This window comes from Colwellia sp. 12G3, from assembly GCF_002836775.1.
Lineage (GTDB): Bacteria > Pseudomonadota > Gammaproteobacteria > Enterobacterales > Alteromonadaceae > Colwellia.
In genome coordinates, this window is the sequence record NZ_PJAQ01000065.1 from 1 (window position 1) to 57,671 (window position 57,671).

General features: G+C 38.1%; 53 protein-coding genes (1 of these 53 running past the window's edge). 9 read left to right on the plus strand and 44 right to left on the minus strand.

What is annotated here, in order from left to right; genetic code table 11:
• Nucleotides 1-119: 119 nt before the first annotated feature.
• The 18 genes from tilS to rpsB all read right to left on the minus strand — a co-directional run bounded on the left by tilS (nt 120) and on the right by rpsB (nt 22,019).
• A complete protein-coding gene (gene tilS, locus CXF71_RS13105; RefSeq protein WP_101233403.1) occupies nt 120-1,490 on the minus strand; it encodes a tRNA lysidine(34) synthetase TilS in 1,371 nt (456 codons plus the stop codon).
• A gap of 38 nt (nt 1,491-1,528) precedes the next feature.
• The gene (gene accA / locus CXF71_RS13110) at nt 1,529-2,485 is read right to left on the minus strand and encodes an acetyl-CoA carboxylase carboxyl transferase subunit alpha (protein WP_101233404.1); all 957 of its coding nucleotides are present in this window, start codon (nt 2,483-2,485) and stop codon (nt 1,529-1,531) included.
• A 134-nt stretch (nt 2,486-2,619) separates the two neighbouring features.
• A complete protein-coding gene (gene dnaE / locus CXF71_RS13115; protein WP_101233637.1) occupies nt 2,620-6,189 on the minus strand; it encodes a DNA polymerase III subunit alpha in 3,570 nt (1,189 codons plus the stop codon).
• 27 nt (nt 6,190-6,216) lie between these two features.
• Complete coding sequence (gene rnhB, locus CXF71_RS13120; protein ID WP_101233405.1) at nt 6,217-6,870, minus strand: ribonuclease HII; 654 nt, start codon at nt 6,868-6,870, stop codon at nt 6,217-6,219.
• Nucleotides 6,871-6,900: 30 nt separating this feature from the next.
• The gene (gene lpxB / locus CXF71_RS13125) at nt 6,901-8,082 is read right to left on the minus strand and encodes a lipid-A-disaccharide synthase (RefSeq protein WP_101233406.1); all 1,182 of its coding nucleotides are present in this window, start codon (nt 8,080-8,082) and stop codon (nt 6,901-6,903) included.
• 88 nt (nt 8,083-8,170) lie between these two features.
• Complete coding sequence (gene lpxA, locus CXF71_RS13130; protein ID WP_101233407.1) at nt 8,171-8,941, minus strand: acyl-ACP--UDP-N-acetylglucosamine O-acyltransferase; 771 nt, start codon at nt 8,939-8,941, stop codon at nt 8,171-8,173.
• A gap of 62 nt (nt 8,942-9,003) precedes the next feature.
• A complete protein-coding gene (gene fabZ, locus CXF71_RS13135; RefSeq protein WP_101233408.1) occupies nt 9,004-9,456 on the minus strand; it encodes a 3-hydroxyacyl-ACP dehydratase FabZ in 453 nt (150 codons plus the stop codon).
• Nucleotides 9,457-9,584: 128 nt separating this feature from the next.
• Nucleotides 9,585-10,640, minus strand: a complete 1,056-nt coding sequence (gene lpxD / locus CXF71_RS13140; RefSeq protein WP_442871932.1) for a UDP-3-O-(3-hydroxymyristoyl)glucosamine N-acyltransferase — start codon at nt 10,638-10,640, stop codon at nt 9,585-9,587.
• Nucleotides 10,641-10,699: 59 nt separating this feature from the next.
• The gene (locus tag CXF71_RS13145; RefSeq protein ID WP_101233410.1) at nt 10,700-11,218 is read right to left on the minus strand and encodes an OmpH family outer membrane protein; all 519 of its coding nucleotides are present in this window, start codon (nt 11,216-11,218) and stop codon (nt 10,700-10,702) included.
• 108 nt (nt 11,219-11,326) lie between these two features.
• Complete coding sequence (bamA, locus tag CXF71_RS13150) at nt 11,327-13,786, minus strand: outer membrane protein assembly factor BamA (protein ID WP_101233411.1); 2,460 nt, start codon at nt 13,784-13,786, stop codon at nt 11,327-11,329.
• Between the two features lie 383 nt (nt 13,787-14,169).
• A complete protein-coding gene (gene rseP / locus CXF71_RS13155) occupies nt 14,170-15,528 on the minus strand; it encodes a sigma E protease regulator RseP (RefSeq protein WP_101233412.1) in 1,359 nt (452 codons plus the stop codon).
• A 1-nt stretch (nt 15,529) separates the two neighbouring features.
• Nucleotides 15,530-16,765 carry a 1-deoxy-D-xylulose-5-phosphate reductoisomerase gene (ispC, locus tag CXF71_RS13160; RefSeq protein WP_101233413.1) on the minus strand — a complete coding sequence of 412 codons (1,236 nt, stop codon included), beginning with the start codon at nt 16,763-16,765 and terminating at the stop codon, nt 15,530-15,532.
• A 48-nt stretch (nt 16,766-16,813) separates the two neighbouring features.
• Entirely contained in the window at nt 16,814-17,677 is an 864-nt protein-coding gene (locus CXF71_RS13165) for a phosphatidate cytidylyltransferase (RefSeq protein WP_101233414.1), read from the minus strand.
• 125 nt (nt 17,678-17,802) lie between these two features.
• Nucleotides 17,803-18,570, minus strand: coding sequence for a polyprenyl diphosphate synthase (uppS, locus tag CXF71_RS13170; RefSeq protein WP_101233415.1), 768 nt, complete (start codon nt 18,568-18,570; stop codon nt 17,803-17,805).
• A gap of 109 nt (nt 18,571-18,679) precedes the next feature.
• Nucleotides 18,680-19,237 (minus strand): ribosome recycling factor, encoded by a 558-nt coding sequence (frr, locus tag CXF71_RS13175; protein ID WP_101233416.1) that lies wholly within the window; start codon nt 19,235-19,237, stop codon nt 18,680-18,682.
• Nucleotides 19,238-19,317: 80 nt separating this feature from the next.
• Nucleotides 19,318-20,061, minus strand: a complete 744-nt coding sequence (gene pyrH, locus CXF71_RS13180; protein WP_101233417.1) for a UMP kinase — start codon at nt 20,059-20,061, stop codon at nt 19,318-19,320.
• A 246-nt stretch (nt 20,062-20,307) separates the two neighbouring features.
• Nucleotides 20,308-21,156, minus strand: coding sequence for a translation elongation factor Ts (gene tsf / locus CXF71_RS13185; protein WP_101233418.1), 849 nt, complete (start codon nt 21,154-21,156; stop codon nt 20,308-20,310).
• A 134-nt stretch (nt 21,157-21,290) separates the two neighbouring features.
• The gene (gene rpsB / locus CXF71_RS13190; protein WP_101233419.1) at nt 21,291-22,019 is read right to left on the minus strand and encodes a 30S ribosomal protein S2; all 729 of its coding nucleotides are present in this window, start codon (nt 22,017-22,019) and stop codon (nt 21,291-21,293) included.
• Between the two features lie 405 nt (nt 22,020-22,424).
• On the opposite strand from rpsB, the gene CXF71_RS13195 reads away from it, so the two are divergent.
• From CXF71_RS13195 to serA, 7 genes are all read left to right on the plus strand, one after another.
• Nucleotides 22,425-23,045, plus strand: a complete 621-nt coding sequence (locus CXF71_RS13195; RefSeq protein ID WP_101233420.1) for a hypothetical protein — start codon at nt 22,425-22,427, stop codon at nt 23,043-23,045.
• A 113-nt stretch (nt 23,046-23,158) separates the two neighbouring features.
• Nucleotides 23,159-23,947 carry a type I methionyl aminopeptidase gene (gene map, locus CXF71_RS13200; protein ID WP_101233421.1) on the plus strand — a complete coding sequence of 263 codons (789 nt, stop codon included), beginning with the start codon at nt 23,159-23,161 and terminating at the stop codon, nt 23,945-23,947.
• 37 nt (nt 23,948-23,984) lie between these two features.
• Nucleotides 23,985-26,615, plus strand: coding sequence for a [protein-PII] uridylyltransferase (gene glnD, locus CXF71_RS13205; protein WP_101233422.1), 2,631 nt, complete (start codon nt 23,985-23,987; stop codon nt 26,613-26,615).
• Between the two features lie 86 nt (nt 26,616-26,701).
• Complete coding sequence (gene dapD / locus CXF71_RS13210; protein WP_101233423.1) at nt 26,702-27,541, plus strand: 2,3,4,5-tetrahydropyridine-2,6-dicarboxylate N-succinyltransferase; 840 nt, start codon at nt 26,702-26,704, stop codon at nt 27,539-27,541.
• A gap of 281 nt (nt 27,542-27,822) precedes the next feature.
• Nucleotides 27,823-28,227: a hypothetical protein gene (locus CXF71_RS13215; protein WP_101233424.1), complete on the plus strand. Its 405-nt coding sequence runs from the start codon at nt 27,823-27,825 to the stop codon at nt 28,225-28,227.
• Between the two features lie 319 nt (nt 28,228-28,546).
• On the plus strand, nt 28,547-29,203 hold the full coding sequence (gene rpiA / locus CXF71_RS13220; protein WP_101233425.1) for a ribose-5-phosphate isomerase RpiA: 657 nt from the start codon (nt 28,547-28,549) through the stop codon (nt 29,201-29,203).
• A gap of 197 nt (nt 29,204-29,400) precedes the next feature.
• Nucleotides 29,401-30,654 (plus strand): phosphoglycerate dehydrogenase, encoded by a 1,254-nt coding sequence (gene serA, locus CXF71_RS13225; RefSeq protein WP_101233426.1) that lies wholly within the window; start codon nt 29,401-29,403, stop codon nt 30,652-30,654.
• A gap of 108 nt (nt 30,655-30,762) precedes the next feature.
• On the opposite strand, the gene CXF71_RS13230 is transcribed toward serA, so the two are convergent.
• From CXF71_RS13230 to dbpA, 4 genes are all read right to left on the minus strand, one after another.
• On the minus strand, nt 30,763-31,560 hold the full coding sequence (locus tag CXF71_RS13230) for a tRNA-uridine aminocarboxypropyltransferase (protein WP_101233427.1): 798 nt from the start codon (nt 31,558-31,560) through the stop codon (nt 30,763-30,765).
• A gap of 386 nt (nt 31,561-31,946) precedes the next feature.
• Complete coding sequence (locus CXF71_RS13235; protein ID WP_101233428.1) at nt 31,947-32,783, minus strand: DUF2884 family protein; 837 nt, start codon at nt 32,781-32,783, stop codon at nt 31,947-31,949.
• Between the two features lie 217 nt (nt 32,784-33,000).
• Nucleotides 33,001-34,110: a cell division protein ZapE gene (gene zapE / locus CXF71_RS13240; protein ID WP_101233429.1), complete on the minus strand. Its 1,110-nt coding sequence runs from the start codon at nt 34,108-34,110 to the stop codon at nt 33,001-33,003.
• A 29-nt stretch (nt 34,111-34,139) separates the two neighbouring features.
• The gene (gene dbpA / locus CXF71_RS13245; protein WP_101233430.1) at nt 34,140-35,546 is read right to left on the minus strand and encodes an ATP-dependent RNA helicase DbpA; all 1,407 of its coding nucleotides are present in this window, start codon (nt 35,544-35,546) and stop codon (nt 34,140-34,142) included.
• A 148-nt stretch (nt 35,547-35,694) separates the two neighbouring features.
• Between dbpA and CXF71_RS13250 the strand changes: the two genes are divergently transcribed.
• Complete coding sequence (locus CXF71_RS13250; protein ID WP_101233431.1) at nt 35,695-36,120, plus strand: hypothetical protein; 426 nt, start codon at nt 35,695-35,697, stop codon at nt 36,118-36,120.
• A gap of 45 nt (nt 36,121-36,165) precedes the next feature.
• Nucleotides 36,166-36,321 carry a DUF2986 domain-containing protein gene (locus CXF71_RS13255; protein ID WP_101233432.1) on the plus strand — a complete coding sequence of 52 codons (156 nt, stop codon included), beginning with the start codon at nt 36,166-36,168 and terminating at the stop codon, nt 36,319-36,321.
• Nucleotides 36,322-36,398: 77 nt separating this feature from the next.
• Here CXF71_RS13255 and CXF71_RS13260 read toward each other — a convergent pair whose 3' ends face one another.
• The 22 genes from CXF71_RS13260 to flhA all read right to left on the minus strand — a co-directional run.
• A complete protein-coding gene (locus CXF71_RS13260; RefSeq protein WP_101233433.1) occupies nt 36,399-39,512 on the minus strand; it encodes an efflux RND transporter permease subunit in 3,114 nt (1,037 codons plus the stop codon).
• A gap of 14 nt (nt 39,513-39,526) precedes the next feature.
• A complete protein-coding gene (locus tag CXF71_RS13265; RefSeq protein WP_101233434.1) occupies nt 39,527-40,777 on the minus strand; it encodes an efflux RND transporter periplasmic adaptor subunit in 1,251 nt (416 codons plus the stop codon).
• A gap of 169 nt (nt 40,778-40,946) precedes the next feature.
• Nucleotides 40,947-41,303, minus strand: a complete 357-nt coding sequence (hpf, locus tag CXF71_RS13270; protein WP_101233435.1) for a ribosome hibernation-promoting factor, HPF/YfiA family — start codon at nt 41,301-41,303, stop codon at nt 40,947-40,949.
• Nucleotides 41,304-41,695: 392 nt separating this feature from the next.
• The gene (locus CXF71_RS13275) at nt 41,696-42,169 is read right to left on the minus strand and encodes a phosphatidylglycerophosphatase A family protein (RefSeq protein ID WP_101233436.1); all 474 of its coding nucleotides are present in this window, start codon (nt 42,167-42,169) and stop codon (nt 41,696-41,698) included.
• Between the two features lie 70 nt (nt 42,170-42,239).
• Entirely contained in the window at nt 42,240-43,202 is a 963-nt protein-coding gene (gene thiL, locus CXF71_RS13280; protein ID WP_101233437.1) for a thiamine-phosphate kinase, read from the minus strand.
• A 38-nt stretch (nt 43,203-43,240) separates the two neighbouring features.
• Nucleotides 43,241-43,657, minus strand: coding sequence for a transcription antitermination factor NusB (gene nusB / locus CXF71_RS13285; RefSeq protein ID WP_101233438.1), 417 nt, complete (start codon nt 43,655-43,657; stop codon nt 43,241-43,243).
• Nucleotides 43,658-43,702: 45 nt separating this feature from the next.
• On the minus strand, nt 43,703-44,167 hold the full coding sequence (gene ribH, locus CXF71_RS13290; protein ID WP_101233439.1) for a 6,7-dimethyl-8-ribityllumazine synthase: 465 nt from the start codon (nt 44,165-44,167) through the stop codon (nt 43,703-43,705).
• Between the two features lie 85 nt (nt 44,168-44,252).
• Nucleotides 44,253-45,050 carry an MlaA family lipoprotein gene (locus tag CXF71_RS13295; protein ID WP_101233440.1) on the minus strand — a complete coding sequence of 266 codons (798 nt, stop codon included), beginning with the start codon at nt 45,048-45,050 and terminating at the stop codon, nt 44,253-44,255.
• A 137-nt stretch (nt 45,051-45,187) separates the two neighbouring features.
• Entirely contained in the window at nt 45,188-45,658 is a 471-nt protein-coding gene (locus tag CXF71_RS13300) for a DUF2802 domain-containing protein (RefSeq protein WP_101233441.1), read from the minus strand.
• A gap of 122 nt (nt 45,659-45,780) precedes the next feature.
• Complete coding sequence (locus CXF71_RS13305; RefSeq protein ID WP_101233442.1) at nt 45,781-46,275, minus strand: chemotaxis protein CheW; 495 nt, start codon at nt 46,273-46,275, stop codon at nt 45,781-45,783.
• Nucleotides 46,276-46,335: 60 nt separating this feature from the next.
• The gene (locus CXF71_RS13310; protein WP_232771475.1) at nt 46,336-47,100 is read right to left on the minus strand and encodes a chemotaxis protein CheW; all 765 of its coding nucleotides are present in this window, start codon (nt 47,098-47,100) and stop codon (nt 46,336-46,338) included.
• Nucleotides 47,101-47,889 (minus strand): ParA family protein, encoded by a 789-nt coding sequence (locus CXF71_RS13315; protein WP_101233638.1) that lies wholly within the window; start codon nt 47,887-47,889, stop codon nt 47,101-47,103. It lies immediately after the preceding gene.
• A gap of 53 nt (nt 47,890-47,942) precedes the next feature.
• Nucleotides 47,943-48,971, minus strand: coding sequence for a flagellar motor protein MotB (locus tag CXF71_RS13320; RefSeq protein WP_101233443.1), 1,029 nt, complete (start codon nt 48,969-48,971; stop codon nt 47,943-47,945).
• On the minus strand, nt 48,968-49,714 hold the full coding sequence (locus tag CXF71_RS13325) for a flagellar motor protein (protein ID WP_101233444.1): 747 nt from the start codon (nt 49,712-49,714) through the stop codon (nt 48,968-48,970). The genes CXF71_RS13320 and CXF71_RS13325 overlap by 4 nt, the downstream gene beginning before the upstream one ends.
• Entirely contained in the window at nt 49,707-50,834 is a 1,128-nt protein-coding gene (locus tag CXF71_RS13330) for a protein-glutamate methylesterase/protein-glutamine glutaminase (RefSeq protein ID WP_101233445.1), read from the minus strand. Before CXF71_RS13330 ends, CXF71_RS13325 begins: the two co-directional genes overlap by 8 nt.
• A gap of 81 nt (nt 50,835-50,915) precedes the next feature.
• On the minus strand, nt 50,916-53,066 hold the full coding sequence (locus tag CXF71_RS13335; protein WP_101233446.1) for a chemotaxis protein CheA: 2,151 nt from the start codon (nt 53,064-53,066) through the stop codon (nt 50,916-50,918).
• 15 nt (nt 53,067-53,081) lie between these two features.
• Nucleotides 53,082-53,825: a protein phosphatase CheZ gene (locus CXF71_RS13340; protein WP_101233447.1), complete on the minus strand. Its 744-nt coding sequence runs from the start codon at nt 53,823-53,825 to the stop codon at nt 53,082-53,084.
• Between the two features lie 74 nt (nt 53,826-53,899).
• A complete protein-coding gene (gene cheY, locus CXF71_RS13345) occupies nt 53,900-54,283 on the minus strand; it encodes a chemotaxis response regulator CheY (RefSeq protein WP_101233448.1) in 384 nt (127 codons plus the stop codon).
• A gap of 117 nt (nt 54,284-54,400) precedes the next feature.
• Nucleotides 54,401-55,120, minus strand: a complete 720-nt coding sequence (locus CXF71_RS13350; protein WP_101233449.1) for an RNA polymerase sigma factor FliA — start codon at nt 55,118-55,120, stop codon at nt 54,401-54,403.
• 38 nt (nt 55,121-55,158) lie between these two features.
• Complete coding sequence (locus CXF71_RS13355; protein ID WP_101233450.1) at nt 55,159-56,001, minus strand: MinD/ParA family ATP-binding protein; 843 nt, start codon at nt 55,999-56,001, stop codon at nt 55,159-55,161.
• Nucleotides 56,002-56,047: 46 nt separating this feature from the next.
• Nucleotides 56,048-57,592: a flagellar biosynthesis protein FlhF gene (gene flhF, locus CXF71_RS13360; RefSeq protein ID WP_101233451.1), complete on the minus strand. Its 1,545-nt coding sequence runs from the start codon at nt 57,590-57,592 to the stop codon at nt 56,048-56,050.
• A gap of 59 nt (nt 57,593-57,651) precedes the next feature.
• On the minus strand, nt 57,652-57,671 hold the 3' portion of the coding sequence (gene flhA, locus CXF71_RS13365) for a flagellar biosynthesis protein FlhA (RefSeq protein ID WP_101233452.1). 2,083 nt of this gene lie beyond the right edge of the window; the window shows 20 of its 2,103 coding nt (coding positions 2,084-2,103); the start codon falls outside the window, past its right edge — the gene reads right to left on this strand; the stop codon is at nt 57,652-57,654.

Here is a 57,671-nt window from a genome sequence, read left to right on the forward strand (position 1 = left end):
ATAGACACTTAAATTTCGTCACTGGAACTTTAAGTTAATTTGTTCACCTAACTTCAATAAGTTACAAAACTCTTATCCAAACCTCAGGTTACCTAAAACAACTCAATCAACCAGTACTTCTAATTAATATCACTGATTAAATGACTTTGGCTTATATGCAAGCCTAGCTCAGCATCATTTACCATAAAAGGTTTACAAATAAAATGTCCTATTGCGGCAACTAGTTGGTCATCATAATACAAAAAGGCAGTACGTTTACGTTGCCATGGCTCAACATTAAGCTCTTGTAAAACCTTCTTCAAACTACGCGAGTGCATTCTAAAATCAGGCAAGCACTTTGGATTGTTATGACTAAAACTCACACTCACTTGTTGCCCTTGTGCTGGCAGACAGACGAGTGGTTGAGCATTACCTTGAGTTAGTTCAATATTAACGCTTAACTTACCTAAGTTATCAGGTAACTCAATTACAATAGAACCTTTGGATAAGTCGATCTCCCTGCGCCAGTCACTAATATCTATATAATTAGGCGTTATGAATAACTGCTCTTTAAAACGGCGAAGAACGCACTGCCCTACTTTAATTTGGGGTGTTTTATCTTCACTGGCCTGCAACTGCTGCCTTACTTGCTTGAGTTGCTCTGTACTGGGCATTAGGTAATCTTGATGCGCCAAAAAGAATCGAATTACATTATTAAATCGAGCTGGAGAAAGTACCTTTAAAGCTTGTGTATATAAACTAGTGCTACTCGCTTTACAGATGACTAAATCTTGCTCGGCAAGCTCATCCAACAACTCTTGCCCTGCTAAGCAGTGGCTAGCGCTGCGATTGATGGTGTTATTAATACTTGGCCAACGCTCACGTAAAAGTGGCATTATTTGCTGTCTGATGAAGTTACGATCATAACAAGTATCAAGGTTTGACTCATCTTCTACCCAACTAAGCTGATGAGTTTTAGCATACGTTTCTATTTCTTGACGAGAAACACTCAACAAAGGGCGAACTAATAAATGTTGACCAAGCTGAGTTTGTACCGACATTGCTGACAGACCTTTTAAACCGGCACCACGTTTAAGTGCTAATAAAAAGGTCTCACTTTGATCATCACTATGATGGCCAGTTAACACTATAGACTTGTTGTCTCTTAATGTTTTCAAGGCATAATATCGAGCGTCGCGTGCCAATTCCTCTAATGATTGCTGTGCTTTTGTCTGTACATTAACGCACTTAATAACAAGATCAACTGAATGCTTTGCGCATTCTGTTTTAGCAAATTCTTGCCAGCTTGTAGCATTATCACTCAAGCCATGGTTAACATGACAGACGGTAATATCATTGCTTATAAGTTGGTGCTGCTTTAATTGAGTTAACGCATGCAAAAGCACCTGTGAGTCGATACCACCGCTGTAGGCGATAATTAACTCTAAATTTCCGTGTAATGCGAAAAAAGGTTTGAGGGTGTTATGGAGAGTTAAAGTGAGTTTATTCATAAAAAAGGCCGACAGATAGATACTGCCGGCTATGCTATTTAGCAGTAACCAAATGACATTAATCGATCATAACGCTGCTCGATAAGCTCATCTTTACTTAAGCCTTCTAGGTCCGTTAAATCTTTTTTGATTGCTTGTTTAAGATGTGCAGCCATAATATCCATATCACGATGTGCTCCGCCTAATGGCTCTTCAACGATGCTATTAATTAAATCTAGCTCTTTGATACGCTCTGCTGTAATGCCCATTGCAGCAGCTGCTGTAGGCGCTTTTTCAGCTGTTTTCCATAAAATAGAAGCACAACCTTCAGGTGAAATCACTGAGTAGGTTGCATATTGCAGCATATTTACTCTATCACCAACACCGATAGCTAACGCGCCACCCGAGCCGCCTTCACCAATAACAGTACAAACAATAGGAACCGTTAAACGTGCCATCACTTTTAAGTTACGAGCAATGGCTTCACTTTGGCCACGCTCTTCAGCGCCAACACCAGGATAAGCACCAGGAGTATCGATGAAAGTGATGATTGGCATATTAAAACGCTCTGCCATTTCCATAAGACGTAACGCTTTACGGTAACCTTCAGGACGCGGCATACCAAAGTTACGTTTAACTTTTTCAGCGGTTGAACGACCTTTTTGATGACCAATAATCATTACAGGTTTACCGTCTAAACGAGCGGTTCCACCCACAATAGCACTGTCATTAGCATAAGCACGATCACCGGCTAACTCATCGAATTCGGTAAAGATCCGTGGTATATAATCTAGCGTATATGGGCGTTGAGGATGACGGGCCACGCGCGCAGTTTGCCATGGGTCTAAATTGGCAAAAATTTTCTTGGTTTGCTCTTTATTTTTTTCGCGTAACTGAGAAATTTGATCTTCGATATCAAGATCAAGCTCTTGGCCGTTATTTACTAACTGTAGTTCTTCTATTTTTGCATCAAGTTCAGCTATAGGCTGCTCGAAATCTAAAAAGTTTAATGACATGTTTATTTATACCTAATAAATCTAGTTAATTTTTTAAAATCGTTTTCACTACTTAACCAAAATACCTTGAGTTAAATACCTTAAGTAATATTTACGTAAAGTATTTTTGCTCAATATCTTAAGCTAAGTAGTTGTTATTTAAATTCCATGGCGACACGTTCTTCACCAAGCAATGTTTTTAATTCGTACAGTAGCATATCGGTTGGCGTTACTCGCCATTGCACGCCTAACTCCAGCATAGCTTGAGCTTCTTCGCGCTGATAAAAAACTCTCACTGGACAGGTCCCCTCTTTAAAAGGTGTTAATACCTGAGAGAACTGTTCGATAAAATCATCCGCTATCAAACTGTTATCGACTTGAATATCGATAGAGCTAAGATAATTTTCTCGCGCATCAGTGATTGTCATTATATCCCGAGCGGTCATTGTATTACCACCAGAATAATCATCAAAGCTGACCTGTCCACTACAAACCAAAATAGCATCATTTACCAGTAACTCAGCGAAGCGATCGTAGTCATCAGGAAAGAGGCGAATATCCATTCGTGCACTCTTATCATCTAACGTCACTAATGCCCAGCGACGCCCGCGTTTATTGACTAAGACGCGTACGCCTATCACTAAACCAACGGCAACTGCTTGCCTATCTCTACCCGTTGGTTGCATGACAACTAACCGACTAGAAGAATATTTTTTTATTTCACTCAGGTAACGATTAATAGGATGTCCGGTTAAATAAAGCCCTAAGGTTTCTTTTTCGCCATCTAACCACTTTTCTTCCGGCCAAGCTCTTACTTCTTTAAACGTTTGTCTGGAATCGGTTTGCTCATCATTGATTAAACCAAATAAATCATTTTGCCCCAAAGATTCAGCTTTTGCATGTTGCTCAGCTGCTTTAATTGCTTCAGGTAACGTTGCAAAGAGTGCAGCACGATTAGCGCCCTGCTCTTTGGCTTTCCCCTGGACGTACTTAGGGCCTAGGCTATCCATAGCACCTGATTTGATCAATTTTTCTAAAACACGTTTATTGGTTTTTTTAAGATCAAGACGCGCACAAAAATCAAATAAATCAGTAAAAGGCCCGTCAGTTTGTCGGGCACTAATTATTGCTTCAATAGGACCTTCACCCACCCCTTTAACGGCACCAATACCATAAACAATTTGGTTATCATCATTGACGGTAAATTTATATTGCCCAGCATTAACATCGGGTGGTAATAAATCTATGTCCATATTGCCACATTCATCAACTAAGGTGACAATTTTTTCAGTGTTGTCCATATCAGCAGACATTACCGCCGCCATAAACGGCGCAGGAAAATGTGTCTTCATCCATAACGTTTGATAAGAGACTAATGCGTACGCCGCAGAATGCGATTTGTTGAAACCATAGCCCGCGAATTTTTCAACCAAATCGAATATCTTCATGGCTAGTTCGCCATCAACACCTCGATCTTTCGCGCCTTGTTCAAAACCAGCTCGCTGTTTAGCCATTTCTTCGGGTTTTTTCTTACCCATAGCACGGCGAAGCATATCTGCACCACCGAGTGAATAACCTGCCAGTACCTGCGCAATTTGCATTACTTGCTCTTGATACAAGATAATGCCGTAAGTTGGTTCAAGAACAGGCTGTAAATCTTCATGTTGCCATGTGGCATCAGGATAACTGACTTCTTCACGGCCATGTTTACGTTCAATGAAGTTATCAACCATGCCTGATTGCAATGGCCCTGGTCTAAATAAAGCCACCAGTGCGATAATATCTTCAAAGCAATCGGGTTTTAATTTATCAATTAAAGATTTCATGCCACTAGATTCAAGCTGAAACACTGCCGTGGTCTTAGATTGCAATAACAGCTTAAAACTTGCTTTATCTTCAAGGTCAATTTTGGTGATATCAATTGGCTCTTTGCCGGCTTTAAGCAATTTTACATCGGCCATTTCTATAGCCCATTGTAAAATAGTTAATGTTCTTAGCCCGAGGAAATCGAACTTAACTAAACCCGCATCTTCAACATCATTTTTATCAAACTGGGTAACCGGATTCTTACCTTCATCATCACAATAAAGTGGTGCGAAGTCGGTAATAGTGGTGGGTGAAATAACAACACCACCAGCATGTTTACCCGCATTACGCGTTGTACCTTCAAGAATACGACACATATCAATCAGATCTTTGACTTCACTATCTTGTGCGTATATTTCCGGTAATTTTGGTTCTTCTTCAAACGCTTTCGCTAAGGTCATACCGGGTGTTGGTGGGATCAGCTTTGAAATTCTATCCACAAAACCATAAGGGTGACCAAGTACTCGGCCAACATCACGGATAACCGCTTTTGCCGCCATAGTACCAAAAGTAATGATTTGCGAAACCGCATCTCGGCCATAAAGCTCAGCCACATGGTCGATTACTTCATCACGTCTATCCATACAGAAATCAATATCGAAATCAGGCATAGAAACACGTTCAGGATTCAAAAAGCGTTCGAAAAGCAAATCATATTCAAGTGGATCAAGATCTGTAATATCAAGCGCATAAGCAACAAGGGAGCCAGCACCAGACCCTCGACCAGGTCCCACTGGAATATTGTTATCCTTACTCCATTGGATAAACTCCATAACAATCAAGAAATAACCAGGGAAGCCCATGTTATTAACCACTTCGAGCTCAATTGCTAAACGTTCATCATAAGGTTTTCTTATCTGGGCAAAGTCCTCCGCTTGACGGTCAAACAATTGGTCAAGACGCTTCTCTAAGCCTTTTTCTGAGACCTTGATAAAAAAGTCATTTATCTCCAAACCTTCCGTGGGGAAATCGGGTAAGACGTATTCACCTAAAGTGACTGTAACATTACAGCGTTTAGCAATTTCGACAGTATTGGCTAAGGCTTCAGGGATATCACTAAAAAGCTCGCACATCTCCGCTTCGCTGCGTAAGTATTGCTCAGGGCTATAGCGCTTAGGACGACGTTTATCATCTAAGGTAAAGCCATCATGAATAGCAACACGGATTTCATGCGCATCGAAGTCATCAGGGGAGAGAAACATGACTTCATTAGTGGCAACCACAGGCAGATTTTCTTGTGCTGCTAGCTCAACAGCAAGATGGATATAGTTTTCTTCATCATTACGACCCGTTCTAACTAACTCAAGATAATAACGATCGTCAAAGTGTTCTCGATAAAAGCTAACCATTTCTGCAACAAGTTCAACATTACCTTTTAATAAAGCTTTACCTATATCTCCTTCTCGACCACCTGAAAGTAAAATTAATCCTTCTTTAAACTCAACCAACCAGGATTTATCGATAACAGCTTTATTTTGGACATGACCGCGCGTATAAGCTTTGGAAATTAGTTCGGTTATATTTTTATAACCAACGTTGTTTGTGGTTAGCACGACTATTCGTGACAGTTCATCTTCTAACTCATCACTTTTCACCCAAAGATCACAGCCGATAATGGGTTTGATACCCGCACCATGGGCAGCATGATAATACTTAACAAGACCACACAAATTGGTTTGGTCTGTCAGAGCAATTGCTGGCATATTAAGCGATAACGCTTTAGCGATTATCGGCTTAACTTTTTTTAAGCCATCACACATTGAATAATCACTGTGTACCCGTAAATGGATAAATTTAGGCGCTACAAAAATGCTTAAATCTTCTTCAATAAGTGTTTCGTCGGTAAGTATTTCAGTCATGCTATTAGTCATATTTCTGTCATGCTTTTAATCATGGTAGGTACCTAATACTCTCGCTACTGGTTTAAAACTTTGTCGATAGCAATCAAGTACGCCATGCTCGATGATTTTTTCTAAATGAAGTTTGGTTGGATAACCTTTGTGTTTGGCAAAACCATACTCAGGATGAAGTTTATCTAAAGCAATCATTTCATTATCACGAGCAACTTTAGCGATAATGGAAGCGGCACTTATTTCTGCGACTCGCGCATCACCTTTAACCACTGCTTGGCTAGCAATCTTATTATTTAGTTGCTCCGTATCAGTGATATTACTTAAAAAAGTAGGACAACGATTACCATCAACAAGGACAAAGTCAGGGGTTACATCTAAACCGGAAACAGCGCGCTGCATTGCCAGCATAGTTGCGTGCAATATATTTAATGTATCTATTTCTTGAGGGGTAGCACGCCCTAACGACCAAGATATTGCCTTTTCCTTTATTTCAATAGATAGCAAGTTACGCTTCTTTTCTGATAATTTTTTCGAATCCATCAATCCCTCGATAGGGTTATCGGGATCCAAAATAACGGCCGCGGTCACAACATCGCCAACTAGAGGTCCACGTCCGACTTCATCAACACCTGCAATGCAATATGCTATAGGGTACTCAAAATCAGGGAAAGTTTGCTTGATCGCCATATTATTTACTCAAGATAAGGTATTCTTATCTTATTTGTTATTGTCTAAAGGTTTGCTCGATAACACATCAAGTACTGCTTTGGCTGCTTGTTTACTCGCATCACATTTGAGCTGTTGATGGATTTCATTATAACTGGCATTCAGTTGGCTTTGATCTTGATAAAGTCGTTCTTTAATTAAAGGCACAATATTGTCAGGGCAAACTTCTTTTTGCAATAATTCTGGTACTAAGGATTTATTGGCTAATAAATTAGGAAGAGAGAACCATTTCAACTTAACAAGCCAGCGACCTAAGATAAAAGTTAGTGGACTAAATTTATAGCAGATAACCATCGGTCTTTTGATTAATGCGGCTTCTAATGTTACGGTGCCTGAAGCTGTTAGTAGGCAATCACTTGCTGCCATTACCTCTTGCGTTTGATTAAGAATAACCTCTACAGCTAAATTAGGAGCAAACTCAGCTTTAAGAGCATTAAACTGCTCGACCCGCTGCTCACTTATCATAGGAGCAACAAAGAGTAATTCACTATCTTGAGCTTGCAATTGTTTAGCACTTTCGAAAAAATCTTCAAGTAAACGTGATAACTCACTACCACGACTACCTGGCATCAATGCCAATATTTTTTTATTTTGAGGTAAACCAAGTTGGCTTCTTGCTAGAGATTTGTCACTTTGCATAGGAATATCATCAGCAAGGGGATGGCCAACAAAGGTACAAGGGACATTGTGCTTATCATAAAAAGCTTTCTCAAAGGGTAATAAGGCTAAGACCATATCAGTTGCCTTAGCTATTTTAAAAATACGCTTTTCACGCCAAGCCCAAACTGATGGGCTAACATAATGCACAGTTTTAATACCTTGCCCTTTAAGTTTTAATTCAAGACCGATATTAAAATCAGGCGCATCTATACCAATAAACACGTCGGGTTTATTGGTAGTAAAGTATTCGGTTAAGGTTTTACGTACATGTAATAAACGTCTGATACGGCCAAGTACCTCAACCAAGCCCATGACAGATAACTCATCCATAGCAAATAGACTTTGGAAACCTAACGCTTGCATTTTGGGACCACCGATGCCAACAAATTTTGCATCGGGGTTTGTTATACGTAATGAAGTTATCAGGCCTGCGCCTAGTGTATCACCGGAATGTTCACCAACAACAATGGCAAATACAGTTTGTAGCTGAGGGTGCGTGTTCTGAGCAGTCATAGGCGTTAAGGTACTTAATGTTAACGATACCTACATTAAGATGATGCTTTAATGTAGGTACTAATGGCGCATGTTTAACTTATTCGGTTTAACGAATGATGCCACGATTAGATTCTTTGATTGAATTACAAAATACTTGTAGTTCTGAAGATTGTGCTGGCATTTCATTGATAGCCATTAATGCTTCATCAACGGAAAGCCCCTGACGATATACTGCTTTATAGGCACGTTTGATAGTCAAAATAGTTTCTTTATCAAAACCACGTCGCTTTAAGCCTTCACTGTTTAAGCCAAAGGGTTTAGCTGGTTGGCCAGAAGCCATAACATAAGCGGGGACATCTTTAAGTATTAAGGCATTTCCAGCAATAAAACTATGTGCACCAATATGACAGAACTGATGAACACCAACCATACCACCAATAATGGCATGATCACCTACATGAACATGACCCGCAATAGAAGCATTGTTTGCAAATATACAATTGCTACCAACAACACAGTCGTGGGCAACATGGGTATAAGCCATAAATAAATTATTGCTACCTATTTGGGTAAGACTATTATCTTGAATCGTGCCACGATGAATAGTACAAGACTCACGAAAAGTATTATTGTCACCAATAATTAATTCGGTTGGTTCACCTGCATATTTAAGATCCTGACAGTCTTCACCTATACTGGCAAACTGAAAGATTCGATTCGCTTTACCAATACGGGTTGGGCCATTAATAACAACATGGGATTTAATTTCACAGTTATCACCAATAACAACGTTACTGGCAATATAAGTCCAAGGACCTATGGAAACATTTTTGCCAATGATGGCACCTGGTTCAATAATAGCTTGGGGATGAATCATAGGGTAGATCCTCTAATGAGTAAGTAAGCCTTTGTTCTAAAGGACATCTAATATAAAGGAGACTATAAAGCGCGACGAGCACACATCAAGTCAGCACTACAAACAACCTTGCCATCAACTCTGGCTTCACCATAAAATTTCCACATACCACGACGTTCTTTAATAAATTCAACGTGTAAATGCATGGTATCACCAGGTAACACTGGTTTTTTAAATTTGGCTTTATCTATTGAAGCAAATAAATACATTTCATTATCGCCTCGCCCTTCTGTACTTTTGAAACCAAGAATGCCGGTCGCTTGTGCTAACGCTTCTAATATCAATACACCAGGAAAAATAGCTAACTCAGGGAAATGACCAGTAAAAACAGGTTCATTTATGGTTACATTTTTAATCGCATGTAATGTTTTACCTGGTTCGTGATCAACAACTTTATCTACTAATAACATCGGGTATCTGTGAGGTATTAACGTTTTAATTTCGTTAAGATCAATAGGTTTTTTTACAGTTTCCAAATGAGAATTCCTTGTTAGCTAGCACGGTTAGCTAATAAATTAACTAACCGCTTACTATATTTACGTCTGCGTCGTCTTGAGTGACAGAAAAGACTTTGCAGTATTTTACTCATTGGTGGGGTTAATAGCTAGCTATTAGGGAGTAATTTTTCTAACTCTTTCACTCGCTTAGTAAGACTATCCAGTCGTCTAACTCTCGCATTAGTTTTATTCCATTCTTTATTTGGAGCAACTGGCATACCAGAAGAATAAACACCCGCTTCGGTAATATCTTTGGTTACCATAGCCATACCGGTAAAAATGCAGTTATCGGCAATATTGATATGGCCATTAACACCAACCAAGCCAGCAATCGTGCAGTTTTTACCCATGACTGTACTACCTGCGATAACACTGCAGGCCGCCATGGCGGTATTTTCACCGACAATAACATTATGAGCAATTTGAATCTGGTTATCTAATATTACGCCATCTCTGATCTCAGTATTATCAAGTGCCCCTCTGTCAATTGTAGTGCTAGCACCAATCTCAACATGGTTACCAATAATCACACTACCTAGTTGTGGGATTTTATGCCACTTATAAGGCCCTTTAACTGGCGCATAACCAAAGCCATCTGAGCCGATAACAGTATTCGCTTGAATTAAGCAATGATGACCAATTTCCACTTGGTGATAAATAGTTATATTTGCCCAAAGTGTGGTTGCCTCACCAATTTTAACGCCATGGCCAATAAAACAGCCGGCACCAATACTGACGTTATCAGCTAATTGCACACCTGACTCAATAACAGCATTAGCGCCAACACTGACATTTTTGCCTAGAATAACATCATCGGCTATCACAGCACTTTGATGAATCCCACAGGCAACCTTTGGCGTGCTATCTAATAAATTAGCCAATATGGCATAACCCATATAAGGGTTATCCATAACAAGTGCACTCACCGGGCAAGCTTCTAAAGAGTCTTGAGACACTATAACAGCACTTGCCTTGGTTGAGGCAAGTTGCTGCTGATATTTACTATTAGTGAGAAAGGCTATCTGACCTTTAGCAGCATTGGCTAACGTTGCTAAACCACTGATTGTAGCCTGTGCTTCCGCTGACTCATCCAGCTCTTTTGGCACGACCAATTTAGCCTCTAACTTGATAGCTATTTCAGCTAATGTATAAGCCATATTAATGCCTCTTAGCGCCATGAATGATACATTGATCTTTAATAATGATTATGATGAGAATAAGCTTACTTAAGCTTACTTACATGCTCTACCACAATATCTGTGATGCTAGCACCAGGTTTTGAATAAACTACTGCTTGTTGAGATAGCACTAGGTCATAGTCTTGTTTAACAGCAATGTTATCTACCGCTTGACGAACTAAAGCAATAATTTTATTTGTTTCTTGATTTTGGCGTTGCGTAGCTTTTTCTTGTAAAGCTTTACCTTTTACTTGGTACTCTTGAAACAAAGATTTAACTTTAACGTCTAGTTCTTCTTTCTCTTTCGCGCTCATTAACGCACCGTCACGCTTTATTTTTTCTTGGTAATATTTAATGTCTTTTTCAAGTTGAGTAATGATAGTTTTTTCATCTTTAAATTCGGCTTCTAAGCTTTGCATTAGCGCTGCTGTTTGCGGAATTTTACTCATAATTTCTTGAAAGTTTACTACTGCAATTTTTTGGTCAGCTGCCATAACTGAACTTGCTAATAACATACCCGATGCAGCAACGCCCATAACCATAGTTTTAATAACTTTATTCAATGTTGTTCCCCTTTATTTATTATTTGATTCTTGCAATTTTCACCGACAATATATCTGCCGATCAATATAGCAAGGTTAATTAATTAAACGCAGCTAAAATCTGCTTTTTTAAAATGTTTTACCAATGTTAAAGCTAAAGAATGAAGTATCATCCCCTTCTTCTTCTCTCACTGATTTAGCAAAACTAAAAATCATTGGCCCCATTGGCGAGAGCCATTGAATTGAAATACCAGCTGAACTACGAAAGCGACCTGGATCAGAGAAGTCATCAATTTTTTCATATTCAAAAGGATCTAAATTTTCGTAACTCTCTAAGTTAAACTCTGTATCCCAAACACTGCCCGCATCCCAAAAAATACTGGTTCGGACACTATTAGCATAACTCTCATCTAAAAACGGTGTGGGTACTATTAACTCAATACCCGCAAGTGCCATGGCATTACCACCGACAGAGCTTTGGCTAACACCGATAGAATCATAATCGGGTCCTAAACAACAACTTCCACCTGGGAGTTTTTGGGGACTACGATAAATAGCATGAGGACCGACGGTATTATTTTCAAAACCACGTAAGGTATCAGCACCACCTGCACTAAAGTTCTCCCAGAAAGGTAGTAACTGGTCATTGCCTTCAATTGTGCCATAGCCATTGGCGTATCCTAACTGTACACGCGTTAATACAGACCATTTTTGGCTACGTGTTAATGGGAAATAAAATTTAGCATCATAATTAAGCTTAAAATACTGTAAATCAGATTTCGGTGACGTCATCTTAGCATTTAATCGTTGTTGAGAGCCTGCTGTAGGAAAAGTTCCTCGGTTCAAAGTACTACGCGATAAACCCGCATTCAAATCAAGTGTTCTAAACGCTAACTGGCCATCAGGATCGTTTGGATCGGCATAGATGTCATAAAAGTTTTGGATCTGATCGTATGCTTGTAATTGTGATATTTGGTTGTACTTCCAACCTACCCCAAAATTCAAACGTAGATATTCATTTACTGGGAAACCCCAGTTAAGACCTAAGCCAAAGGTTTTATTATTATATTCAACCATATTGGCATTACCAGCATCATACTCGCTATAGTAAACTTGCCCACCGAGTGAAACCGCATCGACGGTGAAATATGGATCTGTATAAGAAATAGTGGCATTTTTTTGATAATAATTCTTCGCTACATTAAAACCTAACTGATTACCTGTACCTAAAAAGTTGTTTTGCTGGACACCGGCGTTAATGCTCAATTTTGTTTCTGAGCCATAGCCAATACCGGCATTAAATGAACCTGATGGTTGTTCTTTTACCGTAAAATCGATATCGACTAAATCATCTTCACCCTCTATCTGCTTAGTTTCAAACTCAACAGTTTCCATATAAGGTAGTCGCATTAACCAAGACTTTGATGACTCTACTACACCGTTGGATAACCAAGCGCCTTCCATTTGTCGCATTTCACGGCGTAATACATTATCGGCCGTGACATGATTACCGGTAAAGTTTATACGGTTTACATAAACGCGTTTTCCTGGGTCAATCGATATAGACAATTTCACCGTATGATTTTCATCATCAACCTCTGGAATGGTTGTCACTTTAGGGTAAGCATAACCATAACGACCTAAAAACTTACTAATAACCTCTTCGGTATAAGTTACTTCAGCACCGTTATAGAGTTCATCTGCTTGTAATGGGTTAATAGCACGGATAGTATTTTCAAAACCCGCCATATCGCCAACAAAGTCTACCTCACTTACCCTGTAGGTCTCACCCTCAGTGACGTTAAGCGCAATATATACTGCTTCTTTATTCGGCGTCATGGATACTTGAGTGGAGTCTACTTTGAAACGCAAATAGCCACGATTAAGGTAATAGCTATTAATCGTTTCCATATCACCTTGTAATGTTTGTTTCTGGTATCGATCTTGTGCCATAAAATTCCACCATGGCGAATCATAAGTCAGTTCGATTTTATCCATGATTTCAGCATCAGAAAAAACTTCGTTACCAACGATGTTTATCTGTTTAATAGAAGCGGAGTCACCTTCTACAAAAGTGAATTCTAAATTCACTCTATTTCTTGGTAAATGAGTGATTTTAGCGGTAACTTTTGCATTGTATTTACCAACACTGTGATAAAAATTTTCTAGCCCCATTTCTATACCAGAGATAACAGTACGGTCCAGGGTCTCACCAACACGTATATTGCTGCCATCAAGGCTTTCTGTTAACTGCTCATCTTTAAGATCGCTATTACCATCAAAGATTATTTCGCTAATCGTTTCGCGTTCTCTTACACGATAAACTAAACGATTGCCGTCACGGTAAACTCGAATATCATTAAAGTGCCCTGATTGATACAAAGCCTTTATCGATTGTGAAATTCTAAAGTCATTGAGGTTATCACCGACATTGAAAGAAAGATGTGTTAATGCTGCCCCTAAAGCAACACGTTGTAGACCTTTAATTTCGATGTCTTCAACTTGAAAACTTGATGCCGCTTGAGCAATAGGTACTGATGTTCCTAGCGTTCCTAATAGGAGGGCGAAGGCAATTCTTTTCATGATCATATATTATAAACTTCGTTATTTCTTTTTATAAAAACTGTTAGCTACACAATTAACATGTTGCAGTGACTCTAACACTCGACTGAATTTATTCAATAATTCAAAGCCAATAATATTAAAGCGTTAAGACCTTAATCTAAAAACTGGTCTCTTCGACTTTCCGTTTTCCTTCCTTTGAACTCTCATAAAGTGTCATCGCACTAAAGAGGATGTACTTCCATCAAATTCTTTAACCTAGCACCGACTAATAGCTATTAACAAACGTGCTGTTACCTACATTAATTAAGCTACGAGACAAACTTAAACTATTTGTATTCAAATGATCTAGTAACTCTTACGCTAATAGATCTACTCATCGCAAAGCTAACATCAATTCATTAATGGCTTCAGCCTAAAACCCGACTAAAATCGTTAAATAATCCAATAGCCATCAACATTAATAGAGCTAAAGCACCAAACTTAAAACCCGCTGCTTGAACTTTCTCTGGTACTTCTTTACCTGTGAAAAGCTCTATAAGATAATAGAGTAAGTGCCCGCCATCAAGTACTGGAAGCGGTAAAAGGTTAATTATTCCTAAATTAATACTAATTAACGCTAAAAAGCCTAAAAAGTAAACAAATCCATGACCTGCACTATTACCTGCGCCTTGAGCAATACCTATAGGACCACTCAAATTCTTTACGGATACATCGCCGGTGATCAGTTTCCCTATCATACTGAAGGTTAAATGAGTCAAATTCCATGTCCGCTGAGCACTTTCTTTTATTGCATCGATAGGACCATAACTTAACTCAATCAAAAATTCTTGTGGCCAAGCATCAGCTTTAGGCGCAACACCAATATAACCAATAACACTTCCAGAACGCTCGACACTATCAGGTGTCACTGGCAAAGTAATTACTTCACTATTACGACTGATGGTAATTAACACTTCTTGCCCTGGAAAGTGCTTTATTTCTTTAGCAAAAGCCAACCAGTCATCTGTTTTCACATCACCCACGAAGAGAAGCTTATCACCCACTAAAAGCCCTGATAATGCTGCTGGGCTTTCCTCGGCTACAGCGGCTAACTCATTATGGACTTTAGGTCGATAAGGCGTGATGCCTAAACTTGTTAAAGCCGACGTTTTATCGGGTGAAAACTGCCATTTTGTGGTGTCTAAATTAAAGGTTGAAATATATTGGCCATCACCTTCTTTAGTTTTAATTTCTATTGAGTCATTACCAATTTGTCCAATTAGCGCAAGGTTAACTTCTTGCCAATCTCTAGTAACATTACCTGCAACACTGACAATTTCAGAACCTTTTATTAGCTTCGCTTGAGCAGCAATCGAGCTAGGCACAACATTACCTATCAGTGGTTTTACACTAGGAACACCAATTAAAAACATTACATACAAAGCAAATAAAGCAAAAATAAAGTTAGCCAAAGGCCCAGCTGCCACAATGGCTATACGCTGATATACTGTTTTAGCATTAAAAGCTTTATCTTTATCTTCTGGTTGAACATTATCAATTCGTTCATCTAGCATTTTGACATAGCCACCTAAAGGTATCATTGCTAATACATATTCAGTGCCATCCTTGCCTGTTTTCCGCCAGATTGCCCGGCCAAAACCAACAGAAAAACGTTCAACCTTTACGCCATTTTTTCTAGCTACCCAGAAATGGCCATATTCATGTACGGTTACTAGGATACCTAAAGCAACAACAAAGGAGGCTAGGTTCCACAAAAAATCCATCATGTTACTTGTTACCCTCTTGCATCAAAGGTGGTATTGGAAAAAAATCAACCAGTAATGTCTTTGCAAATAAACGTGCTTGCGTATCGAGGGCAATCACCTCATTAATATTATCTACCTGTTGTGAGACAAATTTTTTCACAGAAGTTTCATTTATTTTAAATATATCGGTAAATTTAATCTTTTCGTCTAAAAATGCAGCTACTGCGACCTCGTTAGCCGCATTGAGCGCAGTACAAGCAGCTTGACCTTGTTTACAAGCATCAATAGCCAGCTTCAGATTAGGATACCTTACAAAATCAACTTCTTGGAATTCAAAAGATGGAGTATTAAAAAAATCTAAAGGAGGAACCCCTGATTCAATACGGTTTGGAAAGCTCAAAGCATGAGCAATAGGTGTACGCATATCTGGATTACCCATTTGAGCAATAACAGAGCCATCCTTATATTGTACCATTGAATGTATGGTACTTTGGGGATGTAATACCACTTGAATATCTTCAGCATCCACGTTGAACAGCCACTTAGTTTCAATAAACTCAAGGCCTTTGTTCATCATTGTTGCCGAGTCGACTGATATTTTTCGGCCCATATCCCAGTTAGGGTGAGCACATGCCTCTGTAGGAGTTACCGATTCAAGGGTTTCTATAGCCCTAGTTCTAAAAGGGCCACCAGAGCCAGTTAACAATATTTTATTGATACCGTTAGCAATAAGTTGGCATTCACCAATTTCATCTTGTTGATGAGAGGGTAAACATTGAAAAATTGCATTGTGCTCACTGTCGATTGGTAGCAGTTTTGCCCCTGAAGCTTTGACAGCAGCCATAAAAATGGCGCCGGATGTTACCAAGGCTTCTTTATTGGCAAGCAGCACACGTTTACCTGCATTCACCGCTGCAAGTGTAGGCAATAAACCAGAAGCACCAACAATAGAAGCCATCACAGTATCAGTGGTCTGACATTGCGCAATATCAATTAACGCTTGCTTACCTGATAACACCGAAATATTACTCATATTAGCGTCATTAAGTTTTTGAGAGAGCAAAGTTGCGTGTTCGCTAGAAACTAACACGACTTGTCGAGGTTTGAATTCAAGACATTGCTCAAACATTACCTCAACGCTAGCATTAGCAGCCAAACTGATCACCTGAAATTTATCAGGGTGAAGTCGTACCACATCAAGGGTACTACAACCAATAGATCCCGTTGAACCTAAAATACAAAGTTGACGTTTAGACACGCATCTACCCCAATTAATTTATCAAAATGCTAGAAATTAATAATCTGTTCAAGCAAGTAATATGTAACAAAGAGCAAAAACAGGTGCTGTTGCCGTTAGACTATCTATTCTATCTAAAATACCACCATGACCTGGCAATATCGTACCACTGTCTTTGACACCCGCCTGACGTTTAAACATACTCTCAGTTAAATCGCCTAAAACAGAAATAGAAGTTATCAATAAGGTAACTAACAATGCCGTTATAAAATCATTGTTAGACCATTCTAATGACAAACCCACTACCACAGTTAATATAGCGGCAAAAAGCACACCACCGAAAAACCCTTCCAGTGTTTTACCTGGGCTTACATTAGGCATCAACTTATGCTTTCCTATTGTTTTGCCAACAAAGTAAGCGCCTACATCAGCACTCCACACCAGCATAAACAAATACATCAATAACTGCGCACCTTGGAACTCATCTATCATGTAATTATTCGTACGCAATACCATAAACGCAAGCCAAGTAGGTACTAAGGTTAACCAGCCAAAGATGGCAATAATAAATTTATTACTCGCCCAAAAAGCATTAGATTTTGGGTAAAAAAACATTAATAAAGCAGCGAATATCCACCAAAGAACACTCAACCATAGTAGGGAGGTTATTTCATGTTGTACACCGCTTACCACCAGCCATGTCTCATCGACGGGTAATAAAAACCATAGCCCCCCTATTAATGCAGTAGTAACTGCAGCATAACTTAAACGTTGAATGGTATTGACCAAGCCCATAAAGCGGGCCCACTCCCATGCACCTATGGCGATAATTGCCATTAAAAGCCCAGCAAAGTAGTTAATGGGTAAATAGAAAATTGCTGAGACTGCTGCTGGTGCTAATATTAAAGCCGTTATAATTCGTTGTTTTAACAAGGGCTACCCTTTTATTTTTAGTAGATAGTTGTAATGGACTAATGGTTAGTCAGGCAAGCTCTGAGTAATTGACTCGGCTTGCTGTTCTTAATTATATTTTTTGTTAACGCTATTTTTCTATCGTCTTACGATGTTTGTTCGTTTCTTGCTTGTTCACCCGTTTTGCCAAAACGACGTTCTCTTTGATCAAAGCAGTTTATCGCTTCTTGAAGTTTTATTTCATCAAAATCTGGCCATAGTGTATCAGTGAAATATAGCTCAGCATAAGCCGCTTGCCATAAAAGGAAATTACTAATCCGACAATCACCACCAGTACGGATAAGTAGATCTAAGGTAGGGAGGTTTGCTAAACAGGTATGTTCATTGAGTGTTTCTTCATTAATATCATCAATAGATATAATACCTTGATTGACATCATTCGCTAGTTTTTTAGCGGCTTGAGCGATATCCCAGCGACCACCGTAGTTCGCTGCAATTGATAAAACTAAACCGGTATTTTCTGCCGTGAGTTGCTCTGATTTAGCGATATTTTTCTGTAACTTATCAGAAAAACGGCTTAAATCACCTACCACTTGAAAGCGAATATTATGCTTATGTAAACGCTTAACTTCTTTAGTTAAAACATACATAAACAAATCCATTAGCACACCAACTTCTTTTGCCGGACGTTGCCAGTTTTCACTACTGAAAGCAAATAGTGTCAGTGCTTTAACCTCGGACTTACGTGCACTAGTAACAACAGCTCTTACTGATTCAACACCAGCCTTGTGCCCAGCAACACGGCCCTTGCCTTGTAACTGTGCCCAACGACCATTACCATCCATGATGATAGCAATATGTTGAGGAATATTTTTATTATCAGCCTGCTCAGCTATGACTTCACTATTATTCACTTAACAATTTTCCATTAATTATTTAAGTTGTTTTACTTATAATTGACTATTAATAAAAAACGCCAGTCGGCTATAAAGCTGCAATCTGGCGTTATTTCAATAATCTTATTTATATTTCCATTAGTTCCGCTTCTTTTTTCACAAGCACTTCATCCACTTGTTTTACAAAAAGATCGGTGATTTTTTGAATTGAATCTTCAGCTTGACGATGATCATCTTCGCTGATTTCCTTTTCTTTTAACAGGCTTTTAAAGTCAGAGTTTGCATCGCGACGAATATTACGGATAGCAACTTTTCCGCCTTCTGCTTCACCACGAACTACTTTAACCAAATCTTTACGTCGCTCTTCCGTAAGTGGTGGTAATGGAATACGTATTAGCGTGCCATTCGATTGAGGGTTTAAGCCTAAATCAGATTTCATAATTGCTTTTTCAACAGCAGAAATCATTCCTTTATCAAAAACCGTAATAGAAAGATTACGTGCATCAGGCACTGAAACATTACCTACTTGGTTTAATGGGGTATCCATGCCGTAATATTCAACAACAATATTATCTAATAATGAGGCATGTGCACGGCCAGTTCTTATTTTAGTTAAACTAGTTTTTAAAGCATCGATACTCTTGCCCATACGGTCTTGAGCATCTTCAATTATTTCATCTATCACGATAATTTCCCTAATTATTAATAAGTTAATTTAAGCCTGGGTTTTATATTCCTCTTGGCTTACTCATTCTTAGTTTTGACTTAAGTCTCAATACGTTTTTTGTGCGAAATCACTGTGCCTTCATTACCGCCCATGATGACAGACTTTAATGCACCAGCTTTATTCATATTGAACACGCGAATTGGCATATTATGATCACGTGCTAAAGTAAAGGCCGCTAAGTCCATCACTTTTAATTCTTTGTCCAGTACTTCATCATAACTTAATTCACTATAAAGCTCTGCTTCTGGATTTTTGACTGGATCTTCAGAATATATCCCATCAACTTTAGTCGCTTTAAATACAGCATCCGCTTCAATTTCTATACCACGTAAGCATGCTGCTGAATCGGTAGTGAAAAATGGATTACCTGTACCTGCTGAAAAAATAACAACTCGGCCAGATTTTAATAAACTGATGGCATTTGCCCAGTTATAGCGCTCACAGACACCCGCTAAATCGATAGCAGACATCAAACGTGTATTTACAAAGGCTCTATGTAGCGCGTCACGCATTGCTAAGCCATTCATTACCGTAGCTAACATGCCCATTTGATCGCCAACAACACGGTTCATACCCGCTTCAGCTAAACCAGCACCACGAAATAAATTACCACCGCCGATAACTAGACCCACTTGGATACCCATTTCTACTAGCTCTTTGATTTCTTGAGCCATGCGATCAAGTACTTTAGGATCAATTCCAAAACCCTCGTCACCCATTAGCGCTTCACCACTGAGTTTTAATAGAATTCGTCGATAAGCAGGTTTAGGATTGGTTGTCATAGGGAAAAGTTCCTGTCGCGGTTAAAGTAATAAAATTTAAGCAAAAAAAATAGCCGAGGTCAAAAGACCGCGGCTATTTTAATACGTTTAGCCCACACACGATAGTCTAAACTGAAAAAACTCACTTTTTATTACGTAAAGAGTAAAAATTTGGTATAAAAAAACGTCTACCTAGGTAGACGTTTTTTAGTAATTCAAGCTATCTGATTATGTTAGTAATAAAACTAAGTCATCAAATAAAATGAATTAAGCTTTAGCAGCAGCAATTTGTGCTTCTACTTCAGCTGCGAAATCTTCTTCTTTCTTCTCGATACCTTCACCAACTTCTAAACGTATAAAGCTAGTAACAGTGATACCTTTCTCAACAAGAACAACACCAACAGTTTTCTTAGGTTCCATAATGAAAGCTTGACCAGTTAAAGAAACTTCACCTGTAAACTTCTTCATGCGGCCTGTAACCATCTTCTCAGCGATTTCTTGAGGCTTGCCTTCGTTCATCGCCATTTCGATTTGAATGCGTTTTTCATTGGCAACAACATCAGCTGGAACGTCATCAGGAGTTAAAAACTCAGGCTTGCTTGCAGCAACGTGCATAGCAATGTGCTTAAGTGATTCTGCATCACCTTCACCAGCAACAACAACACCAATAGTACCGCCATGGCTATATGATGCTAAATTAGCACCTTCAACGTATTCTACGCGACGAATATTGATGTTTTCACCAATTTTAGTCACAAGTGTAATACGCTTTTCTTCGAATTGTGCTTGAAGCTCTGCGATTGTTACTTTAGAAGCAAGGGCTGCATCAGCAACTTCGTTAGCAAAACCTAAGAAGTTATCATCTTTTGCTACGAAATCAGTTTGACAGTTAACTTCAACTAAAGCGGCAAGACCATCAGTAGTTTTAATTAAAATTGCACCTTCAGCAGCTATGTTACCGGCTTTTTTAGCCGCTTTAGCTTGACCGTTCTTACGCATATTTTCAATCGCAAGTTCCATGTCGCCTTCAGCTTCTACTAAAGCATTTTTACAATCCATCATGCCCGCAGCTGTGCGTTCACGAAGTTCTTTAACCATTGCAGCAGTAATTGCCATGAGTTAATTCCTCAGTTTTCTGTTATCCCCAGATTTGAATTATCACTAAATCAATTTTGGGCATAAGTATTAAATAAGTTGCCACAAAAGCGTACTTTTGTGGCAATAGAAAATAAACGTATTGCTAACCGAGATTACTCAGCTTCAACAAAACCGTCTTTTTCAGCTTGTACTACGATGTTTTGCTCACGGCCACTAAGCACAGAGTTAGCAACAGCATCACAGTATAAAGTGACAGCACGAATTGCATCATCGTTACCTGGAATGATGTAATCAACACCATCAGGGTTTGAGTTAGTATCAACAACAGAAATTACTGGGATACCAAGGTTGTTTGCTTCTTTAATAGCAATGTGCTCGTGATCAGCATCAACGATAAATAAAACATCAGGTAAACCACCCATGTTTTTGATACCGCCTAAGCTTTTATCAAGTTTTTCCATTTCACGAGTACGCATTAACGCTTCTTTCTTAGTTAACGCTTCGAAAGTACCGTCACTGCTTTGAGCTTCTAAATCTTTTAGACGTTTGATTGATTGACGAACTGTTTTCCAGTTAGTCAACATGCCACCTAACCAGCGGTGGTTAACGTAGAATTGGTCAGATTTGATAGCTGCATCTCTGATTGCATCACTTGCAGCACGTTTAGTACCAACAAATAACACTTTACCTTTTTTCGATGAAACATTGTTTACGAAAGCAAGTGCTTCATTGAACATAGGAACTGTTTGTTCAAGGTTAATGATATGAACTTTATCGCGAGCACCAAAAATGAATTGCTTCATTTTAGGATTCCAGTAACGTGTTTTGTGACCGAAATGAACACCGGCTTTAAGCATATCGCGCATTGAAACGTTTGACATTTTCTTTCCTTTATAGGGGTTAAGCGTTCATACACCCAATATACACGACTCTTTTGTTTTGACTTCATAGTCAAAAGCTGAGCACCCCGGTATACCTTTAGTAGATGTATGTGAGTTTATAATATGACTTATAAGTCAAAAAACCAAATATAGCTCTTTGTACAAATAGTCGATTTAAATGGTCACTAAACCAAGCCAATTCACTTTGAATTACTTAATAGAAAGACAAAAATGATTAACTAAAAATTTAGCGCCGCAATTTATACCATAACTAAGAGATTTTAGCGAGACATAAATGATTTCCCACCAAAAGACGATTTATGGTGGGATAATAAAGCAAGGCGAGTTAAAATCAGCTGATATTTATATATTTCAATCGAAATCACCACTTTTTTAGGATAAGTAATGGCAGCAGAATTATTTTTTATTTATGACAGTCACTGTCCTTGGAGTTATGCAACAACTCCTTTAGTGAATGCGGTAAACCAATCGTTACCAGAAGTAGTCATTAATTTATGGCATTGTGCCTATTTTTCAGATGCTGATGATAATAATATAATCACTAAGCAACAAATTGCTCAAGTCAAAGATCTATCCATGGTCAGTTTTTCACCTGAATACATGAGTAAATTATCACATGGAAAAGACTCTACCTTATGTGCCAACCTAATGACTTGGGCTGCAGAAAAATCGCCACTACAAGCATTGGCATTATTAAATGCTTTGCAAACTGAGCATTTTTCAAAAGGAAATGATCTAAGTGAACAAGCTGATTTGAATCATATCGTTGATGAATTCAAACTATCTGTACCGGCCAAACTTTTTAATAAAACCAAGTTAACTAGTGATGCAAGTGCGCAAGTGCATGAGATTTATGCGCTACAAGAAATTATAGGAACTCAAGCTATACCTGCGTTATTATTGGCAATAAATGATGAACTAATACTGCTTAATCACAATTTATACTTACAAGAACCTAATGCCATCATTGATGCGATAAAATTAGAGTTAAATAATTACGCTTAACTTGCTATCTTAATTGGCAAGTTAATTATTCCATAATTATGACCTTACAAATACTCAATAGCATAGTGGCATTCAATAATGGCACTAGCGCAAACTTAAAGAGATAAAGAAAGATGGCCATCACTATAAAAAGCCAAGAAGAAATAGAAAAAATGCGTATTGCCGGCAAGTTAGCCGCGGAGGTATTAGAAATGATAGCTCCTCATGTAAAAGCAGGCATAACTACTGATGCTCTTAATACTTTATGTGCTGAATATACAGATAAAGTTCAAAATGCTATATCAGCGCCACTTAATTACCACCACTTCCCTAAATCTATTTGTACTTCTGTCAATCACGTTGTTTGTCACGGTATCCCTGATGACACAGTGTTAGCCGACGGTGATATTATTAATCTTGATATCACCGTGATAAAAGACGGTTATCACGGTGACACCAGTAAAATGTTTCTTATTGGCGAAGTCTCTACTGAAGATAATCGCCTATGTCGTATTACTCAAGAGTCACTCTATTTAGCCCTTAAAAAAGTTAAGCCTGGTGCCACTTTTGGTGAAATTGGCGCAACGATTCAAAAGTTCGTTAAAAAATCAGGTCGTTACTCTATTGTTAAAGATTATTGTGGTCATGGTATAGGTCAAGAATTCCATGAAGAACCACAAATAATGCACTATAAAAACAATGACAAAACGAAAATGGAAGTAGGCATGTGTTTCACCATCGAACCTATGGTTAACTTAGGCCGCTCGGGTACTATTTTGGATAAGACCGACAATTGGACTGTTTATACTGCTGATGGTAAAAGATCAGCACAGTGGGAACACACTATTGTTGTTACTAAAACGGGTTGTGAAATTTTGACTTTACGTGAAGAAGAAACAATTTCGCGTATTTTACATAATTAGTCCTTAAATATTAATCGCATAGATAAAAGGTAAGCTCTTGACTAGTAATCCAGTACATATAGTTCCTCCACAATTTATTGAACAATTAGCCGTTAGTGCTGATTTTTTATCTACCCGCGATATCTGTCAGTTAAGTCAGTCTTTTAATACTTGGTTAAAAGACGTCTTTATTGAACATGACATTAGTGATTTATTATCCTCGCGTGCTGTTTTTGTTGATGCCATTTTGAAAAAATTGTGGTGTCAGCACCACCTTGATGAGTATCAAATTAGTTTAGTTGCTGTTGGGGGTTATGGTAGAGCTGAATTACATCCGCAGTCTGATGTGGATATTTTATTATTAACGCAAGAAGACGTTAACCTAGAGTTAGAAGAAAAAATATCAAGCTTTATTACCCAACTATGGGATATAAAACTTGATATTGGTCATAGTGTTCGCTCAATTAAAGAGTGCTTAAAACAAGCGGTCAAGGAAGTAACCGTTGCTACTAATTTAATGGAAATGCGACAAATAGCAGGTAGTGAAACGCTTACCCAGCAATTAATGCCGTTATTACATGAAGATGTTTTTTGGACATCCGAGAAGTTCTTTATCGCCAAATGTAAAGAGCAAGAAGCTAGACACCAACAATACCGTGGTGCAGCATACACCCTTGAACCTAATTTGAAAGCAAACCCTGGTGGTTTACGAGATATACAAACTATTTCCTGGGTCGCTAAGCGACATTTTTCAGCCGACTCACTTGAAGAACTTGTTGAGCATAACTACCTCTACCCCAATGAATTTTTTGAGCTATTAGAATCACAAGATTATTTATGGCGCATGCGTTTTGCCCTACATTTTGTAGCCGGTCGAAGTGAAAACCGCCTTTTATTTGATTATCAAGCTGATGTAGCAAAAATGATGGGCTTTGGTGATGAAGGTAAAGCCCCGGTAGAACGTATGATGAAACGTTTTTTTCGTATTATTGCCCGAGTCACTGAATTAAATACCATGCTGTTACAGCATTTTGAACAAGCTATCATCAAGAAACCTGAACAGAGTAACGTTAGTATTATCAATCAAGATTTTGAGTTGGTTGATACCTTAATTAATACCCGAAATGATCGCATTTTTATGCGACCTGTCAAAATGATCGAGTTGTTTTTAATCATAGCCCAAGAGCCTGGTATTAAAGGTATACACTCACATACAATAAGATTAATGCGCAATGCACGCAGGCGACTAATCTCAGGGTTAATTGATTATGCTGAATGTCGCCGTATGTTTATGGCAATTATTCGTCACCCTCGTGGTTTAGGTTTAGCATTAACTTTAATGCACAGGCACAGTATTCTCAGTTCATATTTACCACTTTGGCGTAATATTGCCGGCCAAATGCAGTTTGACCTTTTTCATGCTTACTCAGTCGATGAGCATAGCTATCGGGTTATTAAAAACTTGCACCAGTTTAGTCAAAAAGAGCATAATCATAAATTCCCACTGTGTAGTAAAATAGTACAAAAAATTCGTAAACCTGAAGTACTTTATCTTGGTGGTTTTTTTCATGATATAGGCAAGGGCCGGGGTGGTGATCATGCAAAATTGGGGGCTGTAGATGCCTTAAATTTTTGTTTGTCACATCAAATGAGTAGACACGATAGTAAAATGGTGGCGTGGCTTGTAGAGCATCATTTGTTAATGTCTGTTACCGCTCAACGACGTGATATAAATGATGAGAATGTTATACGAACTTTCGGTGAAATTGTTAGGGATGAAGCGCATTTAAATTACCTTTATTGCTTAACCGTTGCCGATATGCGTGGTACCAATGAAAGCTTGTGGAATAACTGGAAAGCAAACTTACTTGAAGAACTTTACTTTAATACGTTAAGCGCTTTTCGTCATGGGTTAGAAAAACCAGTAGAAACTCGCTCTAAAATTAGAGAAAACCAACAGCAAGCATTAGCCTTGTTAAACAAAACAAATATAGACGAACAAAAAATCAAAGCGTTGTGGCGTGAATTTAGAGTAGATTATTTTTTACGCTACTCACCTGAGCAAATAGCTAGGCAATGTAAGTATATTCTCGAACACGATAGAGAAAAGCCCTTAGTGCTAATCAGCCCAGTACCCTATAGAGGCGGTACAGAGGTTTTTATTTTCACGAAAGAAAAAAGCGATACCTTTGCCAATACCGTTTCATTTTTGGTTACGAAAAAACTATCAATTCATGATGCAAAACTTATTTCTACAAAAACTGGTTATTCTGTCAATACCTTTGTCGTACTCGACAGTCGCAATAAACCGTTAAGAGAACGTTTCTACACTAAGGAAATGAGTCAAGATTTAGTTGATAGACTAGAGCAAGTTAATATCTGTGAGTTGCCTGAGCCAAAAATAGCAAGACACATGAAAAAATTTAAAGTACCTCTGCGTGTTAACTTTATTAAGATACATTCAAAAAATCGAACCATGATAGAGATAGTAGCCCTAGATAGACCTGGATTACTATCAAATATCGCACAAGTATTTCAGCAAGAAAAAATTAAGATTCATTCAGCTAAAATAACGACCTTTGGTGAAAAAGCGGATGATGTATTTACTATTTCTAGCGCCGAGAATGATGCACTAACGCTTCTAGAACGAGAAGCCTTAGCACTGCGATTAAAAGAAGAAATTGATTAATGACCATCGGACTACTTTATTGAACCCTTGGTATAAATTGGCTAGAGCCATAGATAACACAAACAAAATATAAATAGGAAAGCCAAATGACAGACTTAAAAAACTTAGCCGGCGTGATTGAACAAGCTTTTGAAGAAAGAGCAAGCATAACGCCCGCTACCGTTTCAAGTGAAATTAAAAATGCTGTACTCGATGCTTTAGCGGCATTAAACAATGGCAGTGCCCGTGTCGCTGAAAAAATAGATGGCAACTGGCATGTAAACCAATGGCTTAAAAAAGCGGTACTGTTGTCTTTTCGTATCTGGGATAACCAAGTAATTGATGGTGCAGAAAGTACTTTTTTTGATAAAGTACCGATGAAATATGAAGGTTATACACAAGCAATGTTTGAAGCAGACGGTGTTCGTGTCGTCCCTGGTGCCAGTGTACGTACCGGTAGTTTTATTGGTAAAAATGTTGTGGTGATGCCAAGTTTTGTCAATATTGGCGCTTTTGTCGATGAAGGTTGTATGGTTGACGCCTGGGCAACGGTTGGGTCTTGTGCACAGATAGGTAAAAATGTGCATTTATCTGGCGGTGTTGGTATTGGTGGGGTATTGGAGCCCTTACAAGCCGGGCCAACTATTATTGAAGATAACTGTTTTATTGGCGCACGCTCTGAAATTGTTGAAGGCGTTGTGGTAGAAGAAGGCGCGGTAATTTCTATGGGCGTTTACATCGGACAAAGTACCCGTATTTTTGACAGAGAAACAGGTGAAATACATTATGGACGTGTACCTGCTGGCTCAGTGGTAGTACCTGGTAATTTACCTTCTGCTTGTGGTACATACAGTTTATATGCTGCAATTATCGTCAAGAAGGTTGATGCTAAAACCCTCGCTAAAGTTGGTATCAATGAGCTACTTCGCTCAGTGTCTGAAGAATAATCATTTCAAGTTTTTTGTTAAACCGTTAAAAAATTGACACTAGTATGCTAATTAAGCTCACAATGGATTTATTCCTCAGAATAACTCCTTTGTGAGCTTTTTTTATCCACTCAATAAAGTTTAATGAAATTAAATTTACTCATGTTACTTGATATTACCCAATATTTTCATGAAATTACCGCAGTATAAAATAAGTACATTTTAAAAAATAATTTTATGGCATAACACTTGCCCTATTGATAATAACTCAATCATCATTATTAGTTATTGTTAGGTTTGTTATGAAAGTACTTAAAATATTTAGCTCTCTTTTTATCACTTTTGCTATTTCAGCTTGTAGCAGTACAGCACAAGTAAATTTTGAACCTCAAAATAATCACTACTACACTAAAGATTTTATCCACAGTGAGTTTACTGTCTATCATAAAGGCTCAGTAAAAAAATCAGCCTCTACCGACCAACAATTAATGTTCTCATTACTCAACAGGCCTATGCCAGAAGATCAACGTATGATGCTAGCTTTTGCTGAACACCAAGAGCGTTATCTGCCTGATAGCACGATAGTTGGCATTCAAATAAAAGGTCATAAACGAACCGAAGAAACTAAAGAGCGAGTATCTTCTAATTATGCTCATGTTATTGAACAAGACATCAACGCGGTAATGATTAGTGCTATGCCAAGATAAGCTAGTCGATACTCAATTTAATATATTAGTGCCCCTTCCCAATGGATTAAATCATAGTGATCAGTTGCCTATAAAATTATGCTTATCTATTACTATGTCATACTATCTATTGTTCTAGCGCTAACACCTATAACACAAGTTACTCTATTTTAAATCCCCCATAACAAAGTCGTTTATCCTATTGAATAATCATTGCTGATTAAAGACATCGGCTTAGTATAACTCTCAGATCGTTTAGTGTTATAATTTCCTTTTTTGTAGCCCTACAAGGCTTATAAAGCCCACTTTAACAGCAAGAGTTTGCTAAAAGGCATATAACATGACTCAAGATGAAATGAAAAAAGCAGCCGCTATCAAGGCATTAGAATTCATTGAAAACGACACTATAGTCGGCGTTGGTACTGGTTCAACGGTAAACTTTTTCATTGATGCCCTTGCCTCGTTAAAAGGTAAAATAACAGGTGCGGTTTCAAGCTCAGAAGAGTCAACTAAACGTTTAAAAGCCCATGGAATTGATGTCTTTGATTTAAACAGTGTTGATGTTTTAGATGTGTATATTGATGGCGCTGATGAAATCACTCGTCACATGGCAATGATTAAAGGTGGTGGCGCAGCATTGACTCGTGAGAAAATAGTTGCAGCGGTAGCCAAAAAATTTATTTGTATTGCCGATGACTCAAAACAAGTGAAAATCTTGGGTAACTTCCCCTTACCGGTTGAAGTCATTCCTATGGCGCGCAGTTATGTTGCTCGTGAATTAGTTAAGTTAGGCGGCGACCCTGTTTATCGTCAAGGCGTAATCACAGACAATGGTAACGTTATTCTTGATGTTCACAACTTCAAGATTTTAGATCCAAAATTACTTGAAGCACAAATTAATGCCATTGTCGGTGTTGTCACCAATGGTTTGTTTGCACTTCGTGGTGCTGACATATTGATACTCGGTAGCGCTGAAGGTATTCAGGTTATCCAATAATTCACTATTTTTGATTATTCCTGAGAATTTTTGATTTTTTTAAGGAAATATAAGGTTTTTAGGAATATTTATTCGGCAATGTGCTTAATAACTCTTTAGAGTTTATACACTATATGATATGTTAATCCTCTATTTAGATATCTAGCCATCTAAAAAACATATCAACCCGTTTAACTTTGAATAAGTGAAGCCAATTTATGACCGTTGCCAGCAAAAACTCGTTAGCAAAAGACAAGATTAAAATTTTATTACTTGAAGGCTTGCATCCAAGCACTCTTGAAGAATTAAAGCTAAAAGGTTATTCAAATATTGAATCGCTTAAAACCTCACTATCAGAAAGTGACTTAATAGAAAAAATTGCAGATGTTCATTTTATTGGTATTCGTTCACGTACTCAGTTAACTGATAAAGTGCTCAGTCATGCGAACAAATTGGCAGCTATTGGCTGTTTTTGTATTGGCACCAACCAAGTAGATTTAAAAGCCGCTCAAACACGTGGAATACCCGTATTTAATGCTCCTTTTTCCAATACCCGTTCAGTCGCTGAATTGGTCCTTGGTGAAACATTATTATTACTACGCGGTATCCCAGAGAAAAGTGCAAAAGCTCATCGTGGTGAATGGTTTAAATCAGCTGCTGGTTCCGTAGAAGCACGCGGAAAAGTACTCGGTATTATCGGCTATGGTCATATTGGTATGCAATTGGGTATTTTGGCTGAAACCTTAGGTATGAGAGTACGTTTTTATGATGTAGAAACTAAACTTCCTTTAGGCAACGCTAGCCAAGCACCATCGTTAGAGGCATTACTTGGTGAAGCTGACGTAGTCAGTTTACATGTGCCAGAAACAGTACAAACTCAAAACATGATTGCCCAAGCTCAATTTTCAGCAATGAAAGATGGTGCCATTTTTATTAATGCATCTCGTGGTACCGTGGTTGATATTGATGCCTTAGCAGAAGCGTTGGAGTGCAAAAAAATAGCAGGAGCTGCTATTGATGTATTCCCTGTTGAACCAAAGAGTAATGATGATGAGTTCTTCTCACCTTTACGTGGCTTTGATAATGTTATTTTAACACCACATATTGGTGGTAGTACCAAAGAAGCACAAGCTAATATCGGTCTAGAAGTAGCAACAAAGCTTGCTAAGTACTCTGATAATGGCTCTAGTCTATCTGCAGTTAACTTCCCTGAAGTATCTTTACCTGAGCACTCTACTCCAGGTCATACAGGTACCAGCCGTTTATTACATATTCATCATAACCAACCGGGTGTTTTGACGAAAATTAACCAAGCATTTGCTGAGCACAATATCAATATTGCAGCACAATACTTACAAACCGATGACAAAATTGGTTATGTTGTTATTGATATTGATTCTATAGATAGCGCTTTGGCACTAAAAGAATTAAAACAAATTGATGGCACAATACGCGCTAGAATATTGCATTAATATTTTAAGGGCTTAAAACCTCTTTAAATATCAATTAAAAATAAAGGCCTGCTTATAAATTTATAAGCAGGCCTTTTTATTTTAAAGGATATGTAACCTGACAATCTATCAATACGTTTTTTCTAGAAAGCTCAAATAGTTTTCGATGGAATTTACATTGCCTTTGTTACGCTGACAGACACCTTTTTGATATTGGAAATTAAACACATCAAACCATAGATCAAGTAAGTGTGCATTATTGGTCTCGCCATGCATATCTAACACTCTAGCCGCAACCTCTGCGGTTGAAAATTGGTGTTCAAGTTCAGTTTTTCTAACAGTATAGCGAGAATCTTGGCCGACTGGCGATAGTTGACTATTGTTCTCACTTTGACAATGACCACTGACCGCTTGAATAGCCGTTTTTACATCAAAGGACACCATTGGAAACCGATCTAAATACGGACTTTTACGGAACATTTTCTTTGCTTCGCGCCAACTACCATCGAGCATAATAAATAATGGTCTTTTACCTTCTGGGCAAATAACAGTATTGGTAAAAACTTTACGTTCATCACCAGCATACTCTTGTGGAAAAACTACCAGTGGAAACCATTGTTCATCATTAATCACCGCTAACAAGTCGGGATTATCTTGAGTTCTTGACCATAAGAAGGCAAAAGTATCAGGAATGAGATCGGCAATGAGTTTACCGGTATTACTCGGTTTTAATACTTCCGTGTCATACATTAATAACAAAAAACCTGCGGTTGTCTCTACTTTCTCTTTAATAGGAGATATTTCACAGATACAAAACGGCTTCGCAAGCTGACAAAGTTGACAACGAATAACCCGTTGTCCTCGTGATTTGTAGGTGGTCGTACTTAGGCTTTTACGGTATAGATGTAGTTGATGGACAGCGTGCATGTTTCACTAAATATAAGAATAAAAAAAGACCACGCAATTATAACAGTACGGGGTCTTAGTGTTGAGCTATTATTAGCGCTTTAATTATCGCGCTCATTAAGCCTCTTATTATTTAAGCTATTATACCAAACGGATTGATTTATTGACCAACATAGAGCTTCATTAGCGAGCTTAGAACAAGCAAAACAATTTAAGCACAGTTATTCTATATATCATTTTTTTTGTGATGTGATCAGTTTGCTAGTGAACTCCCGAAGGGCGAGTTTAAAAGGCTTACATGTAGCGTTATTAATTTTGACAAGGGAATAACCATTCTCTTCAATCAATGCCTTGCCTCTAAGCCTTTTAATTCTCGCTAAGTGTCCAATAAATTAGTCCGATTGGTATTACTTAGTTGTAGTATGAGTTTCTTCATCATGACCTTGTGTCACGGTAAAAACATTCGTCGTTGAAAGCGGTTTGATTTCAGCTTTAAGTTGCTCTTCAATCGCGTCAACCTCTGCAATACTAATACATAAAGCCTGTGCTTTCTTTTCTATGACAGCAGTTCTCACTGTCATTTCATGTTCGATACTCTCACCGAAGTTTTCCATACGTGTTTCAAAGCTTTGTTCATCACCCTGTGCGGTAATCATCTGTTGACCCATAGCAATTAAGATGCTGCCCATAGAATTTAATACGGCCTTTTCTACCGCGGATTCGATACGTTGATCAAAATCTTTACCAAGTAATTCATCACTCTCTAAGCCATCGATACCAACTGAAATACCATTTTCAATAGATAGCTTGGTCACGACCTGTTCTCGAATTAGTGTTAACTCTTTGGTTAAATCAGCCGCTACAGTATTCCCTTCACCAAGTAAGCCATTGAAGGCAAGATTTACCCCTTGAACAGCCAAGTCAACACCTTCAATGGCAACATTTCTAACCTGAGGTACTAAGTGACGTATTTTTTCATCATATTTTTTCAGTAGCGCTTGTTGGCCGTCGGATAACTCAATATGTTGGTTATCGACAAGCAGTTTATTACCATCGGTAATTTTGTATATACTGCGCTTTTTCTCGTCATTTTCACCTTCAGTTTGTAGAAACTCAATTGAGCTAGCATTGATAGTGAAGCCTGCCGATAAATCAACATTACATGATTCATAAGCGTATGCAGCCGATGATGCAAGTGATACCGTGAGTGCGCTAGCGATTAATGAGCTGTGAAAATAATTCATGATTCTATCCTTATGAAATTAGAGTTTACTGATATACATATTTGTTATTTTAGTAACCATTACTTGTATAGTGTTACAAACATAGTGCCAACTTTATTTTCATACAAATATCATACAGATAGAGATATATCAATATTAAGGGATTGATGAAATGTAAGATAATTAGTCAAATTAACTAATTATTAGCTATTAGTTATAAGCTTTAAAAGAAGAATTATTAACTGCTTTGCATTTCAATTAATCGGGACTGGCAGCGTTCAAACTCAAAAGCAAGTTGCTGCCCCTGATACAGTTCAAATATATCGACTTGGGCGCTAACAATTAATTTAACATGTTGATCGTAGAATTCATCAACTAATGCAATAAATCTTCTTGCTTCATCATCAAGTTGTTGTAACTCTCCCATTAACACACCACTGCGTTGGTAACTGTCCTCAACCCCAGAGAAAACTGCTGGTACTAACTCACCAGAGAACGTAGGTACGTTGGCAATAAATACGGTACTGAAATCTTTCGCTAGCACCATATAATCACGTTGACTGCGGGGTCCTGAGCATAAAGCGAAAAAATCAAAGAAAATAATGTCACCATTTTGCGCTATATAGTTAAGCTGACGGTTATTTATTTCTATCTGGCCAGAAGCTAAATCTGCAGTATCAGTCAAGCTTTTAAAGCGCTCTATTAATGCTGTATTGCCTTGGTTTTCTAATAAAAAATAATTATTATAATGAGCGTTTTTACTAAGCTTACTGCGGCGATGATCGATGTCGCCATCAATAGATACAATCTGACAATGTTGATTTATTAAAGCTATGGTTGGTAAGAAACGTTCTCTTTGTAAACCGTTACGATAAAGTTGCTCGGGTTTGCAGTTCGACGTTGCTACCAGCGTTACTCCTTGAGATAAAAGCGCTGAAAACAAACCTGAAAGCAACATAGCATCGCCAATGTCGCTAACAAAGAATTCATCAAAGCAGAGTAAATCTATGTCGGTAGCCCATGCTTTAGCAATGCAGGTTAAAGGATCTGATTGCCCAGTTAATTTGGCTAGTTGTTGATGGATACTTTCCATAAAATGATGGAAATGGATTCGTTTTTTATTATCTATGGCTAAGTGATGATAAAATAGATCCATCAGCATAGTTTTACCGCGCCCTACCCGGCCGTGAAAGTATAATCCAGCGACAGTTTTTTTTAGCTTGGTCGGCAATTGTTGTTGAGCTAACAATTGGGCAGATAATATAATTAAAGCATCGACGGCTTTAGTTTGAGCGGCATCAAAATCGAGCTGCTTGTTGTCAAGCAGCTCTTGGTAGGCACGTTTCATTTAGCTTTTTTCATTGAAAATATTCAGAACTAGTTAGTTAAATGACGAGCGTTGAAGGTACGGCCTTTCATTTTCCCTTTCGCTATTTTTTTCAACGCTAAGTTTAACGCTGCTTTAGTCACAGCAACATAGGCTTTGTTATCGAGCACTGAAATTTTGCCAACTTGTGAACCTTGCACACCATTATCGCCGGTAAGTGCACCTAAAATATCTCCAGCTCTAACTTTTTGCTTTTTACCACCATCAATTTGAATAGTTGCCATTTTAGCTTGTGGACGTTCATAGCCAAGTACCGCCAAAGAAGGTAGCGGCTCCGGCGTAATAACGGCTTCAAGATAGTCTTCAAGTAAACCAACTTTATAACTTTCTTTATCACTAAATAGTGAATAAGCGATACCTGTGCTGCCTGCTCGACCTGTACGACCAATTCTATGTACGTGTACTTCACTATCGCGGGCGATATGATAATTAATAACTAAGTCTAAGCTATCAATATCCAAACCTCGTGCAGCAACATCGGTAGCTACAAGAATTGACGCACTTTTGTTAGCAAAACGTAATAATGTTTGATCTCTATCGCGTTGCTCTAAATCGCCGTGTAAAGCTAACACGCTAAAACCATCAAAATGTAAGGCATCAGCGACCTGTTGGGTTTCTTTTTTGGTATTACAAAAAATGGCCGTCGATTCAACTTGGTTATCTAATAACAATAAACGTAACGCTTCTAGTCGACTATCATCATTACTTACTTTAAAAAATTTTTGACTAATAGTTGATTGATCTTCACTAGAAGCGATTTTCACCATCACTGGATCTGTCATGATGCTTTCGCTAATAGACTTAATTTGGTCAGGAAACGTAGCACTAAAAAGTAACGTTTGACGGTCAAGTGGTGTACGTCCAATAATATTATCAAGTGCCGCTTGAAAACCCATTTCTAGCATGCGGTCAGCTTCATCAAGCACTAATAAATTTAAGTTATCTAATTGTAAGGTGCCTTTGATAACATGTTCTTCAAGGCGACCTGGGGTACCAACAATAACATGTGCGCCATGCTCCAAAGAACCAATTTGTGGCCCAAATGGGGTGCCACCACAAAGTGTCAATATTTTAATATTATGAATACCACGTGCTAGTTTTCTCAACTCTTTTGCAACTTGGTCAGCCAGCTCTCGGGTAGGACAAATGACTAAGGATTGAATGCGAAATTTTTTAACTTCTAGTTTGTTAAGTAGCGCTAAACCAAAAGCAGCAGTTTTACCTGAGCCAGTTTTAGCTTCACCAATAACATCTTTTCCCTTAAGCAGTTCAGGTAAGGTTTTAGCTTGAATTGGTGTCATTTTCTCATAGCCAAGCGACGATAAGTTTGTAACTAAATCCTGTTTCAAGCTCAACGAAGAAAAAGCCAACGATGAAGTAGTTGTATTAGTACTCAAAATAAACGCCTCTGGTTTAAAGCGACTTAGTCAAAAACTAAGCCAAAAAATAAGAAAGCTATCAATACAAAGATAAGAAAACTTTCATGAGATAGATAATGCGCGCATAATAACAGTAATTTTTGTACAACCCCAGTATATTCAACCTATGACAACAGTTTCAAAACAGTTATTAGTAGAGCAATGGCAAACTTTGAATGACAATCATGAGAATTATGAGAATTATGCGTTAATAATCAAACTTGTGGCAATCACTATCACTTTGTTTGCCTTTACCTTTTCAGTGACGAGTATGGTTACATTACTATTATTGGCAACGCTCTGGTTGCAAGAAGGTATTTGGAAAACCTTTCAGCAAAGGACTGCAAGTGCGATAATAGCAATAGAGGATAAATTAGCCCTTAATGAACTAGAGCAAACAAACGAGTCCATTAAGCCTTATTTATTCTATAAGCAGTGGCAAGTTAACCGCCCTAGTACAAAGGCACTCATTGTAGAGTATGTTAGTAATTCGTTGAAGCCAACGGTGTTATACCCGTATATCCCTTTAATGCTTATAGTTATTATTTTTTAATAGTAAAAAAGTAGAAAGTTTTAATTTAGATGTAGAGACAATAAGATGAATAGAAAAAAGAAAATGAATACTATCTTGAAAAAGAAAGTAAAGAAAATGAATGCTAAGTTACATACTGATAATAAACCTAAGTATGTATCAAAAGCCGACAGAGCTAAACTTGCTGAAGAGGAAGATAAGCAAGTAACTGATGTAGAATAATATTGGCATTAAGTTAACAAAAACCAAAAAGGGCACATTTACTGTGCCCTTTTGCTATGTCAATTCTAAGAAATAATCTAAGAGGATTCAGACTGACCTTTGAATTTTTCTCGCATACGTTGAATTAACAAGTAGAAGTAAGGTACAAGTAAAGTACCAAATAGCGTTGCTGCAACCATACCTGCCAGTACAGTTATACCCAAAGAAACACGACTTCCAGCCCCTGCGCCCGTTGCGAATACAAGCGGTAACACACCTAATATAAAAGAAAATGCTGTCATCAATACCGCACGAAAGCGCATTTTTGCCGCATTGAGTGCCGCATTCATTATCGTCTCTCCTGCTGCTCTTTGTTCCATGGCAAACTCAACAATTAAAATTGCCGTTTTGGTAGAGAGACCAATAAGTAATACCAAACCAACTTGCGCATAAATATTATTAGCCATACCTACCGTGTATAGCGCTAACATAGCGCCAAACAATGCTAAAGGTACCGCAGCAATTACTGAGAATGGAATAGTCCAACTCTCGTATTGTGCGACTAAGAATAGGTACACAAAGACAATAGCTAAACCAAATAAAATAGGAGCTAAGTTACCCGCTTCTAATTCTTGCTTTGACTGTCCTGACCATTCATAAATATAACCTTGAGGCAATGTACTGGCTAACTCTTCCATTACGTCAATAGATTGTCCTGAAGAATACCCTGGAGAGGCATTACCTGTAATACTCGCACTACGATACAAGTTAAAGTGACTAATGGTAGTAGGTCCCAGTATTGGTTTAAGCGATGCCAATGTAGTGAGAGGTACCATTTCATCATCTTTGTTTCGAACAAAATAGTGACGAAGATCTGATGGATCTTTTCTATATTTACTTTCTGCTTGAATAGTCACACGGTATGTACGACCAAACTGACTAAAGTCATTAATATATAAAGAACCTAATTGTGCTTGTAAAGTAGAGAAGATATCGGATAAAGCCACGCCTTGCGCTTTAGCCTTGTTTCTATCTACCTCTAAGAAGTACTGCGGTACATTTGCACGATAGGTACTAAATACGCGTGACAATTCAGGTCGCTGATTAGCTTCATAAATTAACCCGTTCATTACTTGCGCTAACTCGGCAGGGTCTCGTCCTTCACTGTCTTGTAATTTAAAGTCAAAACCAGAGCTATTGCCTAAACCTGGAATAGGCGGCGGATTAAACACCATTATTTGTGCATCTGGCATCGTCCATAACTGTCCCATTAAGCGAGGAATGACTTGTCTTAAACCAAGTTCAGGCGTGGTTCGTTCTTCCCAATCTTTCAGAAGAATAATGGCAAGGCCATTATTTGAACCCGCACCACCCAGTAATGAAAAGCCCGATACCGTTATAATGTCATCAACGGCGGCGTCATTTAAAATAATCGGTGTTATTTTATCTAGAACAGCTTGCGCACGATTGCTTGAAGCTGCATCGGGTAACTGAACATCAACAAACAAATAACCTTGATCTTCAGCCGGTAAAAAGGCTGTTGGCACAGCCGTTGTTAACCAACCTGCGGCAATAAAGATTAATCCAACAAAAAGTCCTACTCTGGTAAGTCGCTTAAGCATAAAGCCAACGGTATTGGTATAGCTGCCAGTCACCTTAGTAATAAGACGTTCAAAGGGTAGTAACCAAGTGATTGGTTTCATTTTTTCAGCGCTTAAAAGTACCGTACATAGTGCTGGGCTCAATGTTAGCGCATTTAACGAAGAAATTAGTACTGCAAAAGAGATAGTTACCGAGAATTGCTTATATAGTTCACCTGTTATACCTGGCATAAAGGCAACAGGAACAAATACGGCAAGTAATACCAAGGTGGTAGCAATAATAGGTCCTGACACCTGCTCCATTGCCTTGGTTACCGCCTCTTTAATAGGTAGTTGTTCTTCTTTTAATATACGCTCAACATTTTCAATAACAATTATTGCATCATCAACAACGATACCAATAGCTAGCACCAGCCCAAATAAGGTAACCGTGTTAATTGAATAGCCCATCAAAACCATAAAAGCAAAAGTACCCACGAGTGAGACTGGAATTGCTAAGGTTGGGATAATAGTAGCTCGCCAATTTTGCAGGAATAAAAAAACAACTAATATAACCAAGATAATTGCTTGAAATAAAGTCACCATAACCTCTTCAATAGAACGATCGATAAATTCCGTTGTATCATAAGGAATGACATACTCTAAACCATCAGGAAAACGCTGAGAAAGCTTTACCATTTCAGCCTTTACCAAAGAAGCAACTTCAGTAGCGTTAGCATCAGGTAGTTGATAAATAACAAGGAAAGCTGTTTCTTTACCATTTAATCTTGCTTGTGTTGAATAGTCTTCAGCACCTAGCTCTAAACGAGCAATATCAATTAAACGGATAAAATTACCATTAAGTTGAGATCGAATTATCGTTTGGCCAAATTCTTCAGGTGTTTGTAAGCGACCTTTTGCTTGGATAGAATACTCAAATTGCTGATTAGGTAACGTTGGACTCGCACCTAACTTACCCGCTGCAACAATCATATTCTGCTCTTTTAATGCCTGTTGCACTTCAGTCACAGTAATACTAAGTGAAGCCATTCGCTCAGGATTAAGCCATGCACGCATGCTATACGTCATTTCACCCATCACTTCAGCTGAAGCAACACCTTTGATACGCCCTAGTGGTTCAGTTAAATAGTTAGTCGCATAGTTACTTAAAAATAGTTGATTGATACTATCTTGTTCAGAAAACAAGTTTATACCTAGTAACATAGAGCTTGATTTCTTCTTAACATCAACCCCTTGACGGGTAACCTCTGATGGTAAAGAACTTGTAGCTAGTGCAACCCTATTTTGCACATTAACTTGTGCAATATCACCATCGGTGCCAACTTTAAAAAATACCGTTATAACGGCGCTACCATTGTTAGAAGCAGAAGATTCAATATACATCATATCTTCAACACCATTGATCTGTTCTTCAATGGGCCTGATAACTGACTCTTCTACAACTTGAGCACTCGCTCCTGGATAGATTGCCGAAATTTGAACCTGAGGTGGTGTAATTTCAGGATACATATTTACCGGTAATACGCTCATGGCAATTAAGCCAGCTAATGTAATAACAATAGATATTACAAAGGCAAACTTAGGGCGATTGATAAAAGTTTTACTGATCATAAAATCGTCCTTGTTTACTTATCGGCGACAGCACTAGGGCTGATATTAGGCTCATTTACTTTTGAAGAGTCAACGGCTTTATTGTTAAGATCAGATATTGTTCCAATGATAGGATCTACATGTTTCTCTATGCCTCTTACTTCGACACCAGAGCGGACTTTTTGTAATCCTTCAACAATCACTTTCTCACCGATAGCAACGCCTTTTTCAGCTACCCACATTGCATTAATTCTTCGACCGAGTACTACATGGCGTTGTATCACCTTATTATTTTCATCGACAATTAAAACAAACTTTCCTTGCTGACTTTCTTGAACAGCCGCTTGAGGAATTAATGCCATTTCTTCTTTATTTTGGCTTTCAACAATCAGAGTAACAAAAAGACCAGGTAAAATAATATGATGCGGATTAGGGAAAATAGTTCTCAATTCTACCGTACCCATTCCTTCAGAAATTTTAGTATCAGCAAAATCTAATTTTCCTTTTTCTGGGTATTCAGAATTATTGGGTAAGCGTAAGGAAACATCAATTTTTGCATCATCTGCTGATCTTTCGCCTTGGTGATTCTGTAAATAGGAAGTATAGAAACTTTCTTCAACTTGGAAACTAACAAAAATAGGATTACTTATTATAAGTGTAGCTAAGGTGTTGCTCGTTGGGCCAACAAGGTTGCCAACATTATAATTTACTTTACCAATACGACCACTAAACGGTGCCGTAATAGTGGTATAACTTAAGTCAAGTTCCGCTTTTTCAAGGGCAGCTTGTGCAGCCTTCACGGCTGATTTAGCCTGTGATTCCTCAGTAGTTAATCGGTCAAAGTCTGATTGAGAAATGTAACCTTCATCGATGAGGTCATTCGCTCGTTTTAAATTACGCTTAGCGTTATCTTCACCTGAGACTCGCGAGCTTAAGTCAGCTTTTGCTGCAGATAAAGCAGCTTCATACGCAGCAGGATCAATTCTTAATAATACTTGCCCTTTTTCAACTGTACTTCCTTCTCTAAAATGACGTTCAGTTAGCTCACCTTCAACTCGTGCTCGTAAGTTAGCTTCCTTAAAAGCTTCTGTACGAGCGACAAATTCACGATAGCCACCTATTGCCTGTGATTTAATTGAGTAGACGGAAACAGCTGGTGCAGGAGCTTTGACCTTGACTTCATCTTTACTACAAGCGGTAAGTGTGAGAGATAAAAGTCCAAATAGTACAAATTTATTCGTGGTTAAGTTAGCGCTACTTGGGTGTCTTAAAAAGTGCTTGAGCATCAAATTATTCCTTGTGAGGTTAATGCTTTCATTATGAATTAAGTCGATTATTACATACCGAGTATTCAATGTAGTAATTATTTGTACTAAATAGAGAAAAGTGTAATTTTTGCAAAAAAAAAGCTGTGAACAAAGTTCAACAGCTTTTTTGTAATGTATGTTTTAAGCGTTAAGCTAAGTTCATCTCTTGAACTTTCTCATGGGCTATTTCTGGTGTGGTAGGATCTGGTTTTTCATGTAAATTGGCTTTTAACTGACCTTTTCTATGCTTCAGCGCAGCATCTAATTTTTTGGCTGCATTAGCAATGGCAGGATACATAACTTCATTAGTGCCCGTGGCAGAAATACGACCACCTTCATAATTTGTGGTTAACTCAACTTGATGTTTATGATGTTCTTTTGAAATAATTACATCTAAGGCAATGAGTGTTGGAAAATGGCTAGCTATTTTAGAAAATTTTTCTTCGATATGCTCTTTGATTGAATCATTTACTTCTACGTGATGACCAGAAAGATTTATTTTCATAGGTATTCCTTTTTTTACGATTACTTAAAGACTGATTTACCTAAATGACATTTTATCTACATAACAATGTGTCACTTAATAATAGACCTGAGGGCAATTTTTGCTAAAACAAGTAAACGCGTTAAATATTTATATAACACTAACGACAACCCGTTAAGAAGCATACATATGCCTAGAATTAAAAATAGCGTAAAAATTGAGAAATTACTATTGATCTAAAGTAAGAAAATGAAGAAAAAGGTATTTAAGCTGAACTATGGATAATGGGTTATTGATGCTTTAGTGAAATCAATCGCTTAGATTCCAATGCAAAAAGCTCGACAAAGTCAGAGTCGTTGAATGTCCTATCAATGTTTCAATTTCTGCGGTTATCAAGGTAAAATATTTATAAATTAGAAAATGAGATGCATTATCACAAGGGCAAATAAACCAGCTAATACATCATCAAACATAATACCAAAGCCACCGGTTAATTTTTTATCTGCAATTGAAATTGGCCAAGGTTTAGCAATATCAAAAATACGAAATAAAATAAAACCTACTAATACACTCTGCCAAGTCACTGGTATCATGAACATAGTTATAAAAAAACCAGCAAATTCATCCCATACAATGGCACCGTGGTCATGTACACCAACATCACTAGCCGCTTTACCACAAATATAAATACCTGAGATGCAAACCACTAAAACGAGTAATGCATATATAAATGGCGTCAAGCCGCTCATAAGGAGAAATAAAGGAACTGCGGCAAGTGTACCAAAAGTCCCCGGAGCTTTGGGCGCTAAACCACTACCAAAACCTAAAGCTAAAAATTGAATCGGATTAGCAAGGTTAAAATTAACTTGTGTATTTTTATCCGACATATAAATAACTGCTTAATTGATTAATTGGTAATTGGTAATTGGTAATTATTAGTAAATGACTAAACTCGCGCTACTCAGTAAAGTGCTCGAAACCAGCGGAGTTTATTGGAATGGGTTTATTATTCAATGTTGTCGTTATAGTATGGGATGCATTCAACTGCCCTATACAAGTAACACGTGTACCTGCATGAGACATAGCCGTTTCCATACCCACTTTGTTATCTTCAGATACCGTAAACAAAAGCTCATAGTCATCACCACCAGATAATGCCAAAGTGATGGCATCATCTGCAAGTAAACTATCACGCATTATTGTTGATAAAGGTAAGGCATCAAGCACCACATTAGCACCAACATTAGAGGCTTGGCATATATGTCCCAAATCAGAAATCAAGCCATCAGAAAGATCAATGGCAGAGGAAGCATATTCTCGGAGTGTTTGTCCGGCTAAAACTCTCGGCTTTGGATAATCAAGCTTGTTCCTTATTATATCAATAAATTGCGGTTCAAGATCTACTCTACCTGTAATTTGCTGTAAAGCTAAAGCTGCATCACCGAGTTCGCCCGTTACATACAACCAATCACCTGCTTTAGCTCCTGAACGAGATAAATAACTACCTTCAGGTGTAAGACCTTGAGCTGTAATCGTTATACTCAATGGGCCTTGAGTAGTATCTCCACCAATAAGTTCTACATTATAAAACTCACATAATTCAAAGACACCTTCACAGAACTCAATTAACCATGGTTCATCTATATCAGGTAACGTTAATGCTAAAGATAGCCAACTTGGCTTAGCTCCCATTGCTGCAATATCAGATAAATTAACTGCAACAGCCTTATGCCCTATGGCTCTGGGGCTCGTATCGAATGGAAAGTGTACACCAGCAACTAATGTATCTGTAGTCACCACTATATTTTGATTCGCAATCGGTGCTAAAACAGCACAATCATCCCCAATACCAAGCACAACGTCTTTGCGTTTGACTATCTGCTTGGTAAAGAAATGCTTAATTAACTCGAACTCTTTCATGCTAAGCCTTTAATTACTAATATCTAAATACTAGTAGATTACTCTTGAGGGCGAATTAACTTGACGGTTTTGTCTAAAACACCGTTAACAAACTTGTGGCTATCATCCGCTGCAAATAATTTAGCTAACTCGATAGCTTCATTAATCACTACACGGTAAGGTACATCTGCACAGTCTTTTAATTCAAACACTGCCACACGTAATATCGCCTTTTCTACTTGATCAATATCATCGAGCGGACGATCTACATAAGGCGAGATAGCCGCATCTATTTCAGCAACATTGGCGGTTACACCGCGCAATAATAATTGAAAGTATTCAATATCAAAGCGACGTTTACTGTTTTCTGCAATAAAATTTACTTCAATGTCTTTTACCGGATTTTGACTTACTTGCCATGAATAAGTAGCTTGTACAGCTAGTTCACGGGCTTTTCTTCTAGGTGAAGGTTTCACAATACACTTCCATTTTTCTTAAGTTTAGGAATAAAGTTCAGAAAATTAAATTTGAGCTAATACATTAACCATTTCTAATGCGCCAAGTGCTGCTTCAGCACCCTTGTTACCGGCTTTAGTCCCTGCTCGTTCAATTGCTTGTTCGATAGAGTCAGTAGTAATAACACCAAATGAAACTGGAATTTCAGCATCTAGACATACTTGCGCTAGACCTTTATTACATTCACCAGCAACAAAATCAAAGTGCGGAGTACCACCACGAATGACAGCGCCAATAGCAATGATTGCATCAAATTCGCCTTTTGCCGCGATTTTTTTAGCGGCTAAAGGTAGCTCATATGCACCTGGTACTCGAACGATGGTGATATCATCGTCATTAACATTACCATGGCGTTTAAGGGCATCAACTGCACCTTCTAGTAAACTTTCAACGATAAAGTGATTAAACCGTGATACAACAATGGCAAATTTCTTACCTTTTGCTTCAAACGAACCTTCAATAATATTCATTTAATTATTCCAATAGGGTGTATATAAAAAATTGCCGTAATTCTAACAAATAGTTATCGGCATAGGTACTCGTTTATTCTAAAAATTAGTCTATATCATTAAAATCGTCGAGAAATGCATCTATTTCAGCTTCTTCCTCTAAATTGATAATGATTGGAGGATTGCCATCATAAAGTTTATAGTTCATATTTTGAAAGTATGCATTTTTAATAAATTCATAGGGATCCTCAGACTCAACAACTAATTGTTCCTGATCTCTAACCGTCGCCCTTTTCTCTAGAGCTAGTATGCCTAAACGCGCGATGTTAGGCCAAAAATCAATAACGACTAGAGGCCAATAGAGCCCATCAACGTAATCGCCAACTTCTTCCCGAACCGAGCTTGGCCCCAAACCAGGAATGACAATATAGGGTCCATCGCCAATACCATAGGAGCCTAATACCTCACCAAACTCTTCTTGTTCACCTGACCAATCAAAATCACTAGCAGGATCATAAAAACCAAATAAGCCAATAGTAGAGTTAAGGACGAAACGACCGGTATTTTTCGCAGCGTCTGTAAACTTTAGCTGGAGCACATTATTAATAATACTCGCAGGCTCATTTAAGTTTAACGCCATGTTATATAAACCTGTACGCAAAAATGGTGGCGTATAAGTTGTGTAAATTTCTGATGTGGGTTTAGCAATATATTTGTCTACATAATCCCAAGTAAAAGTCCAAAATGGTCTATTAATCGCCTCAAATGGGTCTCTTGGATCACTTACATTAACTGACTTAGTCTCTAATTCAATTGGTTTTTCCGGTGTCGTTGAACACCCTGAGAGACTGTAAATTAAAACGAATAGTGGAAGTCGAAAAAATAGAGTTATGACTGAGCTCACAGGGCCTAGTTCCTTGCCGTTACATAAAGATGCATTAAAAAACGAGGCAGTTTAACATAAAATAAATAGTTGCGTGAATAACGTTTTAACACAGATCGCTATATTTAGTTTTATCAAGTCAATGAGGTGCTAATCGTTTACTGAGAACGAATACGTTGCTGATAGACAGAAAGTAACATTTCAACTTCTGCTTGAGGTAATTCGCATTCACTCATGATCTCCTCAATACCGGCACCTTTCTCGGCTAATTTAAAAGCTCGGTTATAAAATTTATCTTGCCCTTGGCTTTCTTGCCATTGTGTAAATAGTTGTTGTTGTTCGATAGCTTGATGCTGTAATTTTTTGATGCGGTGTTCTAACTGCTGTGATACTTGTGCATTTTCAGCTGCTAGTTTACTGCTACTTTCCGCCATAACATCAAAATCTTGCTGCAATTTTTGATTTGAAACTTGTAATTCATTAAGCAGTAAAGCTTGACCTTGTACTTCCATGTTCAGCAGGATTATTTTATTTTTGAGTTTAGTTAAGCAAAAAAATAGGACTGTACTCGTGAATAAGACAAGAAATAGCGCTAGGACTGCAATAATGGGGACGGCTAATAATGACATTAAAAAATTCTGCCTTGCATAAAAACTAAACGGACAATCGCATCACGCTATAATTACAAATAAAAAAGCCTGCTAATACAGACTTTTTCTGGCAAATAATTACAGAGCGCGGTAAAGATAAATTAGAACTGCTTAAGTTCATCCCATTCATCATCAGAGAGTAACTTATCTAAATCAACCAAAATAAGTAATTCACCATCGCGATTAGATACGCCTTGAATAAATTGAGCACTCTCTTCATTTCCAACGTTCGGTGCTACATCAATTTCTGATGACTTTAAATAGACAACCTCAGCAACACTATCAACTAGAATACCGATAACTTGCTTTTCTGACTCTATAACCACCACACGTGTATTATCCGTAATATCGCACGGATCTAAACCAAACCGTGACCGAGTATCTATAACGGTTACCACATTGCCACGTAAATTTATAATACCAAGTACATAAAGTGGGGCACCCGGAACAGGAGCTATTTCACTGTAGCGTAAAACTTCTTGTACCTGCATGACATTAATACCATAAGTTTCATTCTCTAATTTAAAGGTTACCCACTGTAGTACCTCGTCATTAGCTTCAACTTTATCGCTTGCACTTCGTCTTATATTAGACATATTATTCGCCTCTCAAATTACTTACTTTTAAACTGCCTATACCTAGACAGGGATAATTTACTATTCTTGATAGATATTGCTACCTTTATCAAGCAATTGAATCAAAGCACTTACATCAAGTAATGCACACATTTTCTCTTTCACTAACCCTGCTAACCATGGCCGTTTATTACTAGAATCTAGCCATTTAACTTCATCTTGAGACAATACGACAGTATCGACTAGATGTTCAGCCATCAGTCCCCAGGGACTATCATTTAACATGATGATATATTGATAGTTTAGCGAATTTTTTAATGTTTCGTCACATTTTTCTGGCATTACCCATAACGCAGTATCAACAACATTTATTTTTTCTTCCCGGTAAAGCATAACCCCTTTAAACCAATCAGGCTTGCCCATTAAGCTAGTCATTTTATCGACTTTATGAATACCACCTAACTCAATTAAAGGTACCGCGATTGTTAAACCTGCCACATCAAAAAACATTGCCTGGAAGTCACCTTGGCGATAGCTTTTCTCCTTTAGTTCAGCAGGCTGGGAGCGGCTTTTTTCTGTGGAAATTGGTAATAAATCGGTTTCAATTACATCGGTTTCAATTACATCAGCTTCAATTACTTCTTTGCTAACAAGCACTTCTTTAGGCTCACCAACTGTTTTTAATAAATTTTCTAAAGACCTGTTTTCTTTATGGCTGATAGGCTTGCTAAACGTTTGTTTATCAATACGCTGTTGTGATAACTTCCCCTCAACTTCGGGATCTGTTAATAACTCTGATAAATAGGTTTTCATTACCTTTTTACTAGCAGTTAACGATTTACTCATTTAGCGTCCAACCTCATTATTTTTCACATTCTGTTTGATTAAAAAACTCAAAAGACTTTTATACGCTAATGTTCCTCGAGAGTTGGCTGCATAATCTGACGGTACCTTTTGAGCAGAACTAGCATTTCTTAAATTTGTATCAACAGGAATGACTCCCGGCCATATCTTATCAGTATAGACTTCTTGTAATTTTTTAAAGGCTAAAATTGAGGCTTTAGTCCTTTTATCAAACATAGTTGGCACAATAGTGTATTTGAACAAGCCCTCTTGCTCTCCTTGCATAAGTTCCATTGTCTTTATCATACGGTCTAGTCCCTTAAGGGCCAGAAATTCTGTTTGAACAGGGATAACAATACTATCCGCTGCGGCCAAAGCATTTACCATTAATACACCGAGTACTGGTGGGCAGTCGATCAAAACATAATCGTAGCTATCTGCTACTTTTTGAACAGCTTTTTTTAGTACTAACCCCATACCACCTTTAGCCCCCAAAGAGCGGTCGAGTGTTGCTAGCCCCATTGTTGCCGGTAATATATCAATATTTGGGTATTGCGTTGGACATAATGTTTGTAATATTTGTTCTCGTGATGCTACTTGGGTAAATAATTCATAGACACTAAGATCTAAATCTTCTGACTCAATTCCAAAATAGTAACTGAGTGAAGCATGAGGATCTGTATCAACTAATAATACTCTATGACCTTGTTCAGCTAATATACCAGCAAGAGCAATAGTTGTTGTGGTTTTACCTACACCACCTTTTTGATTTGCTACCGTCCAAACTATCAAGGGCACTACTCACTTACTTTTCATTAAATTTATCAGTCGCCTGATTGTTTTTTTTATTCTATGCCATCACTAGTTTTTTTATTTTTAGAGGTGCTAGTATCTGATGGGGCCACACTCTCGGCCATATCATTTCGAGTTGTAATACGAATGCCGCCATTGTCTAATCTAATCACCTTGATTTTATTTGACTCATCGATATTCTGTTCATTGGTTGATGAAAACTGGCTAATCGTTTCTACACTTTTCAAGTCAATAGTTGGTGTTTTAAGTAAATTACTAGTTTCCAAACCATATTTAGAAATAGCAACAACCACTTTTCTATTTCTAGCTCTCCCCTGTTCTGTTAAGTTGTTTTCGCTTGGGTAATATTGACCATAACCTTCAATAGCCATACGCGCAGGATTTAAACCTAACGTCTCTAAAACTCTCAAAATTGCGGTGGCTCTGAAAACAGAAAGTTCCCAATTTGAGGAATAAATTTCATTATTTATCGCTTGGTTATCGGTATAACCTCTCACTCGAATGAAATTACTCGCTTTTCCAATAACGTCATAAATTGCCGATAAAATTGCTTCTGCAGATAATGTTGCTGAAGATGAGCCACTGGGAAATAATAAACCACTATTTAACTCAATTTCTAACCAGTCACCATCTATTTGCAATTGCGCATAACCTGACTCAATTAAGTCATACAATGCCGTATGCAACTTATCTTCCAATGAGCTAAGATTGTTTCCTACTTCTTCATCTGAGATATTAGACAGGTTTTTTTCATTATCAACAATTTCAGGTCCCGCAACATCTAAGATAGCATCGCCATATAATCTTTTATTAGTTTTACTGCTATTGACCATTAATACACCATCACCATGACCACGGTTTTTGGTTTTGTCATCATAGGCTTGGAATACACTACCAAAAGATTCAGTAATACTTTCGAAAGGTTTTTCGTTCACCATTGCCATGGCGTATAACACAACAAACAAGGCAAACATTAACGTCATATAATCAGCATAAGAGACTAACCAACGATGAACATTATCCTGTTCTATCGAGTGTCTTCTTTTACGCTGTCGATTCATTGATCTAACCTAAATGCCGATAATTTATTTTCAATTGCATGAGGGTTTTCACCTTGAGCAATCGACACTAAGCCCTCACAGACCATTTCACGGTACATAGTTTGTTGGTGAATAATAGCTCGGATCTTATTTGCTACAGGTAAATAAAGTAGATTTGCAAAGCCTACTCCATAAATAGTTGCAATAAAGGCTGTTGCTATACCTTGTCCTAATAATGCTGGCTCTGTTAAGTTGCCCATAGCATGAATCAAACCGAGCACTGCACCTAATATACCAACCGTTGGACTGTAGCCCCCCATAGCTTCATAAACATTAGCAGAACGTAAATTATGCTCTCGATAAATATCCAAATCTAACTCTAGTGCTACTCGAAAATTATCAAGTTCAACACCATCTACCAATAAATTTAAACCTTTTTGAGTATAACTATCTTCAATTTCTAGTGCCGTGTCTTCTAAAGCGAGGTAACCTGACTCTCTCGCCTTCGTTGCCCAAGTGACTATTTCATTAATTCCTCGTTCCATATCATATTTGGGTGGATAGATAACCCATTTAAGTAATGATATTGCATGAGTAAATTGCCCCATTGAAGATTGCAGCATGACAGCACCTAATGTGCCGCCAAATACAATAATGAAAGCGGGTAATTCAAATAAGGCAGAGATGTGACCGCCATCAAGAGTAAATCCGACGTAGACTGCAAAAATGGCAATGAATAGTCCCGCAAGACTCAACTTATCCACAACCAACTTCCTTAATCATACAAGCAGCTATTGATTCTAATGGAAGTGACAAATCTGATAACCCTGCTTTATCAATGGCTTGTGGCATACCATAAACTACACAAGATTCTTCATTCTGTGACCAAATTGTTGCCCCCTTAGCTTTCAACATTCTAGAGCCTTCCTTTCCATCAGAGCCCATTCCAGTCAAAATCACACCCAAGACTTTACCCCCAAATGTTTTTGCCGCTGAGCCGAAGCTAATATCTACACTGGGTTTGAAGGTTATTTTAGGTGAGTCATCATCCAAAATTTTGATTTTTGCTGATTGCTCACTCCCCGAAATAATCATTTGACGGCCACCAGGTGCTAAATAAGCATGTCCTGGTTTAAGCACATCGCCATTTTCAGCCTCCTTAACTGTTATCTTACACAAAGTATTTAAGCGACTGGCAAAAGCAGCGGTAAAGGCGGCAGGCATATGCTGAACAATAATAATAGGTAAAGGGAAGTTCTGTTCAAGTTGAACCAATATTTTTTGTAATGCTACAGGGTCCCCTGTGGAGGTGCCAATAGCCATAAGCTTATATTCTTTACCTGAACTGCGGGTCAGTGATTTTTTTTCTTTAGGTATATGAACAGATGGGGTAGATGGTCTAGCGAAGCTAGTAGACTGTCTTTCCCTTGGTAATATTGGATTTAGAGTACTGGAGCGAGTAATCGTTCGTGCTTTGAGATTGGCTGGCTTTCGTGCTATTTCAACAACACGTTGACGCAGTAAACTGCCCGCTTCCTCACTATTTTTTGCAATTTCACTAAATTTTTTGGGCAGAAAATCTAATGCACCTGCTTCAAGCGCTTCTAAAGTAGCTTTAGCACCTTGATGTGTTAAAGATGAAAACATTAATATTGCCGTAGGAGATTTCGCCATAATTTGTTTTACAGCGTCAATACCATTAAGCACTGGCATTTCAATATCCATAGTAATTACATCAGGTTTGAGCGCTATTGCTTTTTCAACCGCTTCCTGACCATTCACTGCTACGTCAATTACGTTTAATTTAGCATCTTTGTTAAGAATGTCAGTGACTCGGCGTCTAAAAAAGCTCGAATCATCAACAACAAGTACCTTGTAGGCCATTTAACCTCTCTGATAACGTTTTAAATTAACGCTATATAAGTAGACTTTGAAATACACAAAGTCTACTAACTTTGAAAATATCTAACTGCGTAATTTTTTATTAACGGGTGATTTTTTAGCATAAAATTTTAACAAGTTGGCTATATCTAAAATTAGTGCAATACCCCCATCACTTGTAATCGTAGCTCCAGCCATTCCTGGTGTTCCATGAAGTAATCTATCAAGTGGCTTTATTACAACTTCCTCTTGACCTATTAAACTATCAACAACAAATCCAACTTGTTGATTACCGAGTTGCACGATAACCACATGGCCTTTATCACGAGATTTTTTAACAAAATCACGTATTAACCACTGATCTAAATAAAACAACGGTATAGCTTTTTCTCGAACGATAATGGTCAATTGTCCATCGACACTGTTAGTGTTCGATAGATCTAGATGAAATATTTCATTAACTGATGCTAGTGGTAAAGCAAAAGTTTGCTTTCCAACAACGACCATTAATGTTGGAAGTATCGCTAAAGTTAATGGCACTTTGATTTCAAGTACGGTACCGACTCCCAATTCAGAGTCTATATTTACAGTACCGTTAAGCTGGGTAATCTTCGTTTTAACTACATCCATGCCAACGCCACGACCTGAAACTTCTGAAATCTCAGTTTTTGTCGAAAAGCCAGGAGCAAAAATAAGACTAAATGCTTCTTTATCTGGCATACGAGCCGCAGACTCTGCATCAAGTACACCACGTTCAATAGCAATACTCTTTAATTTTTCAGCATCCATTCCTGCGCCATCATCTTTTATGGTTAACAGTATATGATCACCTTCTTGGGAGGCTGAAAGAAGTACCGTACCTTCTCTTGGTTTACCCAGAGCTTCCCGAACATCAGGCGCTTCTACACCATGGTCTACCGAATTACGAACTAAATGCACTAGTGGATCAGCAAGAGCCTCGACTAAATTTTTATCTAAGTCAGTCTCTTCACCTTCTAAAATCAATGTGATTTCTTTATTCAAACTACGAGCTAAATCTCGTACTACTCGAGGAAAACGACCAAAAACCTTTTTAATTGGCTGCATACGGGTTTGCATGACCGCACCTTGAAGGTCAGTAGTGACGGCATCTAAATTGGTAACTGCCTTATTCAGGTCTTCATCGTCTGAAACTAAGCCTAAACTTGTTAGTCGATTTCTGACTAATACTAACTCACCGACCATATTCATTATTTGGTCTAGTCGCTTAGTATCTACGCGAACAGTGGTTTCACCTTGAGGTGCAGGAGTAGAACTTGCTTTTTTCGCAGCGGCTTTAACTGGTGCTTCTTGTGCTTTTTTCTGAACCGATTGTTGTGGTACTGCTTTTGGTACTTCGGCTTTTGCTTGTACAGGCTTTTCAACAGGTGGTGGAGTACTTTCATCCGTTAAAGCGTTTTCTACAAATTGCGGCGCATTACCTTTACCATGAAGTTCATCTAATAGCTTTTCAAATTCAAGGTCATCTATATCATCGCTTGAGCTGCTCAGAGCAGCATTTGCACCGTCTACGGCATCAGCTGAAAATGCACCTTGTCCATGCAACTCATCTAATAACGATTCAAATTCATCATCTGAAATCTCATCACTTGAACCATCACTACTAGAGGCACTAGAAGTAGATGGTGAAACAGGAACTTGTTCAATGACTGGAGGAGCTGCTGATACGCTTCCTGAACCATGCAGTTCGTCTAACAATCGTTCAAATTCATCTTCACTCATTTCATCACTTGAGTTTGATTCTTCATTACTCGCTACTGATTGTTCAATTTCAACAGCAGCTATAGCTTCAACAGGTTTTGCCGCATCAGGTTTACTTAATCGAGCAAGCTCAGCTAACAAATTAGCATCGGCAGGAACAAGAGACTCTTTATTTTGTACCAGCGCGAACATATCATTGACAGTATCGAGTGCTGATAAAATAGTATCCATAAGCTCAGCATTTACTGAGCGTTTTCCTGTTCGTAATAAGTCGAATATATTTTCCGCACCATGACATACATCAACTAAGTGACCAAGAGCTAAGAATCCTGCGCCACCTTTTACTGTATGAAAACCACGGAAAATTGAATTTAATAATTCAGCATTATCAACGTCATTTTCGAGCTCGACTAGTTCCTCTGAAAGCGATTCTAAGATTTCACCCGCTTCAACTAAAAAGTCCTGTAAAATTTCTTCATCTGCTTCAAAAGACATGCAGTAACTCTCCCATTAAAAACCTAAACTTGATAAAAGATCATCAACATCATCTTGATCTTCTACTACATCATCTCTATTTGCTGCATTTACAATTGGTCCTTCAACAAGGTTTTTACCTACTTTAGGACTAGTATGTTCTTGCACTTTTTCTGCTGATATACCAAAAGCCGTTAACATATTTATTAGACTATCTTCAACTTCTCTTACTAAATCAATAACTTTTCGAATGACTTGACCTGTTAAATCTTGAAAGTCTTGTGCCATTAAAACATCTGTCATTAAGCTATGAATATGATGCGTTTCTTTACCTGTATTTTTTAATAAGGTATCGATATCAAGACATAGTGATTTAAACTCTTTTAAGTCCAATTCATTATTCATCAACTTAGTCCATGAAGGATTGACGGCAGCCACTTGCCCCGCAATAGTCTCAACTACAGGGAAGATTGCCTCAACAGCATCCATAGTTTTATTGGCGGCTTCTTCTGTTCGAGTAATAACATAATTCAATCGCTCTTTAGCATCGGGGATATCTGCCGTTGCTAAATCATTCAACCTAGAATCTAGCTGAAAATTTGTTAATGAGTCATGAAGCTGGCGAGTTAATTTACCAATTTCTGCAAAAAGCTCTGAATTGATTGGGTTTTGAATCTCAGCAATAATCGCATCCGCCGCGTCTTGCTGACCAGACTCTAAAAACTCAACCAAAGATTTTGCTTGCTCTAATGAGATCCGCCCCGTCATAGCTATACTCATGCAAAGTCCTTAATAGAATATTTATTAACACCTTAACTTAGCTAACAAGCATTATGTTAGCTAAGGCCTTCACATTAAGCTAAGCGCTCAAAAATCTTATCTAACTTAGTCTTTAATGTTGCGGCTGTAAATGGTTTAACAATATAGCCATTAACACCTGCTTGGGCAGCCATAACGATTTGTTCTTTCTTAGCTTCTGCTGTAATAAGCAAAACGGGAATATGTGAGAGACTCGCATCTGCTCGAATTGCTTTAAGTAAGTCTATACCTTGCATACCAGGCATATTCCAATCAGTTACAACAAAATCAAAATCACCACTTTGAAGCATAGGTAAAGCAGTACTGCCATCATCAGCTTCTTGAATGTTGGTGAAACCTAAATCGCGCAACAAATTCTTCACTATACGTCTCATCGTTGAAAAATCATCAACAACAAGCACTTTCATATTTTTATCCAAGGCACCCTCCGGCGAAACATTCAAAATAAATTAGTTATTATATGTGTTATTTTTACTTAACATGGTATTTACGTTTTCAAAATCAACTAACATCAACCTATTATCAGTCAAGTCTAGCTAACTTTGCCAAGATTGCATGCGTCCTTTAAGACGATGCATTGCTTGACTATGAATTTGGCTTACTCTTGACTCACTTACGTCAAGTACTTGACCTATCTCTCTTAAATTTAATTCTTCATCGTAATACAAAGACAGTACAAGAGCTTCACGCTCTGGTAAAGACTTAATGCATTGGGCTAAGCCTTTTTTAAAGGCATTATGCTCAATACTTTGATATGGATCATCCCCAAGACTATCATCACCCAGTTTAATCGCATCTTCATTGACACCTAGATCATCAATACCCAGTATTTTCCCTGTACTAACTTCACTTAATATATGATGGTAGTCATTTAGTGAAATATCAAGTTTTTCAGCAACTTCTATATCAGAAACATCACGACCTAGTTCTGCCTCAAGATTTTTTATGGCCTCACTTACCATTCGACTGTTCTTATGAACTGAACGAGGGGTCCAATCACCACGACGCATTTCATCTAACATAGCACCGCGGATTCGAATACCAGCAAAAGTTTCAAAGCTGGCACCCTTACTATTATCAAAATTATTTGCTGCTTCAAATAAACCAATCATTCCTGATTGTATTAAATCATCTACTTGAACGCTTGCTGGTAATCTTGCTAAAAGATGATAAGCAATACGTTTAACTAAAACAGTTTGTTGTTCAAGCAAAGCTGTTTTATCAATTTGATTATTGTAGCTATTCGCTTTTACCACGTAATATTGCTCTCACTAAGTAATGCTTAATTTATCAGTTAATTAGCTAATAACTGCTCAATAAAAAACTCTAAATGCCCTGAAGCTTGTTTAGGGATTGGCCATTGGCTAACTTTAGTTGCCAAATCCATATAAGCCAAAGAAGCTGGGGACTGCGGATAAGCCTCGACTATAACCTGCTGTTTACGTACTGATTTTCTAACATTTTCGTCAAATGGTATTACTCCAACCAATTCGATTGCTACATCTAAAAATCTATCAGTGACTTTGGTTAACTTAGCAAAAAGTTGTTGCCCCTCTCTAGGTGTACGTACCATGTTGGCGACAACTTTAAATTTAAACACTCCGTGATCACGACTTAATAATTTCATCAAAGCATAACAATCAGTGATTGAAGTAGGCTCATCACAAACCACTAAGATGACATCCTGTGCAGCGCGGGTAAAACTTAGTACCATATCTGAAATACCTGCAGCGGTATCGACTATCAGCACATCAAACTGGGTACGCATTTCACTGAAAGCTCGGATAAGTCCGGCATGCTCTGACGGGGTCAAATCCACCATCGACTGTGAACCTGATGTAGCTGGAATAATTTTAATGCCCGCGGGACCTTCAATAATAATATCGTCAAGTTCACATTCACCAGATAACACATGAGATAAGTTACGTTTTACTCTTAACCCAAGCATTACATCAACATTAGCAAGGCCTAAATCGGCATCAAGTACGAGTACTCGTTTGCCTTGTTGCCCTAGAGCAATAGCAGTATTTAGCGAAGTATTCGTTTTGCCAACACCACCTTTGCCGCCAGAAACGGCTACCACTTTAACTTGCTGTAAATTTTGCATCTTTCTTAAGCCGCTCGCTTGATCTATCATTTAATTATTGCTTCTAATTATTTCTGCTTAGCTATTAGCTAGAGTCTTATACGGTTACGGCGGGTGCAACAGGCATCGGCCGCAATACACTGACATTATTTTTTACAGACTTAGTTGCCATCTTATCTGCAAGAGTAACTAATTTCTCAGCATTTGCAACTTTAATATCTTCTGGAACTCTTTGTCCATCAGTAAGATAACCTATTGGTAAGCCATTTTGAATCGAAGTTGTAATTATTTCTCCAATACTGATACTTTCGTCCAGTTTAGTATAAATACAACCCGACAATGGTACTTTTTTAAAGCGATCTACATTTTCTTGCATAACACCTTGTTGAGCATTAGCTGCTAACACCAAGTAACTTCGAATTCTCACCCGTGCATTTGAAACTAAAGCAGTTAATTGTTCGGCTAAACGGATGTCACGTTGTCCCATGCCAGCAGTATCAATTAATATTAATTTCTTCTTCGAGTATTGCTGTAATAGAGTATCTAACGCTTGACTGTCTTTAGCAAGACTCACTTGACAGCCAATAATTTTCCCATAGGTTGCTAATTGCTCAAAGCCGGCTATACGAAAGGTATCTGTAGAGATAAGCGCGACCTGATCGCTACCATGTACTTGAGAAAAGCCTGCAGCAAGCTTGGCAATAGTTGTTGTTTTCCCTACGCCTGTTGGACCAACTAAAGCAACTACCCCACCGCGATTGATTATATCATTTTGCGTGGTATTTATTTGTTGAGCAATGAGTTGTGTTGCTTGTTGCCAAGCTTTGTTTCCGTCTGACTGATCTGGAACATATCCCGCTATTTGGTCAGCGATCTGTTCATTTAGTCCTAAAGCAAGTAAACGGTTTACTAACACAGCTCGCTGAGGATCTTTTTGAGCCATATCTTGCCACATCAAACCTGAAACCTGATGTTCTAGCAATGAACGAATAGAGGCCATTTCTTGTTGCATTTTCGCAAAGTCTTGGGAAGATACCTTTGCATCCTCATTCAAACCAATAGCCAGTGGGCTTGAAGATGACATGCTTTTAGATATATTCGCCGTGATTTGGTCACTATCATATTGCTCATTCTCAGAAATAGATGCCTGTTGTAATGCAGTGGAATTAATATCAGAGGTTGTATGACTTAGACGGTCAGTAAAATTCTTTAACTGTTGCTCAATGCTTGCGTCGCCTAAGGTCGTTGACTCTTGCTGAGGAGTTAATTGTTGTGGGCTTGGTTGTTGTACTTGACGACTTAGTAATGCTGATAAGCTATCAGCAGGAGCATGATCATTTATAGTGTGACTTATTGCTGGTGATGAAACCGTATTTTGTGTTTCTGTTTGTTGACCAAAACTAACAACATCATTACTTACTTCCCTAGAGCTGGTAGAATTTCCCATCATATTATTATCGTGCATGGTGTTTTTTTGAAACTGTGCAGGAGGTACAACTTGGTTGTAATCAACAGCAGCCATCAATTCCACACCTTCAGGAATTTTTTTATTGGACATAATTACCGCATCAACGCCAAGTTCTTCTTTAATCTGTGCTAATGCTGTGCGCATATCTTTGGCAACAAAACGTCTAATTTTCATATCCAGCCTCTATTTTTACTTTAAGTTACAAGCACGCACCACATAATTTTAATTAAAGATTATTGCCCTATGGCACTAA

Bases quoted from the DNA above. Each gene is read 5' to 3' on its own strand.
- rnhB (WP_101233405.1), bottom strand. From the start codon at position 6,870: ATGGCGATCAAGCAAACTTTCCCTGATTTTGAGTACCCTATAGCATAT.
- map (WP_101233421.1), top strand. From the start codon at position 23,159: ATGGCCATCACTATAAAAAGCCAAGAAGAAATAGAAAAAATGCGTATT.
- lpxB (WP_101233406.1), bottom strand. From the start codon at position 8,082: ATGACTGCTCAGAACACGCACCCTCAGCTACAAACTGTATTTGCCATT.
- lpxA (WP_101233407.1), bottom strand. From the start codon at position 8,941: ATGATTCATCCCCAAGCTATTATTGAACCAGGTGCCATCATTGGCAAA.
- CXF71_RS13230 (WP_101233427.1), bottom strand. From the start codon at position 31,560: ATGCACGCTGTCCATCAACTACATCTATACCGTAAAAGCCTAAGTACG.
- CXF71_RS13310 (WP_232771475.1), bottom strand. From the start codon at position 47,100: ATGAGTAAATCGTTAACTGCTAGTAAAAAGGTAATGAAAACCTATTTA.
- CXF71_RS13250 (WP_101233431.1), top strand. From the start codon at position 35,695: ATGACAACAGTTTCAAAACAGTTATTAGTAGAGCAATGGCAAACTTTG.
- tilS (WP_101233403.1), bottom strand. From the start codon at position 1,490: ATGAATAAACTCACTTTAACTCTCCATAACACCCTCAAACCTTTTTTC.
- pyrH (WP_101233417.1), bottom strand. From the start codon at position 20,061: ATGACAACCAATCCTAAACCTGCTTATCGACGAATTCTATTAAAACTC.
- ribH (WP_101233439.1), bottom strand. From the start codon at position 44,167: ATGAATATTATTGAAGGTTCGTTTGAAGCAAAAGGTAAGAAATTTGCC.
- rpsB (WP_101233419.1), bottom strand. From the start codon at position 22,019: ATGTCAAACGTTTCAATGCGCGATATGCTTAAAGCCGGTGTTCATTTC.
- serA (WP_101233426.1), top strand. From the start codon at position 29,401: ATGACCGTTGCCAGCAAAAACTCGTTAGCAAAAGACAAGATTAAAATT.
- bamA (WP_101233411.1), bottom strand. From the start codon at position 13,786: ATGATCATGAAAAGAATTGCCTTCGCCCTCCTATTAGGAACGCTAGGA.
- CXF71_RS13275 (WP_101233436.1), bottom strand. From the start codon at position 42,169: ATGTCGGATAAAAATACACAAGTTAATTTTAACCTTGCTAATCCGATT.
- dnaE (WP_101233637.1), bottom strand. From the start codon at position 6,189: ATGACTGAAATACTTACCGACGAAACACTTATTGAAGAAGATTTAAGC.
- hpf (WP_101233435.1), bottom strand. From the start codon at position 41,303: ATGAAAATAAATCTTTCTGGTCATCACGTAGAAGTAAATGATTCAATC.
- CXF71_RS13335 (WP_101233446.1), bottom strand. From the start codon at position 53,066: ATGTCTTTTGAAGCAGATGAAGAAATTTTACAGGACTTTTTAGTTGAA.
- CXF71_RS13355 (WP_101233450.1), bottom strand. From the start codon at position 56,001: ATGATAGATCAAGCGAGCGGCTTAAGAAAGATGCAAAATTTACAGCAA.
- CXF71_RS13235 (WP_101233428.1), bottom strand. From the start codon at position 32,783: ATGAATTATTTTCACAGCTCATTAATCGCTAGCGCACTCACGGTATCA.
- CXF71_RS13215 (WP_101233424.1), top strand. From the start codon at position 27,823: ATGAAAGTACTTAAAATATTTAGCTCTCTTTTTATCACTTTTGCTATT.
- accA (WP_101233404.1), bottom strand. From the start codon at position 2,485: ATGTCATTAAACTTTTTAGATTTCGAGCAGCCTATAGCTGAACTTGAT.
- rseP (WP_101233412.1), bottom strand. From the start codon at position 15,528: ATGATGGATTTTTTGTGGAACCTAGCCTCCTTTGTTGTTGCTTTAGGT.
- flhF (WP_101233451.1), bottom strand. From the start codon at position 57,592: ATGAAAATTAGACGTTTTGTTGCCAAAGATATGCGCACAGCATTAGCA.
- CXF71_RS13300 (WP_101233441.1), bottom strand. From the start codon at position 45,658: ATGTCATTATTAGCCGTCCCCATTATTGCAGTCCTAGCGCTATTTCTT.
- CXF71_RS13260 (WP_101233433.1), bottom strand. From the start codon at position 39,512: ATGATCAGTAAAACTTTTATCAATCGCCCTAAGTTTGCCTTTGTAATA.
- CXF71_RS13195 (WP_101233420.1), top strand. From the start codon at position 22,425: ATGGCAGCAGAATTATTTTTTATTTATGACAGTCACTGTCCTTGGAGT.
- zapE (WP_101233429.1), bottom strand. From the start codon at position 34,110: ATGAAACGTGCCTACCAAGAGCTGCTTGACAACAAGCAGCTCGATTTT.
- CXF71_RS13305 (WP_101233442.1), bottom strand. From the start codon at position 46,275: ATGTCTAATATAAGACGAAGTGCAAGCGATAAAGTTGAAGCTAATGAC.
- thiL (WP_101233437.1), bottom strand. From the start codon at position 43,202: ATGAAAGAGTTCGAGTTAATTAAGCATTTCTTTACCAAGCAGATAGTC.
- rpiA (WP_101233425.1), top strand. From the start codon at position 28,547: ATGACTCAAGATGAAATGAAAAAAGCAGCCGCTATCAAGGCATTAGAA.
- CXF71_RS13330 (WP_101233445.1), bottom strand. From the start codon at position 50,834: ATGGCCTACAAGGTACTTGTTGTTGATGATTCGAGCTTTTTTAGACGC.
- CXF71_RS13320 (WP_101233443.1), bottom strand. From the start codon at position 48,971: ATGAATCGACAGCGTAAAAGAAGACACTCGATAGAACAGGATAATGTT.
- tsf (WP_101233418.1), bottom strand. From the start codon at position 21,156: ATGGCAATTACTGCTGCAATGGTTAAAGAACTTCGTGAACGCACAGCT.
- CXF71_RS13265 (WP_101233434.1), bottom strand. From the start codon at position 40,777: ATGCTCAAGCACTTTTTAAGACACCCAAGTAGCGCTAACTTAACCACG.
- dapD (WP_101233423.1), top strand. From the start codon at position 26,702: ATGACAGACTTAAAAAACTTAGCCGGCGTGATTGAACAAGCTTTTGAA.
- CXF71_RS13255 (WP_101233432.1), top strand. From the start codon at position 36,166: ATGAATAGAAAAAAGAAAATGAATACTATCTTGAAAAAGAAAGTAAAG.
- CXF71_RS13340 (WP_101233447.1), bottom strand. From the start codon at position 53,825: ATGAGTATAGCTATGACGGGGCGGATCTCATTAGAGCAAGCAAAATCT.